The 55641-nt window shown below is 75.1% G+C and carries 60 protein-coding genes; 23 read left to right on the top strand and 37 right to left on the bottom strand.

The window, feature by feature from the left end; all coding sequences use genetic code 11:
- Positions 1-30: 30 nt before the first annotated feature.
- The 8 genes from HH311_RS33605 to HH311_RS27885 form a co-directional block, all read right to left on the bottom strand.
- Positions 31-1827, bottom strand: coding sequence for an NAD-binding protein (locus tag HH311_RS33605; protein WP_169186986.1), 1797 nt, complete (start codon positions 1825-1827; stop codon positions 31-33).
- A gap of 11 nt (positions 1828-1838) precedes the next feature.
- On the bottom strand, positions 1839-3491 hold the full coding sequence (locus tag HH311_RS27855; protein WP_312030452.1) for an adenylate/guanylate cyclase domain-containing protein: 1653 nt from the start codon (positions 3489-3491) through the stop codon (positions 1839-1841).
- Positions 3492-3546: 55 nt separating this feature from the next.
- Complete coding sequence (locus HH311_RS27860) at positions 3547-4776, bottom strand: fatty acid desaturase (protein WP_169186987.1); 1230 nt, start codon at positions 4774-4776, stop codon at positions 3547-3549.
- Positions 4777-4810: 34 nt separating this feature from the next.
- Positions 4811-5923, bottom strand: a complete 1113-nt coding sequence (locus HH311_RS27865; RefSeq protein WP_312030453.1) for a ferredoxin reductase — start codon at positions 5921-5923, stop codon at positions 4811-4813.
- 120 nt (positions 5924-6043) lie between these two features.
- Complete coding sequence (locus HH311_RS27870) at positions 6044-6796, bottom strand: MerR family transcriptional regulator (RefSeq protein WP_169186989.1); 753 nt, start codon at positions 6794-6796, stop codon at positions 6044-6046.
- Between the two features lie 592 nt (positions 6797-7388).
- Positions 7389-7934, bottom strand: coding sequence for a hypothetical protein (locus HH311_RS27875; RefSeq protein WP_169186990.1), 546 nt, complete (start codon positions 7932-7934; stop codon positions 7389-7391).
- Between the two features lie 159 nt (positions 7935-8093).
- Entirely contained in the window at positions 8094-8879 is a 786-nt protein-coding gene (locus HH311_RS27880) for a hypothetical protein (RefSeq protein ID WP_169186991.1), read from the bottom strand.
- Positions 8873-9343, bottom strand: a complete 471-nt coding sequence (locus HH311_RS27885) for a GNAT family N-acetyltransferase (RefSeq protein ID WP_312030454.1) — start codon at positions 9341-9343, stop codon at positions 8873-8875. The genes HH311_RS27880 and HH311_RS27885 overlap by 7 nt, the downstream gene beginning before the upstream one ends.
- 299 nt (positions 9344-9642) lie before the next feature.
- Here HH311_RS27885 and HH311_RS27890 point away from each other — a divergent pair, with 299 nt between their 5' ends.
- From HH311_RS27890 to HH311_RS27915, 6 genes are all read left to right on the top strand, one after another.
- Positions 9643-10092 (top strand): hypothetical protein, encoded by a 450-nt coding sequence (locus HH311_RS27890; protein WP_169186992.1) that lies wholly within the window; start codon positions 9643-9645, stop codon positions 10090-10092.
- A 113-nt stretch (positions 10093-10205) separates the two neighbouring features.
- Complete coding sequence (locus HH311_RS27895) at positions 10206-10772, top strand: YceI family protein (RefSeq protein ID WP_169186993.1); 567 nt, start codon at positions 10206-10208, stop codon at positions 10770-10772.
- 29 nt (positions 10773-10801) lie between these two features.
- On the top strand, positions 10802-11704 hold the full coding sequence (locus HH311_RS27900) for a patatin-like phospholipase family protein (protein WP_169186994.1): 903 nt from the start codon (positions 10802-10804) through the stop codon (positions 11702-11704).
- Between the two features lie 78 nt (positions 11705-11782).
- Positions 11783-12277, top strand: coding sequence for an inorganic diphosphatase (locus tag HH311_RS27905; protein WP_169186995.1), 495 nt, complete (start codon positions 11783-11785; stop codon positions 12275-12277).
- Positions 12274-12897: a hypothetical protein gene (locus tag HH311_RS27910; RefSeq protein ID WP_169186996.1), complete on the top strand. Its 624-nt coding sequence runs from the start codon at positions 12274-12276 to the stop codon at positions 12895-12897. The genes HH311_RS27905 and HH311_RS27910 overlap by 4 nt, the downstream gene beginning before the upstream one ends.
- A complete protein-coding gene (locus HH311_RS27915) occupies positions 12894-14225 on the top strand; it encodes a carboxylesterase family protein (RefSeq protein ID WP_169186997.1) in 1332 nt (443 codons plus the stop codon). The genes HH311_RS27910 and HH311_RS27915 overlap by 4 nt, the downstream gene beginning before the upstream one ends.
- A gap of 13 nt (positions 14226-14238) precedes the next feature.
- On the opposite strand, the gene HH311_RS27920 is transcribed toward HH311_RS27915, so the two are convergent.
- Positions 14239-17763, bottom strand: coding sequence for an indolepyruvate ferredoxin oxidoreductase family protein (locus HH311_RS27920; protein WP_169186998.1), 3525 nt, complete (start codon positions 17761-17763; stop codon positions 14239-14241).
- A gap of 239 nt (positions 17764-18002) precedes the next feature.
- Between HH311_RS27920 and HH311_RS27925 the strand changes: the two genes are divergently transcribed.
- Positions 18003-18491: an Lrp/AsnC family transcriptional regulator gene (locus tag HH311_RS27925; protein ID WP_169186999.1), complete on the top strand. Its 489-nt coding sequence runs from the start codon at positions 18003-18005 to the stop codon at positions 18489-18491.
- Between the two features lie 82 nt (positions 18492-18573).
- Here the strand turns inward: HH311_RS27925 and HH311_RS27930 are convergent, their stop codons facing one another.
- A complete protein-coding gene (locus HH311_RS27930; protein WP_169187000.1) occupies positions 18574-19440 on the bottom strand; it encodes a Clp protease N-terminal domain-containing protein in 867 nt (288 codons plus the stop codon).
- 378 nt (positions 19441-19818) lie between these two features.
- Here HH311_RS27930 and HH311_RS27935 point away from each other — a divergent pair, with 378 nt between their 5' ends.
- On the top strand, positions 19819-20775 hold the full coding sequence (locus HH311_RS27935; RefSeq protein ID WP_169187001.1) for a helix-turn-helix domain-containing protein: 957 nt from the start codon (positions 19819-19821) through the stop codon (positions 20773-20775).
- A gap of 44 nt (positions 20776-20819) precedes the next feature.
- Positions 20820-21791, top strand: a complete 972-nt coding sequence (locus HH311_RS27940) for a phosphotriesterase (RefSeq protein ID WP_169187002.1) — start codon at positions 20820-20822, stop codon at positions 21789-21791.
- A gap of 51 nt (positions 21792-21842) precedes the next feature.
- Here the strand turns inward: HH311_RS27940 and HH311_RS27945 are convergent, their stop codons facing one another.
- The 3 genes from HH311_RS27945 to HH311_RS27955 all read right to left on the bottom strand — a co-directional run bounded on the left by HH311_RS27945 (position 21843) and on the right by HH311_RS27955 (position 24191).
- Positions 21843-22949, bottom strand: coding sequence for a PHB depolymerase family esterase (locus tag HH311_RS27945; protein WP_169187003.1), 1107 nt, complete (start codon positions 22947-22949; stop codon positions 21843-21845).
- 17 nt (positions 22950-22966) lie between these two features.
- Positions 22967-23365: a CopG family transcriptional regulator gene (locus HH311_RS27950; protein ID WP_169187004.1), complete on the bottom strand. Its 399-nt coding sequence runs from the start codon at positions 23363-23365 to the stop codon at positions 22967-22969.
- 64 nt (positions 23366-23429) lie between these two features.
- Positions 23430-24191, bottom strand: coding sequence for a BTAD domain-containing putative transcriptional regulator (locus HH311_RS27955; protein WP_169187005.1), 762 nt, complete (start codon positions 24189-24191; stop codon positions 23430-23432).
- Positions 24192-24361: 170 nt separating this feature from the next.
- On the opposite strand from HH311_RS27955, the gene HH311_RS27960 reads away from it, so the two are divergent.
- The 3 genes from HH311_RS27960 to HH311_RS27970 all read left to right on the top strand — a co-directional run bounded on the left by HH311_RS27960 (position 24362) and on the right by HH311_RS27970 (position 26189).
- On the top strand, positions 24362-24523 hold the full coding sequence (locus HH311_RS27960) for a DUF1059 domain-containing protein (protein WP_169187006.1): 162 nt from the start codon (positions 24362-24364) through the stop codon (positions 24521-24523).
- 122 nt (positions 24524-24645) lie between these two features.
- Entirely contained in the window at positions 24646-25158 is a 513-nt protein-coding gene (locus HH311_RS27965; protein WP_169187007.1) for an SRPBCC family protein, read from the top strand.
- A complete protein-coding gene (locus HH311_RS27970; RefSeq protein ID WP_169187008.1) occupies positions 25155-26189 on the top strand; it encodes an LLM class flavin-dependent oxidoreductase in 1035 nt (344 codons plus the stop codon). Before HH311_RS27965 ends, HH311_RS27970 begins: the two co-directional genes overlap by 4 nt.
- Before the next feature lie 25 nt (positions 26190-26214).
- On the opposite strand, the gene HH311_RS27975 is transcribed toward HH311_RS27970, so the two are convergent.
- The 6 genes from HH311_RS27975 to HH311_RS32900 all read right to left on the bottom strand — a co-directional run bounded on the left by HH311_RS27975 (position 26215) and on the right by HH311_RS32900 (position 32089).
- A complete protein-coding gene (locus HH311_RS27975; protein ID WP_169187009.1) occupies positions 26215-26868 on the bottom strand; it encodes an LUD domain-containing protein in 654 nt (217 codons plus the stop codon).
- Positions 26868-28322, bottom strand: a complete 1455-nt coding sequence (locus HH311_RS27980; protein WP_169187043.1) for a LutB/LldF family L-lactate oxidation iron-sulfur protein — start codon at positions 28320-28322, stop codon at positions 26868-26870. The genes HH311_RS27975 and HH311_RS27980 overlap by 1 nt, the downstream gene beginning before the upstream one ends.
- Before the next feature lie 50 nt (positions 28323-28372).
- On the bottom strand, positions 28373-29167 hold the full coding sequence (locus tag HH311_RS27985) for a (Fe-S)-binding protein (protein WP_169187010.1): 795 nt from the start codon (positions 29165-29167) through the stop codon (positions 28373-28375).
- A 203-nt stretch (positions 29168-29370) separates the two neighbouring features.
- A complete protein-coding gene (locus HH311_RS27990; protein WP_169187011.1) occupies positions 29371-30237 on the bottom strand; it encodes a hypothetical protein in 867 nt (288 codons plus the stop codon).
- A 121-nt stretch (positions 30238-30358) separates the two neighbouring features.
- A complete protein-coding gene (locus HH311_RS27995; RefSeq protein WP_169187012.1) occupies positions 30359-31498 on the bottom strand; it encodes a YbhN family protein in 1140 nt (379 codons plus the stop codon).
- Positions 31499-31609: 111 nt separating this feature from the next.
- The gene (locus HH311_RS32900; RefSeq protein ID WP_211190915.1) at positions 31610-32089 is read right to left on the bottom strand and encodes a GNAT family N-acetyltransferase; all 480 of its coding nucleotides are present in this window, start codon (positions 32087-32089) and stop codon (positions 31610-31612) included.
- A gap of 57 nt (positions 32090-32146) precedes the next feature.
- On the opposite strand from HH311_RS32900, the gene HH311_RS28005 reads away from it, so the two are divergent.
- Positions 32147-33430, top strand: coding sequence for an aspartate aminotransferase family protein (locus tag HH311_RS28005; RefSeq protein ID WP_169187013.1), 1284 nt, complete (start codon positions 32147-32149; stop codon positions 33428-33430).
- A 4-nt stretch (positions 33431-33434) separates the two neighbouring features.
- Here the strand turns inward: HH311_RS28005 and HH311_RS32905 are convergent, their stop codons facing one another.
- From HH311_RS32905 to HH311_RS28020, 3 genes are all read right to left on the bottom strand, one after another.
- A complete protein-coding gene (locus HH311_RS32905; protein ID WP_282439758.1) occupies positions 33435-33566 on the bottom strand; it encodes a hypothetical protein in 132 nt (43 codons plus the stop codon).
- Positions 33567-34613, bottom strand: coding sequence for a magnesium/cobalt transporter CorA (gene corA / locus HH311_RS28015; RefSeq protein WP_312030455.1), 1047 nt, complete (start codon positions 34611-34613; stop codon positions 33567-33569).
- 67 nt (positions 34614-34680) lie between these two features.
- Complete coding sequence (locus HH311_RS28020) at positions 34681-35148, bottom strand: hypothetical protein (protein ID WP_169187015.1); 468 nt, start codon at positions 35146-35148, stop codon at positions 34681-34683.
- 124 nt (positions 35149-35272) lie between these two features.
- Here HH311_RS28020 and HH311_RS28025 point away from each other — a divergent pair, with 124 nt between their 5' ends.
- Positions 35273-35896, top strand: a complete 624-nt coding sequence (locus tag HH311_RS28025; RefSeq protein ID WP_169187016.1) for an L-threonylcarbamoyladenylate synthase — start codon at positions 35273-35275, stop codon at positions 35894-35896.
- 3 nt (positions 35897-35899) lie between these two features.
- On the opposite strand, the gene HH311_RS28030 is transcribed toward HH311_RS28025, so the two are convergent.
- Together HH311_RS28030 and HH311_RS32910 are read right to left on the bottom strand one after the other, a co-directional pair.
- Positions 35900-36409, bottom strand: a complete 510-nt coding sequence (locus tag HH311_RS28030; protein ID WP_169187017.1) for a DUF4333 domain-containing protein — start codon at positions 36407-36409, stop codon at positions 35900-35902.
- 208 nt (positions 36410-36617) lie between these two features.
- The gene (locus HH311_RS32910) at positions 36618-37115 is read right to left on the bottom strand and encodes an Hsp20/alpha crystallin family protein (RefSeq protein ID WP_169187018.1); all 498 of its coding nucleotides are present in this window, start codon (positions 37113-37115) and stop codon (positions 36618-36620) included.
- A 118-nt stretch (positions 37116-37233) separates the two neighbouring features.
- Here HH311_RS32910 and HH311_RS28040 point away from each other — a divergent pair, with 118 nt between their 5' ends.
- From HH311_RS28040 to HH311_RS28050, 3 genes are all read left to right on the top strand, one after another.
- On the top strand, positions 37234-37518 hold the full coding sequence (locus HH311_RS28040; RefSeq protein WP_169187019.1) for a hypothetical protein: 285 nt from the start codon (positions 37234-37236) through the stop codon (positions 37516-37518).
- Positions 37519-37619: 101 nt separating this feature from the next.
- Positions 37620-38387, top strand: coding sequence for a PP2C family serine/threonine-protein phosphatase (locus tag HH311_RS28045; protein ID WP_169187020.1), 768 nt, complete (start codon positions 37620-37622; stop codon positions 38385-38387).
- A gap of 37 nt (positions 38388-38424) precedes the next feature.
- The gene (locus tag HH311_RS28050; RefSeq protein WP_169187021.1) at positions 38425-39168 is read left to right on the top strand and encodes an HAD family hydrolase; all 744 of its coding nucleotides are present in this window, start codon (positions 38425-38427) and stop codon (positions 39166-39168) included.
- On the opposite strand, the gene HH311_RS28055 is transcribed toward HH311_RS28050, so the two are convergent.
- Entirely contained in the window at positions 39157-39987 is an 831-nt protein-coding gene (locus tag HH311_RS28055) for an N-acetylmuramoyl-L-alanine amidase (protein WP_312030456.1), read from the bottom strand. The two genes, HH311_RS28050 and HH311_RS28055, sit on opposite strands and share 12 nt — an antisense overlap.
- A gap of 91 nt (positions 39988-40078) precedes the next feature.
- A complete protein-coding gene (locus HH311_RS28060; protein ID WP_169187022.1) occupies positions 40079-41503 on the bottom strand; it encodes an MFS transporter in 1425 nt (474 codons plus the stop codon).
- A 169-nt stretch (positions 41504-41672) separates the two neighbouring features.
- On the opposite strand from HH311_RS28060, the gene HH311_RS28065 reads away from it, so the two are divergent.
- Entirely contained in the window at positions 41673-42026 is a 354-nt protein-coding gene (locus tag HH311_RS28065) for a YciI family protein (RefSeq protein ID WP_169187023.1), read from the top strand.
- 2 nt (positions 42027-42028) lie between these two features.
- On the top strand, positions 42029-43246 hold the full coding sequence (locus tag HH311_RS28070) for a DUF6596 domain-containing protein (RefSeq protein ID WP_312030457.1): 1218 nt from the start codon (positions 42029-42031) through the stop codon (positions 43244-43246).
- A gap of 3 nt (positions 43247-43249) precedes the next feature.
- On the opposite strand, the gene HH311_RS28075 is transcribed toward HH311_RS28070, so the two are convergent.
- Entirely contained in the window at positions 43250-44092 is an 843-nt protein-coding gene (locus HH311_RS28075; protein WP_169187024.1) for an SAM-dependent methyltransferase, read from the bottom strand.
- A 204-nt stretch (positions 44093-44296) separates the two neighbouring features.
- On the opposite strand from HH311_RS28075, the gene HH311_RS28080 reads away from it, so the two are divergent.
- The 3 genes from HH311_RS28080 (at position 44297) to HH311_RS28090 (ending at position 45808) form a co-directional block, all read left to right on the top strand.
- Entirely contained in the window at positions 44297-45202 is a 906-nt protein-coding gene (locus HH311_RS28080) for a helix-turn-helix transcriptional regulator (RefSeq protein WP_169187025.1), read from the top strand.
- Positions 45203-45326: 124 nt separating this feature from the next.
- Positions 45327-45560 (top strand): DUF397 domain-containing protein, encoded by a 234-nt coding sequence (locus tag HH311_RS28085; RefSeq protein WP_169187026.1) that lies wholly within the window; start codon positions 45327-45329, stop codon positions 45558-45560.
- Positions 45557-45808 carry a hypothetical protein gene (locus HH311_RS28090; protein WP_169187027.1) on the top strand — a complete coding sequence of 84 codons (252 nt, stop codon included), beginning with the start codon at positions 45557-45559 and terminating at the stop codon, positions 45806-45808. Before HH311_RS28085 ends, HH311_RS28090 begins: the two co-directional genes overlap by 4 nt.
- A 62-nt stretch (positions 45809-45870) precedes the next feature.
- Here HH311_RS28090 and HH311_RS28095 read toward each other — a convergent pair whose 3' ends face one another.
- Together HH311_RS28095 and HH311_RS28100 are read right to left on the bottom strand one after the other, a co-directional pair.
- The gene (locus tag HH311_RS28095) at positions 45871-47271 is read right to left on the bottom strand and encodes an NAD(P)/FAD-dependent oxidoreductase (protein ID WP_169187028.1); all 1401 of its coding nucleotides are present in this window, start codon (positions 47269-47271) and stop codon (positions 45871-45873) included.
- A 189-nt stretch (positions 47272-47460) separates the two neighbouring features.
- Positions 47461-47946 carry a hypothetical protein gene (locus HH311_RS28100; protein WP_169187029.1) on the bottom strand — a complete coding sequence of 162 codons (486 nt, stop codon included), beginning with the start codon at positions 47944-47946 and terminating at the stop codon, positions 47461-47463.
- A gap of 98 nt (positions 47947-48044) precedes the next feature.
- Here HH311_RS28100 and HH311_RS28105 point away from each other — a divergent pair, with 98 nt between their 5' ends.
- Positions 48045-49262, top strand: a complete 1218-nt coding sequence (locus HH311_RS28105; RefSeq protein WP_169187030.1) for a LuxR C-terminal-related transcriptional regulator — start codon at positions 48045-48047, stop codon at positions 49260-49262.
- Between the two features lie 182 nt (positions 49263-49444).
- On the opposite strand, the gene HH311_RS28110 is transcribed toward HH311_RS28105, so the two are convergent.
- The 8 genes from HH311_RS28110 to HH311_RS28145 all read right to left on the bottom strand — a co-directional run bounded on the left by HH311_RS28110 (position 49445) and on the right by HH311_RS28145 (position 55625).
- Positions 49445-49639, bottom strand: a complete 195-nt coding sequence (locus tag HH311_RS28110; RefSeq protein ID WP_169187031.1) for a ferredoxin — start codon at positions 49637-49639, stop codon at positions 49445-49447.
- A gap of 5 nt (positions 49640-49644) precedes the next feature.
- Positions 49645-51045 (bottom strand): cytochrome P450, encoded by a 1401-nt coding sequence (locus HH311_RS28115; RefSeq protein ID WP_312030458.1) that lies wholly within the window; start codon positions 51043-51045, stop codon positions 49645-49647.
- A 36-nt stretch (positions 51046-51081) separates the two neighbouring features.
- Positions 51082-52602: an aldehyde dehydrogenase gene (locus tag HH311_RS28120; RefSeq protein WP_169187032.1), complete on the bottom strand. Its 1521-nt coding sequence runs from the start codon at positions 52600-52602 to the stop codon at positions 51082-51084.
- A complete protein-coding gene (locus tag HH311_RS28125; RefSeq protein ID WP_169187033.1) occupies positions 52599-53654 on the bottom strand; it encodes an alcohol dehydrogenase catalytic domain-containing protein in 1056 nt (351 codons plus the stop codon). The genes HH311_RS28120 and HH311_RS28125 overlap by 4 nt, the downstream gene beginning before the upstream one ends.
- A 32-nt stretch (positions 53655-53686) precedes the next feature.
- A complete protein-coding gene (locus tag HH311_RS28130) occupies positions 53687-54094 on the bottom strand; it encodes an SCP2 sterol-binding domain-containing protein (protein ID WP_169187034.1) in 408 nt (135 codons plus the stop codon).
- Positions 54095-54268: 174 nt separating this feature from the next.
- Positions 54269-55120 carry a class I SAM-dependent methyltransferase gene (locus tag HH311_RS28135; RefSeq protein ID WP_169187035.1) on the bottom strand — a complete coding sequence of 284 codons (852 nt, stop codon included), beginning with the start codon at positions 55118-55120 and terminating at the stop codon, positions 54269-54271.
- Positions 55117-55464 (bottom strand): glyoxalase/bleomycin resistance/extradiol dioxygenase family protein, encoded by a 348-nt coding sequence (locus HH311_RS28140; RefSeq protein ID WP_169187036.1) that lies wholly within the window; start codon positions 55462-55464, stop codon positions 55117-55119. Before HH311_RS28140 ends, HH311_RS28135 begins: the two co-directional genes overlap by 4 nt.
- Complete coding sequence (locus tag HH311_RS28145) at positions 55461-55625, bottom strand: ribbon-helix-helix protein, CopG family (protein WP_169187037.1); 165 nt, start codon at positions 55623-55625, stop codon at positions 55461-55463. Before HH311_RS28145 ends, HH311_RS28140 begins: the two co-directional genes overlap by 4 nt.
- Positions 55626-55641 lie beyond the last annotated feature (16 nt).

Raw genomic sequence — 55641 nt, forward strand, 5'->3', positions numbered from 1 at the left:
GCACTTAGTGCTCACAAGCGCGCAGCGCACCTACGGCGCCAGCATGCCCTCGACGCGGTCGCGGGGCAGCACCGCCGGCGGGCCGACCACACCGTTGCCGGTCCCCTCGCGCACCGACCGCGAGGCGCACCGTTCGAGGACCGTGCCCAGCCCGCCGCGGGTCGCGACGACGAGCAGCCGGTCGCCGACCTTGAGGTGACGACGCGGCCGGGGCGGCAGCTCGAGCACGGCCTCGGGGCCGGCGCCGCGGTACACCCCGACGATGCGCACGGCCCCGGTCTCGACGAGCGCGCCGATCGTCAGCCCCGCCATGAACGACGCGCGCCCCACCGTCACCTCGGCCATGAGCAGGATGCGGCGCCCGACCGGGATCGTCGCGAGCACCTGCCCGTCGCGCAGCGCCGCGGCGAACACCGGCGCGGCGACGTAGGAGACGCTGCGCGAGATGGCGTCCATGCTCCGCTCGACCCGGGCCGCGAGGTCGTCGTCGCGCAGCCGCAGCACCACCCGCACCGAGCGCTGCACCGAGCGCCCGACGAGCGCCGCCTGCAGGTTCGTCGCGTCGTCGCTGGTCACCGTGACCAGCGCCCGGCACTCCTCCGCCCCGGCCTCGCGCAGCACCCGCTCGCGGGTCGCGTCGCCGAGGACCACGGGCACCCCCGCCCGGGCGGCGGCCGACGCCCCGACGGCGTCCTCGCTGCGCTCGACCGCCACCACCGGCACGCCCCGCTCGCGCAGCGTGGTGACGATGCGGATCCCGACGTTGCCCAGGCCCACGACGACGACGTGGTCGCGGCGCGGCATGCGCCGCGGGGCGACGCCGACCACCCGGCCGCTCACCGCGCTCTCCACCACGACCGCGGTCACCAGCGGGATGATCGCGATCCCGACCACCGTGACGAAGCCCTGGATCACCTGCACGGCGGTGCTGGCCCCGGTGTCGGGCTGGGCGGCGCCCGCGGAGTCGAGGACCGCGAGGTAGATGGCGTCGCCGACGCTGTAGCCGCCCGCCGTCGCGAACGCCGCCGTGCCGAGGATGAACAGCCCGACCAGGGCGAGCGTCGCCCGCGCCAGACGCCGCGTGAACGTCCCGCGAAGACGCAGCACGACGCGGCCCACGGCGTTGCGCAGGCGTTCGGTGCGGGGCCGGGAGAGCTGGTCGGTCGCCCGGGCACGGTTCTCCGCGACGGCGAGCACGTAGTCGGCGGTGTCCTCGCCGGCCGGGTCGGGCAGCAGCCGGGGCCCGCCGCGGGCCCCGAGCTGCGAGTTCGCGGCCAGCCCGCACACCACGGCCTCGTCGCGCACCTCGCGGCGGCCGGCCACCACGAAGGTGCGGTCGGGCACCCGCACGTGCTGGCGGGTGTTGCGCCCGATCGCCTGCGCGACGAACGACGGCGCCGCGGTCTCCGAGACCGACAGCACCGTCGCCGTCGGGAGGATCTGCTCGATGCGCCGGCCGAGGCGGGTGTTGAACAGCCGTACGACCAGCCGGACGTCCGGGTCGATCTCCTGGACCCGCAGCGCGCGGTGGATGTTGGTGACGTCCTCGCGGTCGACGAGCGCGACCGCCGTCGCCCCGCGCACCCCGGCGGCGAGGAAGGTGCGGTCGTCGTCGGAGCGGCCGCCCTCGACCACCCGCACTCCCGGCGCCGCCTCGATCTGGTCGACGTAGCGGCCGGTGCGGTCGGCGACCACGACGACGATCTCGGCGGTGAGGCTGCCCTGCCGGCGCAGCGCCTGGACCATGCGCAGGGTGAGCAGGTTGTCCCCGCAGATGACGAAGCGCTGCGCACCCCGACCCGACGGTGTCGCCCCCGCACTCGTCACGAGGGTGGACCCTAACGGCGGGTGATCCCCGACCGTGCCGTTCCGGACACCTCGGCCGCGTCCGGACCGTCGTCGCGGCCGACGGGCACGACGATCTCGGTGTCGGCGCGCCGCCCGCGCAGCCGCTGCGTCCCGGTCACCCGCCACCGCTCGGCCTCGGCGTCCCGGGCCCGCGCCAGCGCGGCGCCCGACGCGACGACCCGCTCGGGGCTGGTCTTGGCGAGGTCGCAGAGCCGTGCCGCCTCGTTCACCGGGTCGCCGATCACGGTGTACTCGTAGCGCCGCGCGACGCCGATGTTGCCCGCGACCGCCTCACCGGCCGAGACGCCGATCCCGGCCCGCACCCCGATCTCCCGCAGCAGTTCGGCGAGGCCCCGCGCGGCGGCGAGGGCCGCGCCGGCGGCGTCGTCGTGGTCGGTGGGCGCCCCGAAGACCGCGAGGGCGGCGTCGCCCTCGAACTTGTTGATCCAGCCGTCGTGCCCCTCGACGACGTCGACCACCTCGGAGAAGAAGCGGTTCAGGCGCGCCATGACCTCCTGGGGCGGCCGGGTGGCGGCCAGCCTGGTGGACCCGACGAGGTCCACGAACAGCACCGCGACCTCGCGGACCTCCCCGCCGAGCTCGACCTCGCCGGCGACGGCGGCCGCCGCGACGTCCTCCCCGACCTGCTGGCCGAACAGCTCCCGCACCCGGTCCCGTTCCCGCAGCCCGGCCACCATCGTGTTGAACCCGGACTGCAGCAGGCCGAGCTCGGTGGTGTCGGAGACCTCGACGGTGACGTCGAGGTCGCCGTCCTCGACGCGCCGCAGCGCGCGGCGCACGGCGAGCACCGAGGCGGCGAGCGAGGTCGAGGTCAGCGCGGTGACGAGGAAGCCGACCGCGAGCGCCAACAGCGTCAGCACCAGCGTGACGAGGCCCAGCCGGGTCACGGTGAAGTAGTCCGCGTACACCAGGGACGTCGCGGCGGCGATGACGACGCCGAGCAGCGGCGCCCCGGTGCCCATCACCCAGGTCCCGAGCGAGCGCACCGCCACGCCGGGCAGGCCGTTCTCGCTGGGCGGCTCGAGCACGAACACCCGCGCGACCTCGCGCCGCAGGGCGAGCTCGGTCATCCGGTAGGCGACGGTCACGGTGGTCACCCCGCCCAGCGCGATCATCGCCGCGACCGCCCCGGCGAGCACGGCCGACCACCGCGCGTTGATCGCGGTGAACAGCACCACGCCGAAGACCCACGGGACCGCCTGCACCACCGCCAGGCGCAGCGGCGCGCGCAGCACCACCCGCCGCGCCCGCCGACGGTGGCGTTCCCGGTCGGCGTCGGTCGCCCGCGGCCCCGGCGGTTCGGGGATCCGCATCCACGACCACCCGAAGGCGAACGCCATGGCCGCGCCGACCGGCGCATACACGGCGAACAGCACGAGGTTGATTCGCAGCACCTCGGCCTCGTCGGCGACGAGCGCCCGGAACGGCAGGACCCATGCGGCCAGCGCCACGAGGAGCCCCGCGCCGACCAGGTTCGACACCACGATCAGCGCGCCCGCGATCACCTTGGTGCGGAAGGCCACGCGGCCGGGCGCCTCCGCCGTGGGGTCGGCCGCATCCGCCGTCGGGCCCGCGGACGCATCCGCGGGCCCGGGCGCACTGCTCGACGTCCCGGCCCTCACGGCTCCCGACGGTAACCAGGCGGCCGTGCCCCGGGTGGGTGGTGTGGCCGAGGCGTCAGCTCTCCGACGCGGAGTCGGCCGGCATCCCGGGGGTGTTCGTCGGCATCGGCGGACGCTGCGGGGTCTCCATCCTGTCCGGGCCGGTGGACTTCGCGGCCCCGGGGCGCGGGAGACCGAGCTCCTGGCGGCGCTGATTGGCCTCGCGGAGCTTCTTCGCGGGCAGCGAGAGCCGCCAGATGGACCGGGTGGCCTGCCAGAACTGCCGCGGGAAGGGCCCGGTGGTGTAGGGCAGCTCGTACTTCTCGCACAGCGCGCGGACCCGCTCGGCGATCTCCGGGTACCGGTTCGAGGGCAGGTCCGGGTAGAGGTGGTGCTCGATCTGGTAGCCGAGCGAGCCCGACATGATGTGCATCAGCCGGTTGCCGGTGAAGTTGGCCGACCCGAGCAGCTGGCGCAGGTACCACTCGCCCTGCGTCTCGTTCTCCAGCTCCTCCTCGGTGAACACCTCGGCGCCGTCGGGGAAGTGCCCGCAGAAGATGATCGCGTACGACCAGATGTTGCGGACGAGGTTCGCCGTGAAGTTCGCGACGGCGGTCGGCACGAAGTTCGGCCCGGTCAGCGCCGGGAAGAGCACGTAGTCCTTGCCGATCTGGCGGGCCTGCTTGCGCGCGATGTCGGCCAGCTTGCGCTTGAACTCGTCCGGGTCCTCGATCTCCTGCTTGCGCAGCCCCTCGATGTCGAGGTCGTGCAGCGAGACGCCGTACTCGAAGAACAGCATGAGGATCGTGTTCACGACCGGCTGCACCAGGTAGTACGGGTGCCACGGCTGGTCGGAGCGGACGCGGAGGATCTCGTACCCGACGTCCTTGTCCTTGCCGATGACGTTCGTGTACGTGTGGTGGAGGTAGTTGTGGGAGTGCTTCCACTGGTCGGCGGGGCAGACGTTGTCCCACTCCCACGTCGACGAGTGGATCTCCGGATCGTTCATCCAGTCCCACTCGCCGTGCATGACGTTGTGGCCGATCTCCATGTTCTCGAGGATCTTGGCCACCGAGAGCATGGCGACGCCGGCGAACCAGAGCGACTTCCGGTTCGAGCCGAACATCGCGACCCGCGCCGCGACGTTGAGCCGCCGCTGGACGGTGATGAGCCGCCGGATGTACGCGGCGTCGGCGTCGCCGCGCGACTCCTCGATGTCGGACCGGATCTGGTCGAACTCCCGACCCAGAGCCTCGACGTCCTCCTGGCTGAGGTGCGCGAACTCCTTGACGTCCCTGATGGCCACGGCCGTCTCCCCTCGTTGCTTCCGGTCGTTCTTCTCAGGCGTCGACGACGCAGTCGCCCGCGGCGGCGGAGATGCACGTCTGGATCTTGACGGCGTCCCAGCTCTGGCCGCCGGAGCCGTCGGCGTGGTGCTCGGTGCCGTCGCGGAGGTCGCGCACCGTGCCGGAGCGCAGCGGGACCACGCAGGTGTGGCAGATGCCCATGCGGCAGCCGAACGGCAGCTGCAGGCCCGCCTCCTCGCCGGCCTCCAGCAGCGTCGTCGCGCCGTCGATCTCGATCTCCTTCTCCGACTGGGAGAAGGTGACGGTGCCGCCCTCGGTCTCGCCGCCCGCGAGGTTCGCCGAGAACCGCTCGACGTGCAGCTTGTCCTCGAGGCCGGCGTCCTTCCAGACCTCCTCGGCGTCGTCGAGCATCGCGTTCGGCCCGCACACCCAGGCCTCGCGGTCGGTCCAGTCGGGGCAGACGTCCGAGAGGTCGTGCAGGTCGAGGTGGCCGTCCTCGGAGGTGTGGCGCCGCACCACGGTGATCGACGAGTACCGGGTGTCGAGGTCCTCCAGCTCGTCGGAGAACAGGAAGTGGTCGGGATCGGGCGCGGAGTGGATCACGACGACGTCGGGCATGGTCCGGCGACGGTCCAGCGTCCGGAGGAAGGCCATGATCGGCGTGATCCCGCTGCCCGCGGTGAGGAACAGGATCTTCTTCGGTGGCGGTTCGGGGAGGACGAAGTCACCCTGCGGCGGGGCGAGCCGCACGATCGTCCCGGGCGCGACGCCCCGGACGAGGTGCTGGGACAGGAAGCCCTCGGGCTGGGCCTTGATCGTCACCGAGAGGTGGCCGGCGTCGCGCTTGGGCGGCGAGGTCAGCGAGTACGAGCGCCAGTGGAAGCGGCCGTCGACCTGGACCGCGATGCCCACGTACTGCCCGGGCTGGTGGTCGAACGACCAGCCCCAGCCGGGCTTGATGACGAGGGTGGCGGCGTCGTCGGTCTCGGGGACGACCTTGACGACCTTCCCCCGCAGCTCCCGCGCCGACCACAGCGGGTTGAGGAGCGTCAGGTAGTCGTCGGGGAGCAGCGGCGTGGTGAAACGGGACGCGGCCGCGCGCAGGCGCTGCACCGGCCGGGGGAGCCTCGCCGAGGAATCGTTCACGTCGCCTCCGCTTCGTCGCCGGGGACACGTCCACCGGAGTGACCGGGGGCACGTGGCCCGAGATTGACCCATCAGGGGCACATCGAAACATCCCGCCGTGTCATATGACATCGCGGGATGTCATCCACGATCCGGAAGATCGTCCTCACCCAGGATGCGGGACGCCTCGCGGACGAGCTCCCCCACCGCGCGCGGCATCGTCTCGCGGAACGCCGACATGACGGTCTGCGCCGCGACCGGCTGGAGCTTCGCCACGACGTCGCGGATCTCCTCGAACCGGTCGGCCGGCAGACCCTCGGCGACGAACCCCTGCCAGACCGTGCGCCGGAAGAGGTCGACGAAGTCGTCCGCGACCTCCGTGACGTGCCCGAGCACGATCTGCCGCGTGCGCAGGAGCGCGTCCAGCGGCAGCCCCAGCCGCACCGCCTCCGCGCCGGCGCGCACCATCCCGGGGCTGTGGACCCGGATCGCGCCCTCGCCGAGGTCGGTGATGAGGCCGGCCCCGACGAGCAGGTCGTAGTCCGCGGGCTCGACCCCGATCCACGAGGCGAACTCGTCGCGGGGCATGTCGACGGGGGGCTCGGCCTGCCAGGGCATGAGCATCTCGAGGTACTGCGAGAGGGCCCGCTCGGCCGTCTGGTTGGGCGTCGCCTCCACCAGCCGCTCGATCGCCGCGAGCGAGAACCCCTCGGACTGCAGGTGGGTGATGAGCTCCAGGCGGGCCAGGTGCTCGGCCCCGTAGAAGCCGGTCCGGCCCTGCATCCGGGGCGGCGGGAGGAGGCCACGGGCCGCGTGAGCACGCACGTTGCGCACCGTCATCCCGGCATGCGAGGCCAGACGGTCGATCGTCCAGGCCGATGCAGGGGAACCCACGTCATACCACGGTACGAGTCGTGGGCGGGCCCGGCGGTTCGTGTTACTGGCAGTACCTACTAATTGCGTCCCGTCGATGCCGGGACCGTCGGCGGGGATGCCCGCCGTGGGTTGGCCCGAGAGGGACGGTCGAGGCGGCCGAGTGGGCTGCGAGGGCGGCCCGGCCGACCATGGTGCTCCACTGGGGAACCGGTGTTCGTCGCAGTTCCCACCGAGTGGACCGCCAGGGTCGCGGCCGGAGCCGTGGAGGTCCACCCGGCGCCCGCCGGGGTCACGGCGGGGCGGCTGAGGCGGCCGAGTGGGCTGCGAGGGCGGCCCGGCCGACCGTGGCGGTCCACTGGGGAACCGGTGTTCGTCGCAGTTCCCACCGAGTGGACCGCCAGGGTCGCGGCCGGAGCCGAGGGAGCCCACTCGGCCGTCACGTCCGCCGACCCCCGGGCAGTCGATCACGGGCCCGACACACCGTCCGGGGGTCCGACGGCGTGCCCGATTCCATGATCGACTGCCTGGGGTCGGCGGCCCGGTGAGCCGCACGGTCCAGCCGGAGCAGGGCGCTCCGCTGCGTCGGCGCGGTCCTCGCGTCGCTCGCCGACTAGCGCTGGGCGGCCCGGTGGGCGCCGGGCGCCGCGGCGCGGTCGGCCTGGCGCGGCGCGGCCGCCTCGCGGACGCCGTCCGCCCGGTGGCGAGCCACGCGCTCGCCGCCGGCCTGGCCGACGGCCTTCTCACCGGCGGCCCGCTGGCCGGCCGCCTTCTCGCCCACGGCCTTCTGCCCGGCCGCCTTCTCACCGCCGGCCCGCTGGCCGGCCGCCTTCTCGCCCACGGCCTTCTGCCCGGCCGCCTTCTCACCGGCGGCCCGCTGGCCGGCCGCCTTCTCACCGCCCGCCTGAGCTCCGGCCGCCTTCTGACCGGCGGCCTTCTCCCCCACGGCGCGCTGCCCGGCGGCCTTCTGGCCGACCGCCTTCTCACCGGCCGCCCCGCGGGCACCGTGGTGGACCTGCTGGCCGCCGTCGGCGCCCGCGGTCGGCGTCGGCGCCGGGGCGGGAGCGGCCGAGGCCGCGCCCGCCGTGCCCAGCGACGCCGCCACGGCCAGTCCCAGGGCGACACCGATCTTCGTACGGAGCGTGCTCGTCGGACGCATGGAGCGTCCCCCTTCCCCGACGCCGGGCGGCCGCTCCGCCCGAGGCGGCGCGGAGCGTAGCCGGGTAATCACCCTCCGAAGTCAGGCGTATCGGATCTCGCAGGTCGGACCGGGGGAGGTCAAGACCGGACCAAGCGCACCTGCGACGCCGGTGAACCGTCACCAGTTGTCGAAGAGGCCCCCGCCGTCGAAGCCGCCGCCACCATCGAAGCCGCCGCCGTCCCAGCCGCCGTCGAAGCCCCCGCCGCCCCAGCCACCGTCGAACCCACCACCGTCGAACCCACCACCGCCGAACCCGCCGCCGTCGAACCCACCACCGAAGCCCGAGAAGAGCGCGTCCGCGAGCAGGACACCCCCGACCGCGCCCACACCGCCGAGCAGCATCGGCTTCCACCACGGCTCGGAGTACCAGCCGGCGGCCACCGGCCGGCCGGCGACGGTGCCGCCCGGGTAGTAGTGCGAGTTCTGCGCCGACGGGTCCGGCGAGCCGGTCACGGTCCGGCCGTCGACGTCGACACGGCGCTCCCCGGCGAGCTCGCCGGCCCGCGCCCGGTCGGAGGACGACGGCAGGTCCGGGCCGGGGTCCATCCCCATCGCGGTCCGCGCGGCCCGCACGAAGTGCAGGCCCTCGAGCGCGGTGTCGGTGACCAGCCGGTACTGCCCCGGGGTCGAGGCCGACGCGAGCTGCGAGCCGGCCGCGGTGTAGCGCTCGGAGGCGTCCGCAAGGGCCTGGCGGGAGGGCTCGTCGGTCCCGCTGAGCGAGAGCACCTGGCCGCCGAGGCGGTCGTACCAGCGCCGCGCCTCGGCCTCGGCGTCCACGTCGGACGCGCCCGAGCCGGTCCCGCCGGCGGGCGCTCCCGCCCCGACGGCCCGGGGCGAGCGGCGCGAGACGGCCAGCGCGATGAGTCCACCGACGACGAGGAGGAACAACAGGACGGTCAGCACATCCCCGACGATCCCCCTGGTTCCTGAACGGCGCCTGTGGACGCCCTGAGCATCGGGACGTGCGGGATGCCGTCCTCGTCGTACTCGCCGCCGCAGACGGCGAACCCGAGGCGCTCGTAGAAGCCGCGGACCCGGACCTGGGCGCCGAGGACCACCGGCCCGGGCAGCGTCGCGAGCGCCGCCAGCACCAGCGCGGCGCCGGCCCCCGTCCCGCGCGTCGCGGGCGCGGTCACGACGCGGCCGATGCGGTGGCCCGTGCCCGGCTCGACGAGCACGCGCAGGTAGGCGGTGAGGACGCCGTCGTCGTCGCGACTGGACCAGTGGACCGCGCCCGGCTCGAGGTCCCGGCCGTCCAGTTCCGGGTACGCACACTCCTGCTCGACCACGAACACCGCGACCCGCAGGGCGAGCACCTCGTAGACCTCGCGCGGCGTCATCTCGTCGAGGACGGCGGAGCGGATCACCCGGCCACGGTAGGGCGACGGGCGGTGGGACGTGGACCACCGGAGGGTGGCCCCGGCGCGCGGGCGCGGTGTATGACTGGCGTGTGTCGTCGTCGCGGGAGGACCTCGAGCGGTTCTGGCCGAGCCGCCGCCTCGACGCGTTCGACGAGTTCTGTCGCCGCCACGGCTGATCGCGCCCTCCCGCGCGCCCGTTCCGGCTCCTCCGGCCCCTCGTCGGCCGCCCGCTCCGGCGCAGCGCTCCCGGGCCCCGGTCGCCCCCGCGTGCCCGCCCGATCCACTCCGCCGAGGAGCCCTTCCCCATGAGCATCACCACCGACAGGCCGGCCCCGACGACCGGGCGCACCGTGGCACTGGACCCCGTCGGCCACGGCCTCGTGGACCCCGCCGGCGGCAGCCGCGACCTCGACGCGATGCTCGACGAGGCGCGCGAGGCCGAGCGATCGGGCGCCGACACCGTCGTCGTCCCCACTGCCGAGGCCGGAGCCCCCCGGGCCCGGCACTGGCCGACGACGGCGCAGGCCCTCGCCGTCCTGCTCGCCACCACGCGGGTCGAGGTGGCGGTCCCGATCCGGGCCCGCGCCTGGGACGTCGAGGCCGTGGCGCGGTTCGCGACGAGCGCGACCGGTCTGGCCGGCGACCGCCTGGTGATCCACGTGCTCGGCGTCGGCGCCGAGACGTTCGCCCGCGCGCTGCGAGCCCGGTGGTCGGGCCGCGTCGTCGTCGGCGGGCCGCTGCCGAGCGCCGCCTGACGAACCACCCCCTTCTCTGTGACCGCTGTCACAGACCCGATAGTTGAAGCTTGAAGCTTCAGTGTTAGGCTCGTCCACGACAGTCAGTTGATGCTTCAAGCGTGGAGGACACCATGACCGAGACCACCGAGACCGCGCCGGCCCTGACGCTCGCCGGCGACTACCAGATCGACCCGGCGCACAGCCGGATCGGCTTCACCGCCCGGCACGCCATGGTCACGAAGGTCCGGGGGCAGTTCGGGGAGTTCCGCGGCTCCGCCCGCATCGACGACGCGAACCCGGCCGGCTCGACGACCGAGATCGTCATCCAGGCCGCCAGCTTCGACTCGAGCCAGGAGCAGCGCGACGGGCACGTCCGCAGCGAGGACTTCCTCAACGTCGAGGTCTACCCGGAGATCACCTTCCGGTCGACGCAGGTCGAGAAGGCCGGCGACGACGTCTGGCGCATCACCGGCGACCTGACGATCCGCGACGTCACGGCCCCCGTCACCGTGGACTTCGAGTTCACCGGGCTGGCGAAGGACCCGTTCGGCAACATCCGCGCCGGCTTCGAGGGCTCGACCACGATCAGCCGCAAGGACTACGGCATCACCTTCAACGCCGCGCTCGAGACCGGTGGCGTGCTGGTGAGCGAGAAGGTCGGGCTCGAGTTCGACATCTCGGCCATCAAGCAGGCCTGAGTCGGTCCCTCCCGCTAGCGTCGGTGATCGTGACGAGAGCGGAGAGCACCACCCCCGACGACCGCGCACCCCGGACCGGGACGACCGCACTCGTCCTGGCCGGGGGCGGCGTCGCCGGCATCGCCTGGGAGATCGGCGTCCTGCACGGCCTGCGCGCCGCGGGCGGGAGCCTGGCGCGCGCGCTCGACGCGCCCGCCCTCGTCGTCGGGACCTCGGCGGGCTCGGTCGTCGGCACGATGGTCGCCGCGGGCGCCGACCGCGGCCCCGGCTGGGACCTCGAGGACGCCTGGGCGACGCAGCACGCGCCCAGCACCACCGAGCTCCCCCGCACCGTGGACTTCGAGGCCCTGTTCGCGAAGATGGCCGACCCCGCCCTGACGCACGACCCGCTCGCGGCCCGGCGCGCGGCCGGGGAGTTCGCGCGTGGCGTGGACCCCGACGAGGCCCCCGGGCGGGCCGCCTCGGTGTCCGCCCGGCTCCCGGTGCACGACTGGCCCCGCACCCCGCTGCGCATCACGGCCGTCGACGCGCACAGCGGCGAGGTCGCGGTCCTCGACGCCGCGAGCGCGGTGGCGCTGGACGACGCGGTGACCGCGAGCTGCGCGGTGCCCGGCATCTGGCCGGTGGTGCCGATCGGCGACCACGTCTACATGGACGGCGGCGTCGCGTCGCTCGCCCACGCGCCACTGGCCGCGGGACACGACCGCGTCGTCGTGCTCGCGCCGATGATCGTGCCGGCCGTCGGCGGGATGCGCGGCCTCGAGGACGAGATCGCCGAGGTCCGCGGGACCGGGGCCGAGGTCGTCGTCGTGGGCCCCGACGAGGACTACCTCGCCGGCCCGGGCGCCAACGCGCTCGACCCCGCGGTCCGGGCCGAGGCCGCCGACCTCGGCGACCGGTTCGGCCGTGCGGTGGCCGCCGCGCATCGCTGAGCGCGGCGGGCTGGCCCCCGGGCGCGGTCCACGTCACACTGTGTCCCCACACGAACGGTGACGGGACAGGAGCAGGGCGTGGATTTCGACGTCTTCGTCGAGGTGCCTCGGGGCAGCCGGAACAAGTACGAGCTCGATCACTCCTCGGGCAAGTTGCGCCTCGACCGGACGCTCTTCACCGCGACCCAGTATCCGGCCGACTACGGCTTCATCGAGGACACCCTCGGCCAGGACGACGACCCGCTGGACGCCCTCGTCCTCGTCGAGGAACCCACCTTCCCGGGCTGCCTCGTCCGGAGCCGGGCGATCGGCATGTTCCGCATGACCGACGAGGCCGGCGGCGACGACAAGGTGCTCTGCGTCCCGGTGGACGACCCGCGCCTGGAGCACCTGCGCGACATCCACCACCTCGACCAGTACCACCGCATGGAGATCCAGCACTTCTTCGAGGTCTACAAGGCGCTCGAGCCCGACAAGCAGGTCGAGGGCCACGAGTGGGTCGGCCGGTCGGCGGCGGAGAAGGAGATCGAGGCGTCCTTCGAGCGGGCGAAGAAGGCGGGCTTCACGACATGACGCGCGCCGGCGACCCCGACGACCTCGGCGGACCCCTCGGGTACTCGACCGGGGACGGGCGCGTGCCCAAGCTCGTGGTCGTCGCGATCGCCTGGGCGGTGTTCGGGCTCGTCGGGCTCTTCGCCGCGCTCCTGCTGCACTCCGCGGGGTTCGCCGTCTTCGGGGTCCTCTGTGTCCTCGCCGGCGGCGGGCTCTACCTGGCCCAGCGCACCCGGGAGCAGCTCGCCTACGACGAGTCGCACCCCGAGGAGGACCCGCTCGTCCCCGAGGACCCCGACCTGGCCGAGGAGGCCGTCGAGGAGCACCGGGCGGCGGAGCAGGAGACGCGGATGTACGCGCCGTACGACCCCGACGACGACATCCTCGACGCCGAGTTCACCGAGTACTTCGAGTACGAGCAGTCGCCCGCCGACCAGGACGACGGCACGGGGTACGACGACGAGGAGGTCGCCTACCAGCGCTTCCGCGACGACCAGCGGGCCCGGGAGTCGCAGCACTCCGAGGCGGAGCAGGACGACGAGGGCGGCGAGGACGAGGACGACGACGTCGCCCGCACCTCCCGCATCCCCGCCGGCGAGCACGACGCCGACCACGAGCCCTCCGACGGGCGCCGCCGGTGACCTCGACGGCGCTGGAGCCGGTGGTCGTCGACACCCCGTCGGGGGCGGTGCGCGGCCGCGTGCACGCCGACGGCGACGTGGTCGAGTTCCTCGGCCTGCCCTACGCCCGCGCCGCCCGGTTCGCGCCGCCCGAACCCGAGCCGCCGTGGGAGGGCGTGCGGGACGCCCGGACGCCGGCCCCGCAGAGCCCGCAGCTGGCGTCGCGGATGGACCAGGTGGCCGGGCCGTCCGACGCCGACGAGCTCGGCCAGGACGAGGACTGCCTGGCGGTGACGGTGCGGGCCCCGCTCGACGCGGTGCCGGGCGCCGGCCTCCCGGTGCTCGTCTGGATCCACGGCGGCGCCTACGTCATCGGCGGGGCCTCGCTGTCCTGGTACGACACCGCCCGCCTGGTCCGCGAGGGCCACGTCGTGACGGTGAGCGTCGGCTACCGGCTCGGGGTCCTCGGCTGGCTGCGCCGGGCCGGGGTGTCCCCCGGCAACCTCGGCCTGCTCGACCTGGCCGCCGCCCTGCACTGGATCCGCGACCACGTCGCCGCGTTCGGGGGTGATCCCGGGGCGGTGACGCTCGTGGGCGAGTCCGCGGGGGCGCACGCCATCGCGTGCCTGATGAGCGTGCCCCGCTACCGACCGCTCTTCGCGCGGGTGATCCTGCAGAGCGGCCAGTTCGGGCTCGGCCTCGGCACGGAGCGCACGGCGGCGCGGGTGGCCGGCTTCGTCGACGACGCCCTGCGCGAGCTCGCCGGGCCCGGGGCCGACCCGCGCACCGTCGACGTCGGGACGCTGCTGCGCGCGCAGAAGCGCACGATGATCCGGCACGCCGGGCCGGGCGGGGTGAACTCCGCGCCGGCGTTCGCCCCGGTCGCGGGCATCGACCCGCTGGTCGGGGTGCCCGCCGGCGACCCGTGGGTGGCCGCCGCCCACTCCGGCCATCCCATGATCATCGGGACGACGGCCGACGAGACGAACACCTTCGTGCGCATCGCGCCGCCGCTGGCCGCGCTGGAGCGGCGCCTGCCGGGGCTCGTGGGCCTCGGGTCCCGGTTCCTCACGCAGCGGGTGTTCGCCGGCCCCGCGGACCGGTTGGCCACCCGGGCCGCGGCCGCGGGCACCACGGTCAGCACCTACCGGTTCTCCTGGCGCGCCCCCGACAGCGGTCTCGGCGCCTGCCACACCATCGAGCTGCCGTTCCTGTTCGGCAACCGCGCCGCGTGGCAGGACGCCCCGATGCTGGCCGGGGCGTCCTGGGACGACGACGTCGAGCCGCTCGGCCGGGCCCTGCGGCGGCACTGGTTGGGCTTCGCATGTGAACGGATCGGGTCGTCATGACGACCACATCCGTTCACATGGCTCGCAGAGCCTCCCGGTAGCGCGCCACGTTCGCGAGCTTGACCCCCTCGTAGCCCCGCACCATGTCCGGCAGGGCCGCGATCCGCACCGCCCGCTCGACCTCGCCGTCGGCGGCCATCGCGGAAAGGCGCGGCACGAGCGCCCGGTACTCCTCGACGAGGGCCCGCTCCACCCGCCGCACCTCGGCGCGGCCGAAGGGGTCGAGCGGCGTGCCGCGCAGCCGGCGCATCGCCCGCAGCGTCGAGTAGGCCGGCCGGAACCACGGCCCGAGCGTGAGCTTGTGCCGCAGCCCCATCGCCCGCAACGACGGCGGGTGCAGCTTCCACGAGATCCGGGCGTCGGCTCCGAACTCGGCCCGGACGCCGGCGGAGAACGCGGGGTCGGTCGACAGCCGCGCCACCTCGTACTCGTCCTTGTAGGCCATGAGCTTGTGCAGGCCGACCGCGACGGCCTCGGCCAGCGCGGCGGGGCCGTCCACGAGCCCGCCGACCACCGCGGCGTAGGACCGCGCGTAGGCGGCGTCCTGGTAGGCGACGAGCTCGGGCACGCGGATCCCCACGAGCCGGGCCAGCTCGGAGCCCGCGGGCGCCCCGATCGACGCGACGATCTCCGCCGCGGCCGCCGCACCCGCCGTCGTCAGCCCCGGGACCCCCGACGGCGCCGGCCGGGTCACCTCCTCGACCAGCGCCGCGAACGCCGCCGGGTCGGCCACCGACTGCCGCCCGCGGCGGAACGCCTGGACGTTGCGCTCCACCGCCGCGCCGTTGAGCTCGAAGGCCGCCTCGACCGCCGCCGCGGACAGCGGCAGCGCACCGAGCTGGAAGGCCGCTCCCACGAGCAGCGAGAGGGAGAACTGGTCGTCACCGAACAGCGTCTCCGACAGCGCCCGCGCGTCGAGCACCGCGCCGACGTCGGCGCGCACCGCGGACCGGATCCGCCCGAGGACGGCGTCGACGGGCGGGTAGGACACCGACGGGTCGACGACCTGCTCCCCGGTCGGGATCTTGGCGCTGGAGACGACGGCGACCGTCCGCTGCGGCGACGCGGCCGCCAGGTACACCGGGTCGGCCGCCACCAGGAGGTCGGCGCCCAGGTAGAGGTCGGCCTCCCCCGCGGCGGCCCGTCCCGCGACCTCGGCGTCGCCGAGCTTGACGTCGGAGACGACGGCGCCGCCCTTCTGGGCGAGCCCGGTCTGGTCGAGCCCGCGGGTCGGGCGCCCGTCGATGCGGGCCGCGGCGGCGAGCACCTGCGAGGTCGTGGTGACGCCGGTGCCGCCGATGCCGGCCAGCCGGATGACGGCCTCGTCGCGCACCGTCCGGACCGGGGTCGGGAGCGACGCGGCGTCGAGCGGCGGGACGGCGACGGTGCTCCGGGCTGCCCCGGGCTCGACGACGGTGAACGCCGGGCAGTCGCCGTCCAGGCAGGAGTAGTCCTTGTTGCAGGACGCCTGGTGGATGCGGGTCTTGCGCCCGAACTCGGTGTCGACCGGGGTGACCGAGAGGCAGTTGGAGGTCTGCCCGCAGTCGCCGCAGCCCTCGCACACCCGCTCGTTGATGACGACGCGGGTGGTCGGGTCGGGCAGCGTGCCGCGCTTGCGCTTGCGACGCTTCTGGGCGGCGCACTCCTGGTCGTGGACCAGCACGGTGACGCCCGGGGTGGCCGCGAGGAGCTCCTGGGCCTCGTCGATCCGGGAGCGGTCCCAGACCACCACGCCCTTGGCGAGCCGCACCCGCCGGTAGCGCGCCGTGTCCTCGGTCGTCACGATGACCCGCGCGACGCCCTCGTCGAGCAGCACCCGGACCAGCGCCGGCATCGGCAGCGCCCCGACCGCGTCCTGCCCCCCGGTCATCGCCGCGGCGCCGTTGTGGAGCAGCCGGAAGGTCATGTGCGCGCCGGCGGCGACGGCCGCGCGGATCGCGAGGCTCCCGGAGTGGTGGAAGGTGCCGTCGCCCATGTTCTGCACCCAGTGCGACGCCTTCGCCGGGTCGGCGAACGGCTCGGTGCCCAGCCAGTGCGCGCCCTCGCCGCCCATCTGGGTCAGCCCGGTGACGCCGCCGACCTGGGACTCCGGCATCAGCATGACCATCGTGTGGCAGCCGATCCCGGCCCCGACCAGCGAGCCTTCGGGGGCCGACGTCGTCGACGTGTTGTGGGGACAGCCCGAGCAGTAGAACGGCTGGCGGTTCGCCCCCGCGATCGGCAGGTCGATGCGGGTGCGACGGCTCCGGCGGCGCGCGTCCCAGGCCTGCACCGACGGCACGTCGCCGTGCGCCAGGAGGCGCCGCGCGAGCCCCACGGCCACCGCGTCCGGGTCGAGGTCGCCGTGCTCGGCGAAGAGCACCCCGGCGTCGTCGCGCTTGCCGTGCACCGCGGGCGCGCCCGGGCGCCCGTAGAGGCGCTCCTTGATCTGGGTCTCGAGGAACGCGCGCTTCTCCTCGACGACGACGATCTCGTCGAGGCCGTCCGCGAAGTGGTCGACGACGCCGGGCTCGAGCGGCCAGGGCATCCCGACGCGCAGCAGCCGCACGCCGCGGCGCGCGCACTCGTCGTCGTCGAGCCCCAGCGCCGCCAGGGCCTGGCGCAGGTCGAGCCAGCTCTTGCCGGCCGCGACGATCCCGACGCGGGCCGGGCCCCGCCCGACGATCGTGTCCAGCCGGTTGGCCGCGGCGTAGCGGCGGGCGAGGACCAGCCGGGCCCGGTGCAGGTCGCGCTCGAGCGGCGCGAGACGCGGGCCGAGGAGCGTGGCGTGCGGTTCGTGCCGGAACGGCGTCCCGTCGATCTCGAGATCCGGCACGACGGGCTGGATCCGGTCGGGCCCGACCGCGACGGTGCCGGAGCCGTCGGCCACCGCGGTGACCATCTTCAGCCCCACCCAGCAGCCGGAGATCCGCGAGAGGTGGACCGCGTGGCGGCCGAGGTCGAGGACGTCCGCGACGTCGGCCGGGTAGAGGACGGGCACGGCCATGTCGGCGAGCGCCGCCTCGGAGGCACAGGGCACCGAGGAGGACTTGGCGGCGGGGTCGTCGCCGACGATCGCGAGCGCGCCGCCGTGGGCGGAGGTGCCGGCGAGGTTGGCGTGGCGCAGGGCGTCGGTCGCCCGGTCGAGCCCCGGCGCCTTGCCGTACCAGTAGCCGGTGATCCCGTCGGCCACGTCGTCGCGCAGGGCCCCCGTCGCGGGCGCGAGCTGGGTGCCCTGCACCGCGGTGAGGGCGAGCTCCTCGTTCAGGCCGGGGGCGACGACGACGCCGTGCGCGTCGAGGAGCTCGCGGTTGCGGAGCAGCTCGAGGTCGTAGCCCGCCAGCGGCGAGCCCTCGTAGCCCGAGACGTAGCCGCCGGTGCGCAGCCCCGCGGCGGCGTCGGCGCGACGCTGGTCGAGGGGCAGCCGCACGAGGGCCTGGACGCCGGTGAGCTGCACGCGGCCGTCCGTGTCGGTGTAGCGGTCGCGCAGCGTCATGGCGGGGCGGCGGGGCTCGACCGGGACGGATCCGGGGCGGGTGCGCGGCACGTCGAGGGTCATGGTGGCGACCTCCGATCTGGCGACGGCGGCGGCCGCGGACCCGGGGTGGCCGGTCCGGACCCCCGCGCGGTGACCGGGCGAGGACTGCTCGGATGGACGCGAAAGCTAGAGACCTACTGGTCGGTGGTCCAGAGCGATGTCATGATGTTGGGCCGTTGGTACACCCGTGCCGCGGAGGAGCTGGTCGGGCTGGTCCGTTGGACCAGCGCCGTCGCGGGGTGGTCGCCGGAGGTGTGACGGTGGTGCTGGACGACCTGGACCGGTCCCTGCTGCTGGCCCTGCTCGAGCGCCCCCGGGTGGGCCTGCGGGAGCACGCCCGCTCGCTGGGGGTGGCCCGGGGCACCGTGCAGGCCCGCTTCGTCCGCCTCCAGGAGGCCGGGGTCATCACCGGGTTCGCCCCGCGGGTGTCACCGTCCGCGCTCGGCTACGGCGTGCTCGCGTTCGTGACGCTGCACATCGCGCAGGGGCGGCTCGACGCGGTGGCCGAGCACCTCGCCTCGGTGCCGGAGGTGGTCGAGGCCCACAGCATCACCGGCGACGGCGACCTGTGGTGCCGGGTCGTGGCGCACTCCAACGCCCACCTCGAGCAGGTCATCCAGCAGCTGCTCGCCTCGCCCGGGGTGGAGCGCACCCAGTCGGAGATCTCGCTGACCGAGCGGGTGCCCGCGCGGGTGCTGCCGCTGGTGCGGGCCCTGCCCCGCGCGGGGCGCCGGCGGGAGGAGTCCTGAGGGGAGCCCCGACGCGCCGCGGTCCGGCCGAGCCGCAGGTCCGGCGCGCCGACGGTCGGCGGGCGCGTGCTCGCCCCGGCCGCTAGGCCGGGACGTCGAGGACCGGCCGCCGCGTCGCCCGCCGGGCCGGCGAGCCGGGCGGCGGGCCGATCCGCAGCGGCGTGGTGACCGCGCCCGCCGGGAGGGGAGCGTGCACGGGCACGGGCACGGGCCCGCGCGGCGCCGCGGCGGGCAGCATCAGCGCGACCGTCGGCGGCGTGCCCACCGGCGTCGGCGCCGGGACCGCGGGCCGGGCGTCGGGGCGGACCGGCGCCGTCACGGGCAGGTCGAGGTCCTCGCGCGCCAGGACGTCGGCGAGGTCGTCGCGGTCGACCCCGAGGTCGGCGAGCAGCGTCGCCGAGCGCCCGGCGGCGAGGAGGGCGAGCGCCAGGTCGGCCGCCACCGCGGGCCGGTCCCGGGTCGTCGCCCGCGCCCGTGCCCGCGCCAGCGCGCCCGCCGCGGCCACGGACAGCGCGGGGCTCCCGTCCGGCGCCACGAGCGGCTCGGGCACCGGACCCTCGGCGCAGGCCGCGGCGAGGAGCGCCGCGCCGGCCCGGCGCAGGCCGAACGCGCGCCCGACCTCCCCGCCGGCGCGGACGACGGCGAGGAGCAGGTGCTCGGTGCCGACCCGTCCGTGGCCGAGCACCTCCACCTCCCGCCGCGCGGCCTCGACGAGGCCGGGCAGCTCACCCTCCGCGGGGCGGGCGCCCGAGGGTGGGTCCGACGGCCCGTCGAGGCAGCCGGCGCCGTACGCGGTGGCGTCGTCGGGCGTCGGGGACACGGTCCGGCGCTTCGTCGGGGAGGGGCGGCGCGCCCCGCCCACGACGCCCCCGCCGTCGGTGCGACGGGATGGTCCCGGCACCGCACGGTCCTGCGTCCGGAGGTCATCGAAGATCGGCGTGGCGGTCATCGGCCCGGCTCCCTTCCCAGTGCCTCGTGGGGGAGTTGTAGCGGCGCGCGGGCCCCGACCGGCGGATCTCGCCCGCTCCACGGCGCGCGGGGGTGATCCCCCGTCCGGGTGGTCGGGTGCCGCGCGGTGACCGCGCCACCGGGCCGGGCGACGTCGCCGCCCGCCGCGCCACCGCCCTGCCGGCCCAGCGCGGTCGCCCACCGCAGGCACCGCTCACCCACAGGCGCCGGGCCGGCACGGCACGGTGCCACCTTCGGGCGCTTTCCCGTCGTGTCGCGTGGGAGGGAGCCCGGTCCGACGTCGCCGGGGGTCGTGTGTGAGGCTGCCGCGACCGTCCGGGCACGGCGCTCGGCCGGCACCGACGAGGGGGAGGTGGGCATGGGGACCGTCCGTCGCCGGACCACCGCGTCCACCCCGTCCGGTCCGCCGGCGCGCTCGGCGGGCACGCGCACCGTCGTCGCGACCCTCGCCCGGGTCGCCCCGCCCGCCCGCGACCGCGACGCCGGCGCGGAGGCCGCGGCCATCGTGCGGTGGGCGCGCGCCGCCGGGACCGCCGACCGCCTCGTCGTCGAGCTCGACTCCCCCGAGGCCGCGTCCCGGCTCGTGTCGCTGCTGACCCGCATCGGCGCCACCGACGGGGTGGTGCGCGGGGACGCGGAGCTCGGGACGTGGCACGTGGAGGCTCCCGACCCCCGCGATCCCGGGCAGGATCCGCTCGCGGCGCGGCTGGGCCTCGTCGACGGACGCGGGCGGACGCTCCCGAGCCCGCCCGCCTGGCTCACCGGCGGCTCGCTGCCCGGTGCGGTGGCGACGTGGCGCGGCGCCCTGCTCGCCCGCGGCCACGTCGAGCGGCGGGGAGCGGCCGCCGCCGTCGTCGTGGACTGCCCCGCCCCGGGTCCGGCGCTCGCGCTCGCCGAGCTCGGCCTGCGTCTCGGGGTCCGGGCCGGGACACGCCGCGACGAGGGCCCGTCCCGGGTCGAGGTGACCGACCCGGCCGAGGTCGCGCTGCTGCTCACCACCTGCGGGGGCCGCGCCACCGCGGCCGCGGCCGGGCTCGAGGTGCCCGACGGCGACCCGACCCCGGCCTCGGCCAACGAGGCCCGCGCCACCGTCGCCGCCTCCCGGGCGGGCACCGCGGTCGCCGAGGCCTTCGCGGCGCTGGCGCGGGCCGGCGTCGACGTCCCGGAGCCGCTCGCCGAGGCCGGCCGTCTCCGCCTCGCCCACCCCGAGCTCGGGCTGGCCGACCTCGCCGCCCGCGCCGACCCGCCGCTGTCCAAGGACGCCCTCGCCGGGCGCCTGCGGCGACTCCTCGCGCTCGCCCGCCGCCACCGCTGAGGCGCGCCTACAGTGCGCCCCGACGGTGATCACGGGAGGCGGCGATGGTCGAGACGGTGCGGGGTCCGGTCGACACGGCGGAGCTGGGGACGACGCTCATGCACGAGCACGTCTTCGTGCTCACCCCCGACCTCCTCGCCAACTACGGCCACACCTACTGGGACGAGGAGGTCCGTGTCGCCGACGCGGTCGACAAGCTGACCCGCCTGCGCGGGCTCGGGATCCGCACGATCCTCGACCCGACCGTCGTCGGCCTCGGGCGCTACGTGCCCCGCGTCGCGCGCATCAACGCCGAGGTCGACCTCCACATCGTCGTCGCCACCGGGCTCTACACGTTCGCCGACCTGCCGCGGCAGCTGCAGAACCGCGGCCCCGGCACGCTGCTCGGCGGCGAGGACCCGCTCACCGGCATGTTCCTGCGCGACCTCCGCGAGGGCATCGGCGGCACCGGGATCCGGGCGGCCTTCCTCAAGGGCGTGGTGGAGGAGAGCGGCTTCACCCCGGACCAGGAGCGGATCCACCGCGCGATCGCGGCCGCCCACCGCGAGACCGGTGTCCCGATCACCCTCCACACCAACAGCGAGCACGAGACCGGCCGGATCGCCCTGGACTTCTACGAGTCGCAGGGCGCCGACCTCACGAAGGTCGTCGTGGGCCACGCCGGCGACTCCAACGACCTCGACTACCTGCGCTCCCTCGCCGACCGCGGCGCGATCCTGGGCTGCGACCGCTTCGGGCTCGACCGGTACAACACCACCGACCGCCGCGTCGCGACCGTCGCCGCGCTGTGCGCCGAGGGCTACGCCGACCGCGTCGCGCTGTCCCACGACGCGTCCTGCTACATCGACTTCTACGCCGGCGACGAGGCGCAGCGGACGCTGCGGGCGCAGGCCCCGAACTGGCACTACGAGCACATCACCCGCGACGTCCTGCCGGCGCTGCGCGACGCCGGGGTCACCGACGGGCAGATCACGACGATGATGGTGGAGACGCCCCGCCGCTACCTCGACGGCTGAGCCGGCCGTCCAGAGGCACACCACGCAGGTCGGACGCCGCTCGGACCTGCCTCACGTGCCCGTCACCGACGCCGACCGGGCCATCCCGAGGAAGTCGACGATCGCGGTGGCGGCGTCCGGCCCGGACGGGTCGGCGTAGGACGCCCCGGCCCGGCCGCCCGACCAGTCGTGCCCCATCCCGTGCACCGTCCACGACTCCGCGAGCAGCCGACCGCCCGGCTCCCGCCAGCGCTCCCGGGTCCACGACCGTCCCCCCTCGACGCGGCCGGTCTCGCGCTCGTGCGGCGCCTCGCGCCCGACCACCGACCGGACGACGGCGGCCGCGTTGCCGGGCGCGACGGTGCGGTCGGCGTCGCCGTGCACGACGACCAGCGGCACCGGCCCCGCGTCGGCGACCGCCGCCGGCGGCGACGACATCGCCGCGAAGGCCGACCCGACGTCGCGCGCCGCCCGGTAGGGCAGCCCGGAGTGGACGCCGGCGCCGCAGAACAGGTCGGGGTGGGTGGCGGCGAGGACGGCGGCCATCGCCGCGCCCGCCGAGAAGCCGGCGACGCCGATCCGGCCGGCGTCGACGTCGTGCGCGGCCGCCACCTCGCGGGCGATCGCGGCGAGGGCGGCGGGCTCGCCGCGGTCGCGCTCCTGGTCGCCGGGGCGGAACCAGTTCCAGTAGCCCATCGCGTTCGCCGACCGGGACTGCTCGGGATAGGCGACGACGACGCCCTCCCGCTCGGCCACCTCGTCCATCCCGGTCGAGGCGGCGAACCCGTCCGCGTCCTGCGTGCCTCCGTGCAGCATGACCAGCAGCGGCGCGGGGCGCTGGGGCGCCGTCGGCACGTACACGCGGTAGGCGAGCCCGCCCGCCGCACCGCGGACGACGCTGCCCGGGGAACGACGCGCGCCGCCCGCCGTCGGGACCCCGCCGGCGCCCGGTGTGCGCAGGCCGGACAGTCCGCCGAGCCCAGGTAGGCCGCCCCCGGGCAGGCCACCCCCCGGCAGACCGCCGCCGGGCAGGCCGGACCCGCCGAGCGCGCGCTGGATCTCGGCCGTCGCGGCGGTGAGCTGCCCCGCGCGCACGAGCCGCGTCGCCTCGTCGAAGGGGGTGGCGCTGCTGCCGCCGGGGCGCGCGAGGGCGCCGACGAGCCGGGTGAAACGGGACATGGGTGCTCCTGGGGGAGTCAGACGATGCGCGGCCCGAGGGCCGCCTTGACCGCACGGCTCGCCCGGAAGGCGCCGAGCACCTCGACCGAGGCGATGGTCGCCAGGGCCAGGTCGGGGTCGACGTCCTCGGCGACGGTCGCCAGCCCGAGGACGCGGATGTGGACCTGCTCCCCCGCGTCGCGCAGCCGTTCGAGGTCGGCGCGGGAGAAGTGCTGGGTGCCGAGGACGAGGGTGCGGCGGGCGACCGTGTGCTCGATCGCCGACTCGCTGCGCGCGAGCTGGGTGCGGACGGCGGTGCGGATGAAGTCGGTGCGGTTGCTGAAGAAGCCCTCCTGCACGAGCAGGTCGATCCGCCCCAGGTCAACCGGACCCAGGTTCACGGTGATCTTCTCGGTGCGCTCCGGCTCCCCGGCCACGTCGACCCTCCCTCCGCCATCCACATGGATGGTGCACGGCAGGTGTCGCGAGCGCAAGCGGGTCTCAGGCGAGGATGTCGGCGTACACCTCCCGCGTGGTCGCGCACGGGTCGGCGCCGAGCTCGTCGCGCAGGAGGCGACGCATCTCCTCGTAGGCCCGCAGGGCCGCCGCGCGGTCGCCCCGGGCGGCGAGGGCGCGCATGAGCAGGCGGTGGCCGTGCTCGGCGAGCGGATCGAGCGCGATGAGCGCCCGCGCGCTGCGCTCGGCGCCGGAGCGCTCCCCGGGCCCGAGATGCAGGCAGGCCTCGCCGTACCCGGCGAGCACGCGCCGGTGCCGGAGGGACGCCTCCCGGCGGCGGTCCTCGCTCCACGGGTCGTCGAAGTCGGCCAGGAAGCCGCGCTGGGTGACGAACAGCGCGCTGAGCGACTCGGTCCACGCCGCCCGCCAGTCCTCCCGCGCCGCGGCCGACTCGGCCGCATGCAGGGCGGCCCGCGCGACCGCCGCGTCGACGATCGACCCCGGCGGCAGGACGAGGTCCAGGCTGCGCCGCCCCCGGATCTCGGCCGGCGCGAGCACCGTCCGGACCTTGGAGAGCAGCGCGGAGAACGTCGCCGACGCCCCGTCGCCCGGGCTCGCGGGACACCACAGCAGGTCGATCAGCGCTGCGCGGTCGACCGGGCAGCGGTCGGAGTCGGCCAGGACCGCGACGAGCAGGCGCGCGCGACGCCCGGGCAGGAGGTGCTCGACCGGACGGCCGGCGACGGCGACCGCGAACCGCCCGTGGAGCTGGACGCGCACCGGCGGGGGAACGTCCGGGTCCGACATGGGCCTCTCCCCCGTGGCGGTGTCGCGGTCCCCCCGCCCGCCCCGACACTAGCCACCGAACCCGACGAATCCGACCCTCGCCGCGACAGGACCGCGACAAGGTTCCGGCAACGTGACCGCGCCAGGCTCGGCGTCGGGACCCGGAAAGGACACCGAGAAGGGGGATCGCGATGAACCAGGTCAGGTGCGAGTGCGGGTACGCCGCGCGCAGCGACGAGGAGCAGCAGGTGGTGGACGAGGTCCTCGCGCACGTGCGCCAGGACCACCCGGACCTCGTCGGGCAGGTCACGCCCGAGGTCGTCCGCGGCTGGATCGAGCTCGTCCCCGGGTGAGGGTGGGCGCGTGGTCGCCCGGCGCCGGGCGACCACGCCCCTGCCGCGGTGAGCTGGGTGGTGAACCACAACCCAGGGGCTCTAGGGTGCCGGGAACGCCCCCGGAACCCGAGGAGCCCACGATGGAGTGGACCGGCGCCCGCTACGCCGACCAGCCCGAGGTCGAGGTCGAGACCTGGGTGGCGGCGCCGCCCGACCGGGTGTGGCCGCTGGTCAGCGACGTCGAGCGGATGCCGGGCATGAGCGGCGAGCTGCGGGCCGTCGAGTGGGCCGACGGCGCGACCGGCCCGGCCGCCGGCGCCCGCTTCGTCGGGCACAGCAGCCACCCCGCGCTGGGCGAGTGGTCGGCGACGGCGACCGTGGTCACCTGCGAGCCCGACCGGGAGTTCGCCTGGGAGGTCGACGGCGAGGACGGCCCGGCCGCGCGGTGGTCGTTCCGGATCTCCGACGACGACGGCGGGTCACGGGTGCGCCAGCGGGTGCGGCTCGGGCCGGGGCGCTCCGGGCTGAGCCACGCGATCGACCGCATGCCGGACAAGGAGCAGAAGATCGTCCACGTGCGGCTGCGCGAGTTCGAGGCGTCGATGCAGGCGACGCTGGAGGCGATCCGCGCCGCTGCCGAAGCGTCGTCGTGAGGACCGCGACGACCGTCGAGGCATCGTCCGACCGGGACGTCGTCGACTTCGTCGTCGAGGCCGAGCGCCTCGGGCTCGACGAGTGCTGGGTGGCCGAGGCGTGGGGCTCGGACGCGCCCTCGGTGCTCGGCTTCCTCGCCGCGCGGACCGATCGCCTGCGGCTCGGCGCGGGGGTGGTGCAGGTCGGGACGCGGACCCCGGTCGCCGTCGCGCAGGCCGCGCTGACCCTCGACACGCTCTCCGGCGGGAGGTTCGTGCTCGGGCTGGGGTCGTCCGGTCCCGGGGTGATCGAGGGCCTGCACGGCGTGCCGTTCGCGCGGCCGCTGACCCGGATGCGGGAGACGATCGACGTGGTCCGGCAGGCGTTCGCCGGGGAGAGGATCGCCTACTCGGGGCGGACCGTGACCATCCCGCTGCCCGGCGGCGAGGGGCGACCGATGCGGTTGTCGACGCCGGCGAACCCCGACCTGCCGATCTACGTGGCGTCGCTGTCCCCGCGGATGCTCGAGCTCACCGGCGAGCTGGCGGACGGGTGGCTCGGCACCAGCTTCGTGCCCGAGGGCGCGGCGGCCTACCTCGACCACCTCGACGCCGGGCTCGCGCGGGCCGGGCGCACCCGCGCCGACCTGACGATCTGCCAGGGCGCCGAGGTCGCGTTCGCCGAGGACGAGGCGCAGCTGGCCACGATGGTCGCGGCGCGGCGGCGGGGCCTGGCGTTCTCGCTGGGCGGGATGGGCACCGCGAGCACGAACTTCTACCACGACGCCTACGCGCGGCAGGGCTGGTCGGACGTCGCCGACGCGGTCCGTGAGCGGTGGCAGGCCGGCGACCGCGACGGTGCCGCGGCACTCGTCCCCGACGAGATGGTGCTGGCCACGACGCTGCTCGGCACCGAGGAGATGGTGCGCGACCGGCTGCGGGTGTGGCGCGACGCCGGTGTCGACACCGTCCGGCTCTACCCCGCGGGCGACACGCTCGACGAGCGTCTGACGACGCTGGGGCGTGCGATCCGGTGCGCTCCGCGCTCGTGAGCAGAAAGTGTCGCTATAGCGACACTTAGTGCTCACGAGCGCGAAGCGCACCTAGAAGGACCACGTCCAGCCGCCGCGGCCCGTGGACACCCTCGACGCGGTCCAGCTCGATGTCGCTGGTGGCCGACGGCCCGGACACGAACGTGAGCGGGCGGGACGGGTCGAGCCGCGCGATCGCCTCGGGCACCGAGGAGACGACGTCGGCGGCGCGGATGACGCACACGTGGTGGTCGGGCACCAGCGTGATGGCCCGGCGTCCCTGGTCCGGGGCACCCGAGGCCAGGACGAACGTGCCGGTCTCGGCGATCGCCACCGCGACCCCGGTGACCACCGCGTCGAGGTGGTCGAGCTCGTCGACGGTGGCGGGCGGCTCGTCCCGGCGCACCCGGCCGGGATGGTCGGCCAGCCAGGCGTCGGACAGCCCCGGCGGCACGACGACGGCCGCCGCCGGCCCGAGGAACGCGGCCACCGCGCCCGCGACGTCGTCCTCGGCCGCCACCCGCCTGACCGAGGCGCCGTAGTCGGTCAGCGTCTCCTCGAGCCGCGCCACGACCGCCTCGCCGCCGGGCTCGTGGCGCCCCGCCGACCGGTACTCGCGGGGCACGACGACGGCGGTGGCCGGTGCCCCGGCGTCCCGCGCCGTCCGCAGCCGCGCGAGCACCTCGGAGCGGGCGTCCATCACGTCTCCCCGTGGGTGCGGGCCCACCACTGCCGGAAGGTCTCCGCGGGCGGCGCGGGCACGTCGCGGGCGTTCGTCCAGCCCGAGAGCGGCCAGGGCAGCGTCGAGATCCGTCCCTTGCGCCCGGCCAGCACCCGGCCCACGCCCAGCGCCCGCTCCGCGAGCTTGAACCGGCCCGGCGTCGTCATCGCGATCGCCGCGGCCTGCATGGCGATGTCCTGCCCCGTCGGCCGGGTGTGGGCCTCGACGGCGGCCGCCCGCTGCGCCACCAGCAGCGAGGGGATGTCGATGCGCACCGGGCAGGCGTCGAAGCACGCCCCGCACAGCGAGGAGGCGTAGGGCAGCGTGGCGTTGACGTCGTCGGGGCCGGTGATCCCGGTCATCTGCGGCGAGAGCACCGCCCCGATCGGCCCCGGGTAGATCGAGCCGTAGGCGTGCCCGCCGGTGCGCTCGTAGACCGGGCAGACGTTCAGGCACGCCGAGCAGCGGATGCAGTGCAGCGCCTGACGCCCCTGCGCGTCCGCGAGCACGTGCGAGCGGCCGTTGTCGAGGAGCACCAGGTGGAACTCCCGCGGGCCGTCGCCCGGGGTCACCCCGGTCCACGTCGACGTGTACGGGTTCATCCGCTCGCCGGTCGAGGAGCGCGGCAGCAGCTGGAGGAACACCTCGAGGTCGCGCCAGGTGGGGACGACCTTCTCCACGCCCATCACGGTGATCAGCGTCTCGGGCAGGGTCAGGCACATCCGCCCGTTGCCCTCGGACTCGACGACAGAGATCGTGCCGGTGTCGGCGACGGCGAAGTTGACGCCGGAGATCCCGACCTTCGCCGACAGGAACTTCCGCCGCAGGTGCGCACGGGCCGCCATCGCGAGGCGGCGGGGCTCGTCGGTCAGCCCCGGGTCCACGTCCGGCATCTCCCGCAGGAAGATCTCCCGGATCTCGGCGCGGTTGCGGTGGATCGCCGGGACGAGGAAGTGCGAGGGCCGGTCGTCGGAGAGCTGCACGATCAGCTCGGCGAGATCGGTCTCGAACGCCGCGACGCCCGCCCCCGCGAGCGCCTCGTTGAGCCCGGTCTCCTGGGTGGCCATCGACTTGACCTTGACGACCTCGTCGGCGCCGGTGGCCCGGACCAGGTCGACGACGACGCGGTTGGCCTCCTCGGCGTCGCGCGCCCAGTGCACCACCCCGCCGCGCTCGGTGACCCGGGCCTCCAGCTCCACCAGCAGCTCGGGCAGCCGCGACATGGTGTCGGCCTTGATCGCCTCCCCGGCCCGGCGCAGCTCCTCCCAGTCGTCGAGCTCGGCGACCACCCCGGCGCGCTTCGCACGGATGGTGCGGGTCGCGTGTCCGAGGTTGCGACGCAGCTGGGTGTCGGCGAGCGCGCGGTGCGCCGCGGTCGGGAAGCCCTCGCGGCCGCGGAGGTGCCCGTGCGGGTCCGACGCCGGGGTCGGCATCCCCAGATCGATGGTCCGGCTCCGCTGCGCTGCGCGTCCGTGATCGACGCTCACGGCCGCACCTCCGCCCGGTCGAACACGAAGTCGGCCGACCGGTCCTCGCGGTCGGTGGACGCGAGGATCTCCGCCAGGTGCACCGTCCGGACCCCCGAGCGCAGCCGCGAGAGCCCGCCGCCGATGTGCATGAGGCACGAGGAGTCCCCGGCCGTGCACACCTCGGCCCGCGACGAGAGCACGTTCGCCATCTTGTCGGCGAGCATCGCCGTCGAGGTCTCGGCGTTCTTCACCGCGAAGGTGCCGCCGAAGCCGCAGCACACCTCGGCGTCGGGCAGCTCCACCAGCTCCAGCCCGCGCACCGCGCGCAGCAGCCGCAGCGGCTTGTCCCCCACCCGCAGCATGCGCAGGGAGTGACACGTCGGGTGGTACGTGACGCGGTGGGGGTAGTAGGCGCCGACGTCGGTCACGCCGAGCACGTCGACCAGCAGCTCCGCGAGCTCGTAGGTCCGCTCCGCGCCCTGCTCCGCCGCCCGCGCCAGGCCCTCGTCGCCCGCGCGCCGGGCGACCATCGCGTGCTGGTGGCGCACGCAGCCCACGCACGACCCCGACGGCGCCACCACCGCGTCGACGCCCTCGTCCAGCGCCCGGCCGAACACCTCGACGTGGTGGCGCACCACCGGCAGCGCGGCGTCGAGGTAGCCGGTGTTGACGTGCATCTGCCCGCAGCAGGTCTGGTCCGCCGGGAACACCACCTCGTGGCCCAGCCGCTCCAACAGGTCCACGGTGGCGATCGGTGCCCGCGGGAACAACGCGTCCCCGAGGCAGGTCGCGACCACGGCGATCCGCATCGGCTGCCCTTCTCCCGCGACGGTGATGTCGCTGGGAGTGTGCACGCCGGGCGGGCCGGGCGCTCATCTCCGGCCCGGACGTCAGGAAAGTCTCGTTGCGGACACTGGACGTCAGGAAAGCGGCGTTCGCGATCGGGCGGGTCGCCCGCGGGTCGACGACGGTTTCCTGACACCCAGCGTCCGGAACGGGTCGTTCCTGACACTCAGCCGACGGGCGCGACCGCCGGCTCCGCCGTCTCGGCCGGCCGGCGCGGCTCGGCGGAGATCGTGGGCACCGGGCCGGAGGCCGGGGAGGTCCGGGGCACCGGGCAGCCGTCGTCGGGCTGCGGGCCGCGGACGAGGTCCAGCGTCACGGGCTCGAAGCCGAGGAGACGCTGGAAGTCGCGCGTCGCGGGGTCGAGGAACAGCGCCGTGTCGGCGCCGAGGTGCCGGACCCCCCGCGCGGCCAGCTCGGCCACGAGGTGCGCGGCGAGCAGGAAGCGCGAGGCACCGGTCTCGCGACCCGGGGCGGCGAGCAGCAGGTCGAGCCGCGCGAAGGCCCCGTCGATCGAGGTCAGGGCCACGACCTCGGTGACGTCCGCCGCGTCGCGGGCGAGCCAGGCCTGCACCAGCCCGGACTGCAGGTCGGCGCGCACCGACTCGACGAGTCCCTCCTCGCCGCGCGAGCGCAGCACCCCGCCGATGCGCACCTCGGCCTCGACGCGCCCCATCCGCCGGCACGTCACGCCGGCCGCCGCGGCGCGCGCGGCACCGACCCGCACCGCCTGCCGGGCGGGCCCCGCCAGGTAGTCCTCGCCCGCGACGGGGAGGGTCAGCACCGACACCGCCAGCCGGCTGGGCACCCCGTGCCGACGCGCGCCGTAGGCGGCCTCCATGCGCTCGCCGAGCGCCGTCGGCGAGCAGCTCACCCGCAGCTCGGGGAGCTCGGCGAGCACCGGCAGCCGATCGCGCAGCGCGGGCACCGCGCACGCCATCGTCGCCGCCGCGCGCCGCATCCGGGCCGCACCGTCGCGGCCCTGCAGGGCCTCGCCGAGACGCACGAACTCCGGATCCGCCAGTCCGCTGTCCACACACGCCCCCGTCAGTCGTGTCCGCCGTGGAACCGGAGGTCCCACGCTGTCCACTCCCGACAACGGCGCGTCCGTATGGAGTTCCTGATACTCCGAACGGCTCACACCACTATTAAGACGTTCAGACCACTCGACCAGGTGACGGCGGGCCCGACCGGGCCGAGGGGAAGGGCATCGTCCGGATCTCGCCGTCGGCGTCCTCGACGGGGCCGCGGGGGTCGTCGCCCTCGAGCGGGCCCTCGTCGCCGTGGGCGTGGACCCAGAGCCACGCGAGCCAGCCCACCGCGGCGACCCCGACGAAGCTGATCAGGCGGTAGAGCAGGACGGCGGCGAGCGCGGGCTGCGAGGGCACCCCGCCGGCGACGAGCGCGGCGAGCAGGGCGCCGTCGACCAGCCCGAGACCTCCGGGCAGGAACGCCGCGCTGGAGGCCGCCGTCGCCGCCGCGTAGGCCACCAGGACCAGCGAGAGGGTCATGCCGTTCGCCCCGACGGCGACGCAGCAGGCCGCGAGGCAGGCGATGTCGAGGAGCCAGTTGAAGAGCGCGGAGAGCCCGACGACGACCCGCCCGCGGCCGGGCAGGTCGATGAGCGCGAGGCCCTCGATCTGGTGGGTGAGCTCGCCCACCCCGGTCTCGCGCGGGCGGCGGCGGGCCCGGTTGAGCAGGCGCAGGCCCGCGATGCCCACCGCGGTGATGACGCCGGGCCGGCGGCTGACGACCACGATGAGCGTCCCGAGCGCCACGATCCCGGCGAGCTGGAGCACCTGCGGCCCGAGCGTCGTGGCGCGCCCGTTGACCACCAGCGCGGAGCCGACGGCGATGCCGGCGAGCGCGAGGCTCGCGGCGACCCCGCCGGTGACCATCGTCCAGGTCGTCACCGGGCCGCTCGCGCCCCAGCCGCGGCGCTTGCGGAAGGTGTAGGCGGTGGAGAGGGCGGCGCCGCCGGGCACCGTGAGGTGCAGGGCGTTCGCGGCGAGGGTCACCAGCACGACCGCCCGGAAGCGCACCCGGACCGCGGCCGCCCGGAGCAGGCGGTGGTGCAGCAGGGCGAAGGCCAGGATCGAGCCCGCCTCGCACGTGATCGCGAGGGCGACCCAGAGCACGTCGGCGGCCGCGAGCGCCGCGCCCGCGGCGCGGATCGTCGGGAGGATCCACACGCACCCGACGGCGAGGGCCGCGACCACGACGGCCCCGGCGACCACGCGTGCGGGGCGTCCGGACGCGACCCGGTGCGCCGACCGCACCACGCCCTCGACCGTCACTCCCACACCTCCACTGTCCTCCATGGACCGCCCCACGGGCACGCCGGGGCGAGGCGACGGACGTCGCACCCGCAGATGTCCGCTCCGGTCCGGATCGACACGTCGCCCTCGTCACGCGGTCGGGTCGAGGCGCCACCAGCGGGCGGGGGCGTCCGGCGCGGCCTCGTCGCGGGCGGGATCGCGGGTGAACCCGGCGCGCTCGAGGACCCTCGCCGACGCGACCGCCCCCGGGTCGGTGCGGGCCACCACCCGGCGCACCCCGGCCGCGCGGGCCCGCTCGACCCACACCCGCACCGCCGCCGTCGCGAGGCCGCGGCCCCGGTGGGCGGGCGCGACCTGGTAGCCGATCTCGACCTCGCCGTCACGGGGCGGCCCGGTGAACCCGCCCATGCCGACCACCGTCCGGTCGTCGATGATCAGGTGCGTCAGCCAGGCGGGGTCGATCCCGCCCTCGAGCGCCTCGACGGTCGGCTCGAGCGCCCCCGGCACCGCCCAGCCCGGCGCGAGCGCCAGCCCGAAGCGCGCCGGGAAGGCCTCCGGCTCGAAGGCGAGCGTGACCGCCTCCTCGACGCGGCACGGGCGGACCTCCACATCCACCGACGCTAGGTGGGTGCCCCCGGGGCCCGCGAGCGACCACAATCGGCTCCCATGGCAACGCTCTGGCACCCCTTCTCGGACATGGCCGCCGTCGCCGACCACGAGTTCGTCGTCGACCGCGCCGAGGGCGTGTGGGTGTACGACGAGGCGGGCCGGCGCTACCTCGACGGTTGCGCGAGCCTCTGGTACGCCAACGTCGGGCACGGGCGCACGGAGATCGTCGAGGCCGCGACGCGGCAGATGGCGCAGCTCGAGGCGTACTCGTGCTTCGCCGACATCGCGAACCGCCCGGCCCTCGAGCTCGCCGACCGGCTCTCGGCGCTCGCGCCCATGAGCCCCGGCGAGACGAAGGTCTTCTTCGGCTCCGGCGGCGCCGACGCGATCGACACCGCCGTGAAGCTGGCGCGCGGCTACTGGCAGGCCCGCGGCGAGCACCAGCGCGTGCACATCGTGTCCCGGGAGACCGGCTACCACGGCACGCACGGGTACGGGACCTCGATCGTCGGCATCCCCGCCAACCGCGAGGGCTGGGGCGTGCTCGCCGGGGAGAACACCGTGGCGCCGCAGGACCTCGACGGCGTGGAGAAGGTCTTCGCCGACGTCGGGCCCGAGCGCATCGCCGCGTTCGTCATGGAGCCGGTGACGGGCGCCGGCGGGGTGCACATCCCGCCGGCCGGCTACGTCGAGGGCGTCGCCGAGCTGTGCCGCCGCCACGGCGTGCTGCTCGTGATCGACGCGGTGATCTGCGGGTTCGGCCGGCTCGGCACGTGGTGGGGCATCGAGCGCTTCGGCGTGCAGCCCGACCTGGTCACCTTCGCCAAGGGCGTGACGTCGGGCTACCTGCCCCTCGGGGGCGTGCTCGTCTCGCCGCAGGTCGCCGAGCCGTGGTGGACGACGCCGGGCGAGCGGACCCTGCGCCACGGCCCGACCTACTCCGGCCACCCGACGTGCTGCGCGGCCGGGCTGGCGACGCTGGACATCTACGAGCGCGAGGACCTCATCCCGCGGGGGCAGCAGCTCGAGGCCGCGCTGGAGGCGGCGCTGGCGCCGCTGCGCGACCACCCGTACGTCGCCGAGGTCCGGGCCGGTCTCGGGCTGCTCGCGGCGGTCGAGCTCACCCCGGAGGTCCTCTCGTCGGTGACCGACGCGCCGAACGCGCTGCTGCGCGGGGCCCGCGACGCGGGCGTCCTCGTGCGCGGGCTCGGCAAGGGCGTGGCCGTGTCCCCGCCGCTCACCATCGGCGACGACGAGCTCCGGCTGCTCGGCGAGGGCCTGCGGGCCGGGCTCGACGCGCTGCCCGCGGAGCCACCGGTCCCGAGTGCGCCGGGCGCCTGACGCCTCAGACGAGCAGGTCGACGGCGAGGTCGCGCGGGACCACCACGAGGTTCGCCTGCGTGTACCCGGGGCACCAGCCGGCCGTCGGCACGGCGAGCCCCGCGCGGAACCGGGCCCGGGCCTCGTCGGGGGTCACCTACAACCACCCCCGCTTCTTGAACACCAGGTAGAGCACCACCGACGCGGCGATCATGAGCCCGATGGCGAAGGGGTAGCCGTACTGCCAGTGCAGCTCGGGCATGTCGTCGAAGTTCATCCCGTAGACGGCGCCGATGAGCGACGGGGTGAACAGGATCGCCGCCCAGGAGGAGATGCGCTTGACCTCCTCGCCCTGGGCCAGGCTGGTCTCGGAGAGCCGCCGCATCTCCTCGTTCTGCCGCTGGCCCACCAGCGAGGCGTTGACGGTGAGCAGGCGCTCGAGGAGCTGCCGGTAGCCGTCTGCGGCCTCCACCGCCTGCTCGACGTGGTCGGCGACGTCGCGCAGGTTGCGGTGCAGGTCGACGATCGCCGGGTCGTCCCCCGAGGTCTCGGCCAGCAGGAAGCGGAGCATCCCGCGCAGCGGGTCGGTCGCCCGCTGGAACTCGATGACCTCGCGGGAGAGCCGGTAGATGCGCCGGGAGACGTCGGGGTCGCCGCCGAACACCTCGGTCTCGATCTGGTCGATGTCGCGGCGCAGCTCGGAGATCACCGGCGCGTAGTCGTCGACGACGCGGTCGAGGATCCCGTAGAGCACCGCGCGGGGTCCGAGCTTGAGCAGGTCGGGGTCGTCCTCGAGGCGGCGGCGGACGTCGGCGAGGTCGGGGTACTCGGCGTGGCGGACGGCCACCACGAAGTCGGAGCCGAGGAACAGGTGTACCTCGCCGACCTGGACGTCCTCGTCCTCGTCGACGTACCAGGCGGGGCGCAGGACGACGAACTCGACGTCGTCGTAGCGCTCGATCTTGGGACGCTGGTGGGCGGTGACCGCGTCCTCGACCGCCAGCTCGGGGAGGTGGAAATCGCGGGCCACACCCGCCATCTCGGCGTCGTCGGGCCGGAGCAGGCCGATCCAGGCGAAGTCGGACCCGGAGCCGCCACCGTCCCGGGACTCGTCGTCGCGCAGCAGCCCGAGGGTGCGGTCCAGCGAGTCCGGCTCGGCCTCACGGCGCCCGGCCCGGTAGACGGCGTTGTCGACGACGCTCACGGGAAGGGGGGTACCCCATGTGAACGGATGTGGCTGCCAGGGCGACCTCATCCGTTCACGTGGGGCGCTAGCCCCCGATCTTGAGCAGCTGGGGCTTCGGGGGGACCGCGGACGCCGGCTTCGGCGCCGGGGCGGGGGCCGGGGCGCTCGCCTGCTGCGCGCCGGACGTCGAGGCGCCCGCGGCGTGCGTCGTCGCCGGGGCGGTGTCCGTGCCCTCGTCCTCGCCCTGGTCCGAGGAGCCGTCCGAGCCCGAGGGGCACGACCCCCCGACGCCCAGCGGCACGTCGCCGAGCACGTCGCAGAGGGTCTGCGAGGCGATCGTGTCCGCGGCGTCGCCCTGGTAGGCGGCGTCGTCGACGTCCTGGTGACGGTGCGAGTGACCGTGGGAGTGCCCCCGGTCCCCGCCGTCCGTGGCGAACGCGGTCCCACCGGTGAGGAGCCCCGTGGTCGCCGTCGTCACGAGGGCGGCCGCCACGCCGGCGGTGGCGGTGACGGTGCGGCCCGGGTGGTGTCCGGGGATGGAGTGCGCGCCCATGGTGGTCCTCCTGCTCCTCGGGCCGACGACCGTCGGGCCCGCATCGCGGGTCTCGGTTCGGTCACGGTTCCCCCCGATCGGGCGCACCCACACGTCACGGTTCGCGGTGCCTACCCTCGACGGGGTGGCCCGCTACTACGACGTGCACCCGCAGAACCCCCAGCGCCGCACCATCGGCCAGGTGGTGGGCCTGTTGCGTGAGGACGGGCTGATCGTCTACCCGACCGACTCCGGCTTCGCCCTGGGCTGCCGCATCGACGCCCGGGAGGCGGTGGAGCGCATCCGGTCGCTGCGCCGGCTCGACGACCGGCACCACTTCACCCTCGTGTGCCGGGACTTCGCCCAGCTCGGGCAGTTCGTCGAGGTGTCGAACCCGGTGTTCCGCGCGGTGAAGGCCGCGACGCCCGGGCCGTTCACCTTCATCCTGCCCGCGTCTCGGGAGGTGCCGCGCCGTCTCGCGCACCCGAAGAAGCGCACGGTCGGGGTCCGGATCCCCGACAACGCCGTGGTCCGGGACCTGCTCGACGAGCTCGGTGAGCCGCTGCTGTCCAGCACGCTGCTCTTCCCCGGCGAGACCGAGCCGCCGACGGAGGGCTGGGACGTGGCCGAGCGGGTCGGTACCGCGGTCGACGCCGTGCTGGACTCCGGCGACCAGGTCAAGGAGCCCACGACCGTCGTCGACCTCTCCGGCGAGGAGCCGGAGATCGTCCGCCAGGGCGCCGGCGAGGAGCGGGTCTGGCGCTGGTGAGGGCTATCCCCGGGCGAGGGCGAAGTGGACGTCGCGCCCGGAGATCGAGTCGACGGTCGCCCGGTAGGGCACCGTCGCGCCGTCCAGCGTCGCGGTGCAGGTCATGACGGCACCGAGCCGCGCGGGCAGCGGGCCGGGGCAGCGCACCGACCCGGCGGGCAGGGGCACCGTCCGTTCGATGGTGCTCTGCACCGAGGCCGCGGGCAGGTCGTCCGACGGCAGCCAGTTCTGGGGCAGGGCGACGAGCAGCGCGACGGCGAGCGCCGCCTCCGCGAGGGTGAGCAGGACCCCGACGACGACGGCGGCCGTCGCGGCGGCGCGTCCGGTGAGCTCGGGGCCGTCCGTCGCCCGCACCGACCGGGCGATGCGTTGGCGGGCCACGATCCCGGCCGCCAGGCCGATCGGGGGGACGAGGACGGCGAGGACGACCGCGACGACGGCGAGCCGGGAGGTCCGGCGGGGCCGCGCACCGGGGAGCCGCCGCGGGCCGTCCGCGGGGAAGGCCGAGCGCACGGGTGGACGGGGCGGCACCGGCCGCGGCGGGACGGGCCCCGGGCGGCCGGGAGGCGGGCCCTGCACGGTCATCCCGGTCTCCGACGGTCGTACGGACGAGCCCCGCGAGCCTACGAGGTCCCCCGGACACGACGACGCCCGCGGGGCGGGCGGCCGGGGTGGCCGCCCGCACCCGCGGGCGTCGGTGGTGGACCCGGAGGTCCGGTGATCAGGCCTCGGAGCCCTCGGACGGGCCCTCGGTGCCCTCGGCCGGGGCGGCCTCGTCGGACGCGACCCCGCTGATGGCGATCCGCTGCGACTCGGGCTCGGCGTGCACGCCGGAGACGCGCACGCTCAGCACCCCGGCGTCGTACGAGGCGGAGACGGCCTCGGGACCGACGTGCTGCGGGAGCGAGAAGCTGCGGCGGAAGGAGCCGCGACGGGTCTCGCGGAAGCCCTCGCCGGTGTGCTCGTCGCGGCGCTCACCGCGGACGACGAGCCGGTGGCCGACGACCTCGACGGTGACGTCGGAGGCCACGTCGACGCCGGGCAGCTCGAGGCGGACGACCGCGTCGTCGCCCTCACGGACGACGTCGGCGGCCGGGACGTACCAGGCCGACTCGGCGGCGCGGGTCGGGGTGCCGAAACGGCGGAGCAGGGCTGCCGGGTCGGTGAAGCCGAACGGTGCGAACGGGGCCCGCGGCCCCCAGAAGGTCAGTGCGCTCATGGTGGTTCTCCCTCGGTGCAGGCCCATCCTTGCGGGCCTCTGACTCCGACAACGTGAGTCCGTCAGACTCAATTCCCGGGACTGCCAGGAAGTTCGGCGGACGAGGAGACTGGCGGGCATGACGAGCAGCGAGCCCGATCCGGCACCGGCCCCGGACGTCGTCGACGCGGAGATCGTCGAGTCGGTGCCCGCCGAGCCGGCGGCCCCGGACTACACCGAGGCCGGCGTCCCCACGTTCGACTTCGTGCGCGACCGCATCGAGGGCCGCGTCGCGACCGCGCAGGGCCGCGACGAGCTGGACGCCGAGACCCCGGAGGGCCGGACCCTGGCCCAGCAGGAGGCCGACCGGGACGCGGCCGCCCGCGAACGGCTCGAGCAGATCCGACGCAGCATGGGCGGCTGACCCGCGCGCGCTCGGGGCTGCTCCACACCACCGGCTCAGCACCCTCACAGCCTCCCCCCGCACCGTGGATCCCGGGGCCCGGTGGAGACGGAGGTCGGACGATGAGCGTGGCGGTGGTCGCGGATCGGCGCGAGGACGCGGCGGCGGAGGCGCACCCGTGGTGGTCGGCCTCGGAGCGCGGCCCCCGGCGCCACCAGGCCGACGCGGCCGCCGGCTTCCGGGGCCGCGACGGGCGGATCGCCGTCGCGGTCGCCGACGGTGTCGGGGACTCGTCCGCCGCCGCGACCGCGGCCCGCGCCGCCGCGGACCACGCCGTGCGGGCGGCCGTGCTCGACGGTCGTGCCGATCTCGCCGTGCTCGCCGCCCGTGACGTGCTGCTGGCCGCCGGCTGCTCGCTCGCCGGCGACGCCGCGCTGACCGTCGCGCTCGGACCCGGTCCCGGATCGGTCCGGGCACCGTGGGCCGTCGCGTGGGTGGGCGACTGCCGCGCCTGGTCGTGGGACGGCCGGGCGCTCCACCCGCTCACCCACGACCACACCGTCGCCGCCGAGATGCGCGCCGCCGGCGTCGTCGTCGCCCCGCGTCTCGAGCACGTGCTCACCACCAGCGTGCGCACGGTGCGGGGCGCCACCGAGATCGGCCTGACCGCGGTGCCCGCGCCGACCGCCCTCGTGCTGGCCAGCGACGGCGTCCACCGCCGCCTCGACCCGGCCCGCCTCGCCGGTGTCGTCGCCCACGTCCCGGCGCCGGCGCTCCCCCGCACCCTCGTCGACACGGCGCGTTCCGCCGGCACGACGGACAACGCGACCGCCCTCGTCGTCGACACCCGCGCGGTCGCCCCGGCGATCCCCGTCCCGCGGCGCCCGTGACCGGGGCCGGGCCGGGCGGCCCGGCAGACTGATCGGGATGCGCGCCCTGTTCGACCTCACCGCCGCCTACGAGCCCTCCGACGACGAGCGCCGCGCGCCGGTCCCCGCGGTGGCGGCGGTGCTCGTGGACTTCTCGAACACGCTGTTCCACATGATCGACGCCCGCACGTGGCTCGCCCGGGTGGCGACGGCGAGCAGGCGCGACCTGGACCCCGACGCCGTGCTCGCCGACGTCGCCGCCGCGGCCGCGGCGCCCGAGGTGGTGGCGGCGCAGGTCGGCCGGGACCTCTCCGACACCGCGCACCGCGAGGCGATGCGGGCCTGGTTCTCCCGGGTGCCGGCGCTCGCGGGCGCCGAGGACACCGCGGTGGACGTGCTGCGCGCCCCGGACGCCTGGGTGCCCTACCCGGACACCGCGGAGGTGCTGGAGGCACTCGCGGCGCGGGAGGTGCCGGTCGGGGTGGTCTCCGACATCGGGTGGGACATCCGGGTGCACGCCCGCCACGCCGGTCTCGAGCACCTCGTCGGGTCCTGGACGCTGTCCTGCGAGCTCGGCGCCGAGAAGCCCGATCCGGCGGTGTTCCGGGCCGCGTGCGCGTCGCTGGGCGCCGACCCCCGCGCCACGCTCATGGTCGGTGACAACCCGGCCCGCGACGGCGGCGCGACCGCGGTGGGGTGCCGGGCGTTCCTGCTGCCCGCCGAGCACCGCACCGGCGAGCGCGGCCTGCGCGTCGTGCTCGACCTCGTCGGGCAGCCGGTCGGGGCCCGCTCACCCCAGTGACGCCGCCAGCGCGTCGGCGAGCCGCTGCTGTCCCTGCGGGGAGCGGGCCAGCGCGGCGTCGGCGGTGTTGCGCAGGTTGGCGCACTCGACGAGGACGCTGGGCACCGTCGCGAGGTTGAGCCCCGCGATGTCGCCCCGCGGGTCGAGGCCGCCCTTCCCGATATAGGTCGCGGGCGTGAACCCGGCGGCGCGCATCGAGGTGACGGCCGCGTCCGCGAGCGCCCGGGCCGGCCCCCGCTGCGCGGCGTTCAGCGGGGGCGACGAGTAGAGGACGTGGAAGCCGTGGCCGCCGGTGGGCCCGCCGTCGGCGTGCACCGAGATCACGGCGGCCGCGCCCGCCCTCGCCCCGGCCTCGCCGCGGACGTCGACGCAGGGCCCGACGCCGTCGTCCGAGTCGCGGGTGAGCACCACCCGGAAGCCCCGGGCCCGCAGCCGGGCCGCCAGGTCCTGCGAGACCGCCCAGGTGAACGCGTGCTCCGGGTAGCCGTCGGCGGTGCTCGCGCCGGTGGTGTTGCACGGCTTGGTCCCGCCGCGGCCGTCCGGCACCGGGCGGTCGATGCCGGAGCCGGGGCCGTTGCGGCCGTTGTGCCCGGGGTCGATCACGACGGTCGCACCCGCCGGGATCGGGAAGGCCCCGGGCCGGGCCGTCGTCGTCGTGGTCGTGGTCGCGGGGCCGGGCGCGGCCGGCGCCGGATCGGCGACCGGGGAGGGCGGCGGGGAGGGCGCGGCCGGGGCGCTCCCGGGGCCGGCGCAGCTGCCCAGCAGGGCCACGAGGACGGCGACCAGGACGACGCGCGACGGGCTCGGACGGGACGGCACGCCGCAGATGGTGACGGCCGGAGCGTCGGAGGCGGGGACGCGGGCCCCGTGTCGCGACCGGAACCGTGTCGGGTGCCGCGACCGGTGAGCGTCAGACGGCGCCGCGGGCCCGCACCGCGGTGACCCCGCCGACCAGCGCGATCAGCCCCAGACCGCCGTAGAGCAACCGGGCGGAGCCGGCCGGGTCGGACCCGAGCGCGACGGCCACGCCCGAGTACGACGCGCCGACCGCGAAGGCGAGCATCTGCACCATCGTGATCGCGGCCGAGGCCCGTTCCCCCTCGGCGTCGTCCTCGGGGTCCTCGCCGCCGGTCCCCGGGGACATCGCCGCCGCGGACATGTGCGGCCACGCCATCCCGACCCCGGCACCGGCCGCGATGAGCGCCACCACCCACGTCAGCACCAGTCCGGTGCCGGCGTCGGCCTGCTGGGTCGCGGTGAGCACCACGAACCCGGCGACGACGACCACCGGGCCGGCGGTCGCGCACGCCCGGGCCCGGCCGACGCTCGCGCTGACCATCTCGGTGACCACCCAGCCCGAGGCCAGGCAGACCCCGAGGAAGCCCGCGGTCAGCGGGGCCAGGCCGCCGAGCCGCTGCCCGAACAGGGGCACGAACGCCTCGACGGCGGCGGCGCTCATCATCACCGCCATCGTCAGGTAGAGCGCCGCCAGCCGCCCGCCCCGGTGGAAGGTCGCGGCCGGGAGGATCCGGGCGCCGGACCCGCCCGCGCGGCGCTCGACGACCACCAGCGCCGCGAGCAGGGCGACCGCGACCACCAGGCCACCGGCCGCGAGGGCGATGCCCCGCGCGGTGACGCCGTCGCCGGACACCGCGAGCCCGGACACCGAGAGCACCACGGAGGCGCCCGCGACGAGCAGGACCGAGAGGAGCGGGAACGGGCCCGGCACCACGGTGGGGGCCCGTGCGGAGCGCCGGAGCCCGGCCGGCACACCGGCCGCGACCGCGACCGTCCCCAGGACCAGGGCGACGAACGCCAGCCGCCAGTGGCCGAGCTCGGCGAACACCCCGCCCAGCACCGGCCCCACGAGCAGGCCGACCCCCCACATCGCCGAGATCGAGGCACTCGCCCGGGTCCAGAGCCGCTGCGGCAGCGCGACGCGGATCAGCCCGTAGGCCAGACCAGCCAGCAGGCCACCACCGACGCCCTGCAGCGCCCGCCCGACGAGCAGGACGGCCATGTCGGAAGCGATCGCGTCCACCGTCGTGCCGAGCCCGAACGCGGCCAGCGCGAGGACGTACGCGCGCCGGGCCGGCCACCGCGCGAGCAGGCGGCTCACCAGCGCGGAGGAGACGACCGCGGTCAGCAGGTAGACCGTGGTGACCCACGCGTAGAAGGGCTCGCCGCCGATCTCGGCGACGGCGGACGGGAGCAGGCTCGCCGTCACGTAGGTGTCGACCGCGAAGAGGAGGACGCCGCCGCAGAGGACCGCCACCGTCCCCCGCCGGCCGGCCGCGAGGAGGTCCCGCCAGCTGCCCCGCCCGCCGTCGTCCACGTCCTCCCAAGCTACGGACCGCCCCGGAGGGCCGCCTGCCCGTCCCGGACGACGGGCACGCACGCGACGTGGCCCGGATCACACCGCCACGCTGTCGATCCGCGGCCCCGCCGGGCGTGGAGGGGACGATGGTCGCCGCACCCCGCGGGGCCGGCCGGAGGAGGACGCCATGACCCGCTACCTGCTCGCGATCCAGCAGCCCGACGGACCCGACGCGGTGCCACCCGGGCCGGACGAACTGGCGGCGATCATGCGCGACGTCGAGGCGGTGCGCCACGACATGGTCGACGCCGGCGTCTGGGTGTTCTCCGGAGGGCTGCACTCCGCGAGCAGCGCCACGGTGGTGCGTTCGCGCGGCGAGGACGTGCTGCTCACCGACGGCCCCTACGCCGAGGGGAAGGAGCAGATCGGCGGGCTCACGATCCTCGACGCCGAGGACCTCGACGCCGCGCTGCACTGGGCCGGGCGGCTGGCGCGGGCGATCCACCCGCTGCCGATCGAGGTCCGGCCCTTCCAGGACTGAGCGTGGCCGACGACGTCGCCGACGTGTTCGCCCGCGAGTACGGGCGGTGCGTCGCCACCCTGACCCGGCTCCTCGGCGACATCGACCTCGCCGAGGAGGCGGTCGGGGACGCCTTCCGGGTCGCCGTCGAGCGGTGGACCGCCGGCACGCCGCCGAACCCGGGCGGCTGGATCGTCACGACCGCCCGCCGCCGCGCCATCGACCGGCTGCGGCGGGACGCGACGCGGCGGGACGGTCAGGTCGCCGCGGCCCGGCTGGCGCGGGCGGCCGCGACCGGCGGGGACGCCGTGGAGGAGGTGGGCCCGGTGGACGACGACCGGCTCCGGCTGCTGTTCACGTGCTGCCACCCCGCGCTCGCCGCGCCCGCCCGGGTCGCGCTGACCCTGCGACTGCTCGGCGGGCTGGACACGCCCGCGATCGCGCGGGCGTTCCTGACCTCCGAGGCGACGATGGCCCAGCGCCTGGTGCGGGCGAAGGCGAAGATCCGGGACGCGCACGTGCCGTTCCGGGTGCCCCGCGAGGCGGACCTGCCCGACCGGCTGCGGTCCGTCCTCGCCGTCGTCTACCTGGTCTTCACCGAGGGGCACACGGCGACCTCGGGCACGTCGGACCGCCCCGACCTCGCCGCCGAGGCGGTCCGCCTGGCCCGCCTCGTCGTCGAGCTCATGCCCGACGAGCCCGAGGCGCAGGGTCTCCTGGCGCTGCTCCTGCTCACCGACGCCCGCCGGGCGGCACGCGTCGGTCCCGACGGGTCCCTGGTCCCGCTCACCGAGCAGGACCGGTCCCGGTGGGACGCGGCGGCGATCGCCGAGGGCCACGCGCTGGTCCGGCGCTGCCTGCGGCGTGGCACCCCGGGGCCCTACCAGATCCAGGCCGCGATCAACGCCGTCCACACGGACGCGGCGACGGCGTCGGACACGGACTGGCACCAGATCCTCGCGCTGTACGACCAGCTCGGCGCCCTCGATCCCAGCCCGGTCGTCGCGCTGAACCGGGCGGTGGCGCTCGCGGAGGTGGCAGGACCGGCCGCCGCGCTCGCCGTCGTCGACGGGCTCGACCTGCCGCGGCACCACCTCCGCGACGCGATCCGCGCGGACCTCCTCACCCGGCTGGACCGGCCGGACGAGGCCCGGGCGGCGCTGGACGCCGCGCTCGCGGGCACGGCGAACCCGGGCGAGCGGGAGCTGCTCACCCGTCGTCGGGACGCGCTCCCGGGCTGACCGCTACCGCTTGCGGCCGACCGCGCCCAGCGCGCAGCGCTGCGCGGGGGCGAGGGGCCGCAGGCGCGGACCGTCGGGCCACCAGTCGGAGAGCAGCACGAGACCCGGGTCGACGAGCTCGAGGCTCGCCGGGATCATCGCCTCGATCTGGGCGCGGGTGCGGAAGAGCCCCGTGCCCATCGGGCTGTTCACCATCACGTGCTCGATGCGGCGGGCGACCGCGCTGTCGTCGTCCTCGGGGTCGAGGAAGTGGGTCAGCGCGACGTAGGAGCCCGAGGGCAGGGTGTCGACGTACGCCGCGACGACCTCCGCCGGCGTCGGCGTGCCGTCGTGGTGGTGCAGGACGCCGAGCAGGAACAGCGCGATCGGGGTGTCGAAGTCCAGGAACGAGCGGATCGTCGCGTCCCCGACGACCTCGGCCGGGGAGAAGATGTCGGCGGGGACGAACAGCGTCTGCTCGTCCTGCTCGAGCAGCGCGCGCCCGTGGGCGATCACCGACGGGTCGTTGTCGACGTAGACGACCTTCGACTCCGGGGCGAGGCGCTGCGCCACCTGGTGGGTGTTCTCGGCCGTCGGCAGGCCGGAGCCGAGGTCGAGGTACTGCCGCACGTCGGTCTGCGTCGCGATGAAGCGGGTGACGCGGATGAGGAAGGCGCGGTGGTCGAGCGCGAGCTCCTGGACCTCGGGGACCACGTCGCGCATCCGTTGGAAGACCTCGCGGTCGACGGCGTAGTTGTCCTTGCCGCCGAGCGTGGCGTTGTACACCCGCGCGATGCTGGCCTTGTCCCGGTCGACCCGGACCGGGCCACCGGCGGCCGCCTGCGCCGACCGGGCCGTACCTGCCATGCCTGTCCCCACTGCTCGTCACCGTCGTCGACGGATCGTCGCCGATCGCGACGATGCCCCGCGCACGACCGTAGGACCCGGTCCGGGCCCCGCGGTGATCAGGGTCGAAGCGTACGGAATCCCGCCGACGACCTGTAGTCTCCTCGTTCCGGGCCGTGACCGCGGCCACGCACGGCCCACCCCGAGGGCGACCGGAGGACATCCGTGGCCACCGAGCAGGCTCCCGACCCGCAGGCCCCCGACCCGCACGACGGGACCGGCGCCGACGACGTGGGCCCCACCGCGCGGCGGATCATCGTGGGCGCCCAGCTCAAGCGGCTCCGCGAGCAGGCCGACATCACCCGCACGGCCGCCGGCTACCACATCCGCGGCAGCGAGTCGAAGATCAGCCGGATGGAGTCCGGCAAGGTCGGCTTCAAGCCCCGCGACATCGAGGACCTCCTGACGCTCTACGGCGAGCACGACGAGGAGCGCCGCGGGCACCTGCTCGGCATCGCGATGCGCAGCAACGAGCCCGGCTGGTGGCAGCGCTCCGGCGACGCCGTGCCGGAGTGGTTCTCCGAGTACGTCGGCCTCGAGTCGGCGGCCGTGCGCATCCAGACCTACGAACTGCTGTTCGTGCCCGGCCTGCTCCAGACCGAGGACTACGCGCGGGCGATCGTCACCCGCGGGCACCCCGAGGGCGCCGACGCCGTGACCCAGGAGCGGGTGCGCGTGCGGATGGCCCGCCAGCGGCTCCTCGCCCGGCCCGACGCTCCGCACCTGTGGGCGGTCCTCGACGAGTCGGTGCTCCACCGGCCGATCGGCGGCCACCAGGTCCTGGCCGGCCAGCTCGACCACCTCGTCGAGATGTCGCGCCGGCCGAACGTCACGCTGCAGGTCGTTCCCAACGCCCTCTCCGGGTACGGCGGCGAGGCCACCTTCACGCTGCTGCGGTTCGCCGAGCCCGACGTCCCCGACATCACCTACATCGAGGGCCTCACCGGCGCGCTCTACCTCGACCGTCGCGCCGAGGTCGAGGAGTACGCCCGCGTGATGGACGAGCTGACCATCGACGCGTACAGCCCCGAGGAGACCCGCGCGCTCCTGACGAAGCTCCGCGCCGGCTGAGCCGACCACGCCCGACGTGACCGGGGCAACACCCTCCGTCATCGTCTGCACATGCAGATGCGGTTCGCCGGTGTTACGGTCACTCGCACGGCAAGCAGCACGTGCGAGAGGACGGGTGCCCGGCATGCACACCTCGGCGTCGCGCCTCGTCGGCGCGCAGTGGCGCAAGAGCCGCCACAGCGGCAAGCTCGGCAACTGCGTCGAGCTCGCGGCCGTCCCCGGCGGGGCCCGGGTGGCGGTCCGCAACTCCCGCTTCCCCGACGAGCCCGCGCTGCTGCTGACGCGGGCCGAGCTCGGCAGCCTGCTCTCCGAGGTCAAGGCCGGGCACTTCGACGACCTCCTCGAGGGCGTGGGATGACCACCGTCCCGCTCTCGCCCCGCGCGCTGTGGCTGACCTGCGCGCTCGACGGGCGCGACCACGCCGTCGTCGACCACGACCCGGCCTCCGGCGCGCACCTCTCGGCGTGCGCCAGGACGGTCTGGGCGTCCTCGCTCGCGAGCCCGCCGGCCACGCGGTGCGCCGACTGCCGGGATGCCGTGGGCGAGCCCGCCACCGACCGGCGCGCCGGCCGGATCGGGCGCTGGCTCGGCCGCCGCGCGGCCTGACGTGACCGCCGGGCTCTCCGCCGGGACGGCTGGCCACCTGACGGCACGTTCGTCGCGGCGGCTCAGCCGGCGACCAGGGCCAGGAGCTCCTCGCGGTCGGGTCCGGGTGGCGGGTCGGGCGCCGTCCCTCGCCGCGCCTCGACGGCCGCGGCGACGTGCGGGCGCGCGAGCACCTCGTCGGGCAGCGCGAGACACATGACGGTCTCCAGGAGGGCTCGGAACACCTCGGGATCCTCCATGGCGGCGGCCAGGAAGGCGGCCTGGTCCGGATCCCGGGGCGGCACGGGGACGCCCCGGCGGAGCGCATCCATTTCCGCGACGCGGACCCGGTCTGCGCGCAGCTGGTGGTCGACGTACGGCGCGACCTGGACCTGAGCCCGGGTGGGGAACTCGCGGGCGAACTCGGCCGGCGCCCCGGCGTGCTCGGCCAGCACGTCCCGCAGCAGGTGGGCGTGCATGAGGCCGACCGAGATCCCCCGGCCCGCCGACGGGTTGGTGCAGGCCCAGGCGTCGCCGACGGTGGTGAAGCCGGTGACCACCGGCGTGCCGTCGACGACCAGCGACCGGGTCTGGTCGAGGACACCCGCGATGACCGCCACGCCGGGCTCGACCTCCGCGTCGATCCAGTGCTGTTGCAGCGGGAACCCCCGGACCACGCGGTCGAAGCAGGCCGGGTCGCGCAACGCCTTCAGGGGCTCGTCGCGCGAGCCGCAGAACACGGTGACCGACCAGGTGTCGTTGTCGGCGGGCAAAGTGAGGATGTTGACGGTGCCGTGGGGGGTGACCGCGCCGATGCGCCATTCCGGCAGCGGCCCGCGGTAGTACCGGGTGTAGTAGGCGTAGCCGCTGTCCTCCGCGACGCGCAGTGGTGGCACCGTGCCCAGGTCGGCGAGCCACGCGTCCGACGGCGTGCGACGGCCCATCGCGTCGATGACGAGATCGGCGGACCAGCGCTCGCCGCCGGCGGTGACGACGCCGTCGACGTGGGGGACCCCCGGGATCGCCGAGCTGCCGGCCGTGAGCCCCGTGACCCGCACCCCGCGGCGCACGGTGACGCCGGGCTGTTCCTCGGCGTGGGCGGCGAGGACCGCCTCGAGGACCGGGCGGCGCCCGGTGAGCATCTCCAGCCGCACGTCGCCGGACCGCGGTGCGTGGTCGGTGAGGGACGGCGGCGCGGCGTCGAGCAGGTTCAGGACCCGGAACCCGGCCGCGGCGAGCTCCGTGCTGACGCCCGGGAGATCCTCGTCGCAGAGGTGGCGGAAGCGGGGGAAGACGTTGTGCGGTTGCCGGAACTGGGCGACGCCCCGCCGGCCCCAGTCCGTCCAGGCGTCCGGGGCGGCCGGGGGCGCCGGGGCCGGGTCGGCCTCCAGGACCGCCACCCGGTGACCCTCCCGAGCCAGCATGCTCGCGACCGCCAGACCGATCGTGCCCGCACCACACACCACGACGTCGACGTCGCCCATGACACCCTCCCGCATCCCGTTCCGCAGCGTCGAGCGCCGCCACTCCCTGCTCGTCGACCACGAACGGTGACAGGTCAGGGGGACACGGCGGGCCGAAGGGGCGATTACGGTCGGACAAAGGCGGCGCGGCGGTCACACAGAGACACCGCGTCGTCGCAGGCGTTCCGGCCGGTCCTCGGCGGCCAGGCGTCAGGCGCCCGCCCGCGCGTCCTTGCGCAGGGTCCAGGTGTCCACCCGGCACTCCGGCTCACCCGGGGACGTCCGGTCGGTCCAGACCGCGACACCCGCACCAGTGACAGCCCACCCGAGCAGCTCGAAGGTGTGCCGGAGGGCCTCGTCGAGCACGTCCACCGTCGAGACGAGGGCGACGCCGCGGCGTCGGATCGACCGGGCCTCGACGTCGGCGAGCAGCCGGCGCAGCGCGGTGTGGTCGCCCAACCCGCGCGCGGTGACGACCCGGGTGTCGCCGAGCGGCGCGTGGTACCCGGCGGCCGCGGCCGCGCACACCTCGTCGGCGGTCCCGATCACGAGGACGTCGCCGTCGCCACCGGCCGCGAGGGCCTCCCCGGCCTCGACGAGGAACCGGATCCGGGCGCCCGGGGTGGCCCCGCCGAAGCGGTCGAGGTCCTCGCCCCGCAGGTCACGGACGTGCAGCACCCCGGGGACATCCATCATCGATCTCCCGTTCGAGGGCAGGGCCCCGCGCGTTCAGAGTATCGGTAAGGTGTGTTCGGCGTTACAGCTGTGGGCTGGACCTCGGCGAGGAGGACGCGATGACCGTGTCTAGCAGTGGGCGCGGGGGCACGGTGACCGATCCGGACCGGGTCGGGTCGTTGCTGCCCTCCGATCGCGAGGACGTCGTCGACCTCGTCGCCGAGGTGTCGCGCGTGACCGGGTCCGTCGCGGTCGTCGGCGCCGACACGGTGCACGACCACCGGAGCGCCCGCCGCGCCCTGGACCTGGTGTGGGACGACATCCTCTCGACGATGTCGGCGAGCCCCGCCGTCACCGCCCACGCGGTCGACCTGCTGCGGCGCGTCAAGGCGGTCGACGAGGCGCTGCTGCGGCGCGACATCGCGACGCGCAACCAGCTCTTCGGCCGGGTCCGCGAGGCGCTGTCCGCGCTCTCGGAGATCCAGTCGACGGCCGCGCTGGTGGCGACGGTCCCCGGCGTCGTCTGTGCCCTCGGGTTCGACCGCGCCTTCATCTCGCGCGTCGAGGAGTCGGTGTGGACCCCGGAGCACGTGGTCGTCGAGCGTGATCCGGCCTGGGCCGGCGAGATCCTCTCGATCGGGCGGGAGAACCCGCTGACGCTCACCGCGGCGCTCCCGGAGAGCGAGATCCTGCGTCGTCGGGTGTCGCTGGTGGTGGAGAACGTCCAGCAGCGGGAGGGCGTCCACAAGCCGATCGCCGCGGTGTCGCTGTCGCGCAGCTACGCGGCCAGCCCGATCGTCACCGGCGGCGAGGTCGTCGGGTTCCTGCACTGCGACTGCTACTACCAGCAGCGCGACCTCGACGAGACCGACCGTCAGGTGCTCGCGACCTTCGCCGAGGGCCTCGGCCAGGTGCTCGCGCGCACGCTCGTGCTCGACCAGGTCGGCGCGGTGCGCAGCGGCCTGGACGAGATCGCCGCGCGCCTGCACCCGAGCGGCTTCGGCGGCTCGATGGGCGCCGCCCTCGGTGCCCCTACGATGCCGGCGACCCCCGCGGTGCCGACGTCCCGGCCCGCCCCCGAACCCGGCTTCGGCCGCCGGACGGGCGCGCCGGTCCCGATCGCGAAGGCCGATCTCACCCGCCGCGAGCTCGAGGTCCTGCGGCACATGGCGGCGGGGGACACCAATGCCCGCACCGCCCGCCGGCTGGTCATCTCGGAGGGCACCGTCAAGTCCCACGTCAAGCACATCCTGCGCAAGCTCGGCGCCTCGAACCGCGCCGAGGCGGTGTCGCTGTGGTGGCAGATGCAGGACCGGACGGGCGGCGCGAGCGCCTGAGGGGCCGGACCCGCCCACCGCGCGAGCGAAGGGCACCCTCGCTCGGGTAGATCGGCCAGGGGCGCCCTTCACCGGAACGTCCCGCCCGCTGCCGGTGTGAGCGAAGGGCACCCTCGCTCGGGTAGATCGAGCGACGGTGCCCTTCGGTCAGAACCGGCGGGGGTCGCCCCGCCGGCGCCCGGTCAGTCGTCGACGAGGCTGAGGGCCTCCGTCGGGCACGCGGCACACGCCGCCTCGGCGGCCTCGCGCTGCTCGGAGCCGGGGTTCTCGTCCAGGACGGTCAGCGAGCCGTCGTCCTGCACCTCGAACAGATCCGGCGCCTCGGCCTCGCACATGCCCAGGCCGCTGCACTTGTCGTAGTCCACGACGATCCGCATGGTCCTCACCCCTTCTCGGGAGCCGCGGGTCGAGCTCCGCTGCGCTCCGTCTCCGGCGTGAAGCGGAACGGCATCCGCTTCACCCCGCGCATGAAGTTGGTACCCAACAGCTCCGGTTCACCCGCCTCGAAGTCCGGGATGCGGGTCAGCAGCTGCCGGAAGAGCTCCCGCAGCGCCGACTTCGCGAGCATGTTGCCCAGGCAGTAGTGGACGCCGCCGCCCCCGAAGCCGACGTGCGGGTTGGGCGAGCGCGAGAGGTCGAACCGCTCGGGCTCGGTGAACACGTCGGTGTCCTGGTTGCCCGAGGGGTAGAAGAAGACGACCTTGTCGCCCGGCAGGATCGTCTTGCCGCCGAGCTCGGTCTCCTTCACCGCGGTGCGCCGGAAGGTCATCACCGGCGAGGCGTACCGGACGAACTCCTCGACCGCAGTGTCGATGCGCCCGTCGAAGTCCTCCGCGAGCCAGCGCTGCTGATCCCGGCCGTGGGTCATCGCCCGGACCGTGAACGCGGAGGTGTGCTTGGTGGTGTCCGTGCCGGCCACCGACATGAGCACGAAGAACGCGCCGATGTCGAAGTCGTCGAGCTTCTCGCCGTCGATCTCGGCGTTCATCAGCGAGGAGAACAGGTCCTCCGTCGGGTTCTCCTTGCGGGCGTTGATGAGCTCCTCGGCGATCTCGTGCAGGGCCGCCGCGGCCTCCACCTGCACCTCGTCGGCCGGGCGGCCCGCGAGGTGCTCCGGGTCGGCCCACGCGACGATGTCGCCCGCGGCCTTCACGGTGCGGGTGCGCATGTCCTCGGGGATGCCGAACATGTCGCAGAAGATCCGCTCGGGCAGGCGCTCGCCGCACCGCTCGACGAAGTCGATCTCCCCGGAGGGGTCCGACGCGAAGGAGTCGACGATCTCCTTCGCGGCCGTGGCGATCTGGGCCTCGAGCCGGCGGACCTGCCTCGGGGTGAACGCCGACGCGACGAGCTTGCGGAGCTTGTCGTGCTTCGGGTTGTCCATCGCGAGGAACGACTGCGTCATCTGCAGGAAGATCTCGGGGAGCAGGTCGAAGAGCACGCCCTGCCCGGAGATGAACGTGTCGTTGTCCCGGCTCACCCGCACGATGTCGGCGTGCTTGACCAGGGCCCAGTAGCCCGGGTCGTCCGGGTCCGGGGTGACCGCGTCCTCCACCGGCCGCTGCCAGGAGACCGGGTCGGTCTCGCGCAGCTGCTTGAAGCGCTCGTCGCGCTCCTCGGAGGTCTGCGCCCAGAACTCCTTGGAGGAGATGTCGATCTCCGAGTGGGGCGGCTTGCCCTCGCCGCTGGCGGGGATGAACTCGACGCCGTCCTCGGCGTCGTCGTCGTCGAAGAAGGCGTCCCACTCGGGGGGTGCCTCGCTGGACGTGGCCTCGGTGGACACCGGGTGACCTCCAGGGGTGTGGTGCGGGAAGGGGGCTCAGTCGTCGGCGTGGCTGAGCAGGACGTCGTACGGGCGAGCGTCACGGCTGCCCGAGAGGTCGATGTGGATGCCCTTGACCTCGGTGAACGCGTCCAGGGCGTCGGGGCCCAGCTCGCGGCCGGTGCCGCTCTGCTTGTAGCCGCCGAAGGGCACCGCGCAGTTGATCTGGTGCGCGTCGTTGATCCACACCGAGCCGGCCCGGATGCGGTCGGCGACCTCGAGCGCCCGCTGGTTGTCGGCGCTCCACACCGACGCGGCCAGCCCGTACTCGGTGTCGTTCGCGATCGCGACGGCCTCGTCCTCGTCGTCGTAGGCGATGACCGACAGGACCGGGCCGAAGATCTCCTCCTGGGCGATGCGCATGTCGTTGCGGACGCCGGTGAAGATCGTGGGCTCGACCCAGAAGCCCCGCCGGAACCGCTCGCCGTCGGGAACGCCGCCCCCGAGCGCCACGGTCGCGCCCTCGGCCCGGCCGGACGCGATGTAGTCGAGGACGCGCTGCTGCTGCGTCGCGCTCACCAGGGGACCCATGTCGGTCTCCCAGTCACGGGTGTCGCCGAGCCGGATCGTCGACGCCCGCTCCACGAGCCGCGCCACGAACTCGTCGTGCCGGTCCCGCGGGAGGAGCAGGCGGGTCATCGACTCGCACACCTGGCCGCTGTAGAGCATGCAGCCGTAGAGCACCCCGTCGACGGTGGTCTCGAGGTCGGCGTCGTCGAGCACGACGGCGGGGGACTTGCCGCCGAGCTCCAGGGTCACCGCCTTCACCGTGCCCGACGCCAGACGCATCACCTCACGCCCGACCGCCGTCGACCCGATGAACCCGATCTTCCCGACGCCGGGGTGCGACGCCAGCCGCGAGCCCGCGTCGGCCCCGATGCCCGGGACGACGTTGAACACCCCGGGCGGCAGGCCCGCCTCGAGCGCGATCTCGGCCAGGGCGAGCGCCGAGAGCGGCGTCTTCTCGTCCGGCTTGAGCACCACGGAGTTCCCGACGGCGAGGGCGGGCGCCCACTTCCAGAGCGACAGCAGCAGCGGGAAGTTCCACGGGGCGATCGCCCCGACGACGCCGATCGGCTCGCGGCGCACCGAGCTCTGCCCGAGCGTGGGGAACGCGGCGCGGGGGCCGGGACGCTCGAACTCGTAGCGGGCGGCGAGGTCCGCGAAGTACTCCAGGTGCGGCGCGCAGTAGCCGACGTGGAAGCCGGTGGCCTGCCGGATCGTCGCCCCGTTGCCGAGGATCTCCAGCTCGACGATGTCCTCGAGGCGCTCCCCGAGCAGGGTCGACATCCGCCGCAGCACCTCGGCGCGGTGCGCCGGGGTCGCGCGCGACCAGTCGCCAACGTCGAACGCGCGCTGCGCGGCGTCGACCGCCCGGTCGATGTGCTCGGCCGTGCCGCACGCCGCCGTCGCGACGACCTCGCCGGTGGACGGGTCGACGATCTCGAGCTTCTCCTCCGTGTCCACCTTCTCCCCGCCGATGATCAGCGGGTGGTGGGTGAGTTCCGTGGTCGTCATGCCGTCGGGTCCAGGACGATCTTGGTGGCCTCGCGGGCCTCGAACATCCGGTACGCCTCGGCCGCCTCGCTCATCGGCATGCGGTGCGAGATGAACCGGCTCGGGTCGAGCTTGCCCGCCGCGATCAGCGCGAGCGTCTCGTCCATGTAGTTGATGATGTTCGCGACGCCCTGGTGGATCGTGACGCCCTTGAGGTACAGCTCGCCGAACGGCAGCTCGATCGCGTCCTCGGTGTAGACGCCGGGGATCGAGAGCGCACCGCCGGAGGCCACCAGCGAGCACGCCGAGAGCAGCGCCGACGGGTGCCCGACGGCGTCGATGACGACGTCCGCCCCGCGCCACTCGGTGAGGTCCTGGACGGCCTCGGCCGGGTCGGTCTCGGAGGCGTTCACCCCGATCGCGCCGATCGCCTCGGCCTCCGCCAGCCGCGACGGGACCTTGTCGACGACGGCGACCTGGCCCGCGCCGAGCACGTTCGCGGCCATCGCGGCGCAGAGCCCGACGGGGCCGGCGCCGACGACGGCGACGGTGTCACCGGGGCGCATCACCTTGCGGACGGCCTCGTAGCCGGTGGCCATGATGTCGCCGACGAACAGCTTGTCCTCGTCGGTGCCCCGGCCCTCGTCGTCGATCCTGCGCATCACCAGGTCGGCGTTCGGCACGACCACGTACTCGGCCTGACCGCCGGAGAGCGACCCGAAGACGATGCCGAGGCCGAAGATCCGGGTGCCGAGGCACTGGCCGGGGCGCTGCCGGCGGCAGTTGTAGCAGGCCCCGCAGCTGACGACGCAGGACGCGACGGCGCGGTCGCCCTCCTCGAACTGCGTCACCGCGGCGCCGGTCTCGACCACCGTGCCGAGGAACTCGTGGCCGAGGACCACGTCCTCCTCGAGCTCGAGGCGGCCTTCGTAGGGGTGGAGGTCGGTACCGCAGATCGCGGTCTTCTCGACCTTCAGCAGGACGTCACCGGGGTCGGTGACCGTGGGCCGCTCGACGTCGTCGACCCGGACGTCGTGCGCCTTGCGCAGCAGGACGGCGCGCATCGTCGCCATGCTCCTCTGTCCTCCCTCTCGTGCCGGGTCGCTCAGCCGGCGACCGTGGCGTCCTTCTCGGCCACCAGCTCCCGGTAGATCGGGAACAGCGGCTTCGTGAGGGGGACGAGCTTCAGAATCTTGTTGACCGGGCCCTTGGCCTTGACCTCGCCCTTGGCCAGACCGACCGCGAGGTTGTACTCGCCGCGCCAGAACTTGTCGCCGGTGTCGGCCTTCATCATCAGCGTGATGTCGGGCTTCTCCTCGGTCTCGCCGACGGTGACCTCGAGGGTGGGCTCCCGCATGACGATGTTCATCTCGGTGGCCGGGTCGGTGTAGAAGACCTTGAGGAAGATGCCCGAGGCGCGCAGCTTGGGGCCCGACTCCGGGTGGTCGTTCGCGGCGCGGAAGACCCCGCCGATGTACGTGTCGACCTCGGCCGAGTCGCTGAAGAACGCCATGGTGGTACTCCTCGCTCGCAGGGGTGTCCCGCGCCCCGGGAGGGCGGACCCCCGCTCGGGGTCGGGATCCGCGGCGTCCCTGGTCAGCGCGATGTGCCCCCATGGTCGAGGCACCACCGGGAGGCGGAACCTCCCCCGAGGGGGAGCCCCCTCCCCCCTTCGGTCCCGCGGGCTCTACTGCGTCGTGGCCAGCAGGAACTCCTCGGCGCCGGTCACGCGCAGCCCGTCGGGGCGGTCGTCGAAGTAGCGGGCGTTGACCTCCGCGGCGGTCAGGACGCGGGCCTCGCGGAAGCCGACCGAGCGGGCCCGCGCGACGATCTCGTCGGGGGCGTAGAAACTCCGGAACGGCGTCCCGGCCGCGGCGGCGCCGGCCGCGGAGAGGTCGCGGAACCTACGTTCGGCGTGGGTGAGCAGCTCCGACGGCGGCTGGAACGTCATCGCGACGGTGGAGCCGGGCGCCAGTCGGGCGAGGGCCGCGAGGGTCGCGGTGTTCGCCTCGTCGGTCAGGTACATGCTCACGCCCGTCGAGGACACGACGGCGGGGCGGCCGGCGTCGAGACCCGCCGCCAGCAGGCTGCCCCACCAGTCGCCCTCGAAGTCGGCCGGCACGAAGCGCAGTCCGGTCGGTGTCGGGAGTGCGAGCTCGGCGATCCGCCGCTGCTTCCACGCCGAGGTGCCGGGCTGGTCGACCTCGAAGACCCGGCGGTCCGGGCCGAGGTCCGGGTGGCGCAGCGCGTAGGTGTCCAGGCCGGCGCCTAGGACGACGTCCTGGGTGACGCCGGCGGCGAAGGCCTCGTCGACGAGGTCGTCGACGACGCGAGCCCGGGCGACCATCCCGGCACGCGCGCCGCGGGTGGTGTCGGGGTCCATGTCCGGACGGTCGCGCCAGTCCGGTTCCGGGTCGACCAGACGGAGGGCGAGGGAGTCGTCGAGGACGGGCGGGGCGGCGTCGACCTCGAGGTGGCGGGCGCGCCAGAGCGCGACACGGACCGCGGTGTGGTCGGGGACGGCGCCGATGCCGGTCATGGCCGGGCCGGGGCCGAGATGGTCCAGGTCCGCCCGTCGGGGTCGCGGACCGCCATCTCCCGGGTGCCCCAGTGGGTGTCCTCGAACGGTTGCGCCACCTCGAGGGCGGGGTCGGGCTCGAAGGTGTCCGCGTCGGGGATGCCGAGGACGACCCTCATCCGCGGCTCCCGGTCCTCGGGGATCTCGACGACGAACACCGTCGGACCCTCGCCGCCCCGGAACTGGCCGGAGTGGTGGTCGGTCTCGAAGTCCAGTTCGAGCCCGAGCGCGGTGAAGAACTTCGCGGTCCGCCCCCAGTTGTGGGTCTCGAGGACCACGGACCCGATCCCGTCGACAGCGCTCATGACGATTCCTCCTCGTCGCGTGGGGCCGCCGCGAGGTGGGCGCGCAGGGCCTCCGCGACCAGTGCGGACAGCGACTGCTCCGTCTCGAGGGCCCGGAACTTGACCTGCTTGATCAGCTCGACCGGCAGGTAGACGTTGAACTGCTTGACCTCGTCGGCCACGCTAGGATGCTAGCAA

The organism is Actinomycetospora sp. TBRC 11914, assembly GCF_012933465.1.
Taxonomy (GTDB): domain Bacteria; phylum Actinomycetota; class Actinomycetes; order Mycobacteriales; family Pseudonocardiaceae; genus Actinomycetospora.

Excerpts from the sequence above, each read along its gene's own strand:
- HH311_RS27875 (WP_169186990.1), bottom strand. The coding sequence starts at position 7,934 with ATGCGTCCGACGAGCACGCTCCGTACGAAGATCGGTGTCGCCCTGGGA.
- HH311_RS27890 (WP_169186992.1), top strand. The coding sequence starts at position 9,643 with ATGAGCATCACCACCGACAGGCCGGCCCCGACGACCGGGCGCACCGTG.
- HH311_RS27895 (WP_169186993.1), top strand. The coding sequence starts at position 10,206 with ATGACCGAGACCACCGAGACCGCGCCGGCCCTGACGCTCGCCGGCGAC.
- HH311_RS27910 (WP_169186996.1), top strand. The coding sequence starts at position 12,274 with ATGACGCGCGCCGGCGACCCCGACGACCTCGGCGGACCCCTCGGGTAC.
- HH311_RS27920 (WP_169186998.1), bottom strand. The coding sequence starts at position 17,763 with ATGACCCTCGACGTGCCGCGCACCCGCCCCGGATCCGTCCCGGTCGAG.
- HH311_RS27930 (WP_169187000.1), bottom strand. The coding sequence starts at position 19,440 with ATGACCGCCACGCCGATCTTCGATGACCTCCGGACGCAGGACCGTGCG.
- HH311_RS27935 (WP_169187001.1), top strand. The coding sequence starts at position 19,819 with ATGGGGACCGTCCGTCGCCGGACCACCGCGTCCACCCCGTCCGGTCCG.
- HH311_RS27940 (WP_169187002.1), top strand. The coding sequence starts at position 20,820 with ATGGTCGAGACGGTGCGGGGTCCGGTCGACACGGCGGAGCTGGGGACG.
- HH311_RS27945 (WP_169187003.1), bottom strand. The coding sequence starts at position 22,949 with ATGTCCCGTTTCACCCGGCTCGTCGGCGCCCTCGCGCGCCCCGGCGGC.
- HH311_RS27955 (WP_169187005.1), bottom strand. The coding sequence starts at position 24,191 with ATGTCGGACCCGGACGTTCCCCCGCCGGTGCGCGTCCAGCTCCACGGG.
- HH311_RS27960 (WP_169187006.1), top strand. The coding sequence starts at position 24,362 with ATGAACCAGGTCAGGTGCGAGTGCGGGTACGCCGCGCGCAGCGACGAG.
- HH311_RS27965 (WP_169187007.1), top strand. The coding sequence starts at position 24,646 with ATGGAGTGGACCGGCGCCCGCTACGCCGACCAGCCCGAGGTCGAGGTC.
- HH311_RS27975 (WP_169187009.1), bottom strand. The coding sequence starts at position 26,868 with ATGGACGCCCGCTCCGAGGTGCTCGCGCGGCTGCGGACGGCGCGGGAC.
- HH311_RS27980 (WP_169187043.1), bottom strand. The coding sequence starts at position 28,322 with ATGCCGACCCCGGCGTCGGACCCGCACGGGCACCTCCGCGGCCGCGAG.
- HH311_RS27985 (WP_169187010.1), bottom strand. The coding sequence starts at position 29,167 with ATGCGGATCGCCGTGGTCGCGACCTGCCTCGGGGACGCGTTGTTCCCG.
- HH311_RS28005 (WP_169187013.1), top strand. The coding sequence starts at position 32,147 with ATGGCAACGCTCTGGCACCCCTTCTCGGACATGGCCGCCGTCGCCGAC.
- HH311_RS28020 (WP_169187015.1), bottom strand. The coding sequence starts at position 35,148 with ATGGGCGCGCACTCCATCCCCGGACACCACCCGGGCCGCACCGTCACC.
- HH311_RS32910 (WP_169187018.1), bottom strand. The coding sequence starts at position 37,115 with ATGAGCGCACTGACCTTCTGGGGGCCGCGGGCCCCGTTCGCACCGTTC.
- HH311_RS28040 (WP_169187019.1), top strand. The coding sequence starts at position 37,234 with ATGACGAGCAGCGAGCCCGATCCGGCACCGGCCCCGGACGTCGTCGAC.
- HH311_RS28045 (WP_169187020.1), top strand. The coding sequence starts at position 37,620 with ATGAGCGTGGCGGTGGTCGCGGATCGGCGCGAGGACGCGGCGGCGGAG.
- HH311_RS28050 (WP_169187021.1), top strand. The coding sequence starts at position 38,425 with ATGCGCGCCCTGTTCGACCTCACCGCCGCCTACGAGCCCTCCGACGAC.
- HH311_RS28065 (WP_169187023.1), top strand. The coding sequence starts at position 41,673 with ATGACCCGCTACCTGCTCGCGATCCAGCAGCCCGACGGACCCGACGCG.
- HH311_RS28075 (WP_169187024.1), bottom strand. The coding sequence starts at position 44,092 with ATGGCAGGTACGGCCCGGTCGGCGCAGGCGGCCGCCGGTGGCCCGGTC.
- HH311_RS28085 (WP_169187026.1), top strand. The coding sequence starts at position 45,327 with ATGCACACCTCGGCGTCGCGCCTCGTCGGCGCGCAGTGGCGCAAGAGC.
- HH311_RS28090 (WP_169187027.1), top strand. The coding sequence starts at position 45,557 with ATGACCACCGTCCCGCTCTCGCCCCGCGCGCTGTGGCTGACCTGCGCG.
- HH311_RS28095 (WP_169187028.1), bottom strand. The coding sequence starts at position 47,271 with ATGGGCGACGTCGACGTCGTGGTGTGTGGTGCGGGCACGATCGGTCTG.
- HH311_RS28100 (WP_169187029.1), bottom strand. The coding sequence starts at position 47,946 with ATGATGGATGTCCCCGGGGTGCTGCACGTCCGTGACCTGCGGGGCGAG.
- HH311_RS28105 (WP_169187030.1), top strand. The coding sequence starts at position 48,045 with ATGACCGTGTCTAGCAGTGGGCGCGGGGGCACGGTGACCGATCCGGAC.
- HH311_RS28110 (WP_169187031.1), bottom strand. The coding sequence starts at position 49,639 with ATGCGGATCGTCGTGGACTACGACAAGTGCAGCGGCCTGGGCATGTGC.
- HH311_RS28120 (WP_169187032.1), bottom strand. The coding sequence starts at position 52,602 with ATGACGACCACGGAACTCACCCACCACCCGCTGATCATCGGCGGGGAG.
- HH311_RS28125 (WP_169187033.1), bottom strand. The coding sequence starts at position 53,654 with ATGGCGACGATGCGCGCCGTCCTGCTGCGCAAGGCGCACGACGTCCGG.
- HH311_RS28130 (WP_169187034.1), bottom strand. The coding sequence starts at position 54,094 with ATGGCGTTCTTCAGCGACTCGGCCGAGGTCGACACGTACATCGGCGGG.
- HH311_RS28135 (WP_169187035.1), bottom strand. The coding sequence starts at position 55,120 with ATGACCGGCATCGGCGCCGTCCCCGACCACACCGCGGTCCGTGTCGCG.
- HH311_RS28140 (WP_169187036.1), bottom strand. The coding sequence starts at position 55,464 with ATGAGCGCTGTCGACGGGATCGGGTCCGTGGTCCTCGAGACCCACAAC.